The organism is Pantoea sp. EKM20T, assembly GCF_011800485.1.
In the GTDB taxonomy this organism is placed as follows: domain Bacteria; phylum Pseudomonadota; class Gammaproteobacteria; order Enterobacterales; family Enterobacteriaceae; genus Pantoea; species Pantoea agglomerans.
In genome coordinates, this window is record NZ_JAALFW010000004.1 from 114,411 (window position 1) to 170,526 (window position 56,116).

The window sequence follows — 56,116 nt, forward strand, 5'->3', positions numbered from 1 at the left end:
TTATGCATGTTTATGAGAGCCTGATGGCGCAAGGCTATGTTACCGCGCGGACCGGCAGCGGCACCTGGATTGCAGAGACGCTGCCGGAAAACTCTCTGCAGAGTGATGCAATTGCCGACCTTCAGGCGGTGAAGGCGCAACGACCGGCAACGCTGTCGAAGCGGGGTGCCAGTCTGCTGGGTCACGCGACAGCATCGCCTTACCAGTGGGGCGCGTTTGTCCCTGGCGCGCCGGATGTGACCGAATTCCCCCATAAGCTGTTTAGTCAGATTCAGGCGCGTCTGAATCGCGAACCTGACGTTCACCGCCTGGTCTACAGCAGCGGCGGTGGCTGTCCCGATCTGCGCCATGCGCTGGTGGATTATCTGCGGGTGGCCCGCTCAGTGCGGGCCGATGCTGACCAGATCCTGATCACCGAAGGGGTTCATCAGGCGGTTGATCTGGTGACGCGGGTGTTGTGCGATCCTGGCGATCGGGTCTGGATGGAGGAGCCCGGCTACTGGGGAACACGCAATCTGCTGCGCATGAATGGCCTGAAGATTCGGGCGATGCCCGTGGATGAGCAGGGACTGGTGCCGGACAGCGGCCCGGCACCAAAGATGGTGTTTGTGACGCCCTCTCATCAATATCCGCTGGGTGTGCATCTAAGCCTGGCCCGTCGTCAGGCATTGCTCACCCTTGCACGTCGCCATCAGAGCTGGATTGTGGAAGATGACTACGACAGCGAATTTCGTTTTTCCGGCCAGCCTCATCCCTCATTGCAGGGGCTGGAAGCGGATGCGCCGGTCATTTACATGGGAACGTTCAGCAAAACGCTCTATCCCGCGCTGCGCATTGGCTACATGGTGGTGCCGAAACCGCTGGCACAGCCGTTGCGCATCGCCGCGGCAGAGCTCTATCGCGGCGGACATCTGCTGATTCAGCGTGCGCTGGCGGAGTTTATCCGGCTGGGCCATTACATGGAGCATATCCGCCGGATGCGCCTGCTTTACCGCCAGCGGCGGCAGTTTCTCTGCAGGCTGATCGAGCGCTATCTGGGGCCACCCTTTTTACCGGCATTCAATCATGAAGCGGGACTGCATCTGGTGATCCCGCTGCCAGCAGGCGCGGATGACGTGGCGATAGCCGCGGAGGCGCTAAAGCGCGGCGTCAAAGTACGGCCACTTTCGCAATATTATATGCACCCTCAGGAGGCGCGCGGATTGCTGCTGGGTTACGCCTGCGTCAATGAGCGGCAGTGTCAGGATGCGTTTGGCACACTTAAAGCCTGTCTTGCGTCCGCCGGAATGGTATTCACTCCGCAGCGCTAGCGGGTTCAGGGACATTTGTTTTGAAGGAGGGCGGTTTTACTGCCGCCTCTGTGCTAACGCATTGACATTTAATCAGAGTCACCGAGAATACTCCTCTTTGCGCCCCGACCAGACAATACCGGAGTCTATCATCGCCTTTAATCCCTTTACTGCACCGGCCCGTGCGGCTATTAAGCGAGGCGCCGCGCTGGCTGCCGCGTTGTTGCTGGTCAGTTGCGCATCCGAGCCGCCGAAATCGCTGGTCACACCTTTTCCGCCCGTGACGAAACAGCCGCTACCGACGCCCGGCAAGCCAGCACAACCTCATGCGCAGGAACCGATGCGGGGCGTCTGGTTAGCCACGGTCTCGCGTCTTGACTGGCCGCCGGTTGCGTCGGTAAATGGCACCAGTCCGGCGCAGCGTATCCGCCAGCAGCAGCAATCACTGATCGAAAAGCTGGATAAGCTGAAAAGCCTGGGCATCAACACGGTGTTTTTCCAGGTTAAGCCTGATGCCACGGCGCTCTGGCCCTCAAAAATCCTCCCCTGGTCAGATATGCTGACAGGAAAAATTGGTGAAGATCCGGGCTATGATCCGCTGCAGTTTATGCTGGATGAGGCGCATAAGCGCGGTATCAAAGTCCATGCCTGGTTCAACCCTTACCGGGTGTCGGTAAACACTAAATCGTCTACCGTCAGCGAACTCAACCGCACGCTGTCACTGCATCCGGCCAGCGTTTTTGTGCTGCATCGCGACTGGATCCGCACTGCAGGCGATCGCTATGTACTCGATCCGGGTATCCCTGAGGCGCGTGACTGGATCACCAGTATTGTGGCCGAGGTGGTGGCGCGTTATCCCATCGACGGTGTGCAGTTCGATGACTACTTCTATGCGGAATCTGCCGGTTCACTGCTCAACGATAATCAGACCTTCAGCCGCTACGGTCAGGGGTTTGCCAGCAAAGCGGACTGGCGGCGTCACAATACTCAGCAGCTGATTGAGCAGGTGTCACGTACCATCAAACAACTGAAGCCGGACGTGGAGTTTGGTGTCAGCCCGGCGGGCGTCTGGCGTAATCTGTCGCATGATCCTGCCGGTTCCGATACCCGCGGAGCGGCGGCGTATGATGAAGCTTTTGCCGATACCCGCCGCTGGGTGCAGCAGGGCTTGCTGGATTACATTGCACCTCAGCTCTACTGGCCTTTTTCCCGTCAGGCGGCCCGATACGATGTGCTGGCAAACTGGTGGGCAGAGGTCGTGAAACCGACCAAAATCCGGCTCTACATCGGCCTTGCTCTCTATAAAGTGGGCGAGCCGTCAAAAGTTGAGCCTGACTGGACACAGCAGGGCGGCGTACCGGAGCTGAAAAAGCAGCTCGACCTTAATGAATCGAACCCCAATATTGATGGCACGATTCTGTTCAGAGAGAACTATCTGAATCAGCCGCAGACTCAGCAGGCGGTAAGCTATCTTAAAAGCCGCTGGGGAGGCTGAGAAACGCCGCGACAGCATGACCAGTGCGGTTAAGTTTTTCCTTGTGACTTGCTGCTATTCTTGCGCTTTATATGGGAGGAACCATGAGCGAACTGATTGATATTTTTACAAGTCACAAAAGTGAACGCAGTTTCACTGAGCAACCTGTCGATGAAGCTGTGCTGGATCGGATTATCAGTACCGCTTATCGCGCACCTACATCAGTAAACTCGCAGCAGGTTTCTGTGGTGATCACGCGTGATGCCGGCCGTCGCGCACAGATCGCCGCCATTGCAGGCGGTCAGCCGTGGATTGCCAAAGCACCGGTGTTTATCACCTTTGTGCTGGATATGCATAAATCAGCCGTGGGAATGGCCGCTGTCGATCAGCAGCAGATCGCCCATCAGAGCATTGAGAGTATCGTTTCGGGTTCTACCGATATCGGTATCGCGCTGGGGTCGGTAATGGCGGCTGCGCGTGCCGAAGGTCTGGGGATTGTGCCCATTGGCGGTATCCGTCGCGACCCGCAGGCGATGATTTCACTGCTGGAGCTGCCGCCACTGACCTTCCCGGTAGCGGGTGTGGTAATCGGTCACGTAGACGAACCGGCTCATCAGAAACCACGTCTGCCTCTGGCGACGTTCCGCCATGATGAGACTTACCAGACGCAGGGTCTGGAGCAGCAGATTGCAGCCTACAACGATGAGATGGTTCAGCACTGGAAGACGATTGGTCGTAATGACGGTGAGAGCTGGAGCGAAAGCGTCAGCGGTTACTATAAAAACATCTACTTCCCGAATGTACTGCCAGCACTGCTGAAGCAGGGTTTTGGCACAGATAAATAGTTCGCTCTCGTTATTGAGTGAATAGAAAAAGGCCATCCGTAGCGTTTACGGGGGGCCTTTTTCATTTTGTTACTATAACGAAAGGTGACTTTCCACGTCGTAACACATAATTTCCCTTTTAACCGAAGCGCAACTGCCTCTAACACTTACCTTCCAGGGAAATAACATGTCTCAGCGTTCACTCTACGCGCTCTGTTTAATGAGCTTTTTTCTGGCCGATGTCCGCGACGGCCTGGGGCCATTTCTGGGCATCTTTCTTACGGAGCGACACTGGCAACCCGACGAAATCGGTCTGGTAATGACCTGTGGCGGTATCGCTGGATTACTTGCCACGCTACCGGCAGGGATCGCCGCCGATGCGACCCGTCATAAAAAAATCATTGTGCTGCTGGGCTGTCTGGTGATTACCGTTGCCACACTGCTGCTGTGGTACAGCAATCAGACCTGGACGGCGATGGTCTCTCAGGTTGTAGCAGGCCTGGCTGCGGCGTTTATCGGCCCGACTGTGGCGGGGATCACTTTAGGGCTCACGGGTCAGCGCGGCTTTAACCAGCAGATGGGACGCAACGAGGCGTTTAATCATGGCGGGAATACGATTGCTGCATTGCTGGCCGGTTTTTCAGCCTGGTACTGGGGCATGGGTGCCGTTTTCATTCTTATGACGGTAATGGCGGTTTTCGCTGCTTTCGCTACGCTGGCAATTCGCGGAAATGAGATCGATAACGATGTGGCGCGCGGTTATGAACCGCATGAAGAGCGTCAGCCAGCGCTGCACTTATCAATGTTGTTGCGAAACCCGGCGCTGATGATCGCCGGTTTGACGCTGCTGCTGTTTCATCTTGCCAATGCCGCGCTGCTGCCGATGCTGAGCATGCGCGTCGCCTCGGCAGGCGGCCAGGCGGCGATCAGTCCGGGCCTTTACGCGGCGGCAACGGTGGTGATTTCCCAACTGGTGATGATCCCGGTCGCGCTGTGGGTATCTAAACGCGTTGATACGCACGGCTATCGCCTGTTTATCATGATCGCCCTGATGATATTACCGCTGCGCGCGGTTCTCGCCGCCGGCTTTGCCGGGCCGATTTTTGTCATTCCGGTTCAGGTTCTGGATGGTATTGCGGCCGGGATTCTCGGTGTGGCGGTGCCAGGCTATATTGTCTCCCTGCTGCGGGGTACGGGTCATGTTAACGCCGGGCAAAGCGTTATTATGCTGATGCAGGGCGCAGGTGCCGCGCTGAGTCCCGCCATGACGGGCATGATCGCCGCACGTTATTCTTACAGCACCGCGTTTGCGGTACTCGGCGCAATTGCGCTGGCAGCGCTGATTCTATGGTGGCGCACCGGTAGCGCCCCAGCCGCCCGTCTGGCCTGATCGGACACAAAAAAGGCTGCCCATTGGGCAGCCTCTTCTGGCAAATCCGTTTGCGACCATCCGTTATTTATACAGTTCTGCGGTCATGTGAACACGGTTGTTGGTGTTCGCTTCCGTAATTTTATACTGCGCACCCTGTTCCTGAGCCTGAGCAGCAATTTTTGATTCTGCGCCATCCAGTGTGGATGAGGTCACAGAAACGCTCTCGGCAAAGCTGCCAAAAGAGATCAGAGAAAGAGTTGCGAGTGCGGCGATTGAAAGTGCTTTTACGTTTTTCATGGTCATATTCCTGAGTTATGAATTGGGAGGATGTTTGCCTCCGATGGGAATAATAGTAACTCAGGTTATGATATCAATATTAACTATTAGTGCGGCAATGGTGATCGTGCTAATTGTTTATCTGGGGATCAGACAGCGACTGTGCCGTCTCCGTAATCAACGTCCTGAACCAGCGATGGGCAGGATCGTCGCGATAGCGTGCATGCCAGCCCATTTCAACCGGAAAGGTGCCCAGGTCAACCGGCGCCGGAACGATTCTGAGCCGCTCATCGCGCGAAAGATGCTGACAGATCAAACGCGGCAGGGTCGCGCAGTAGTCCGTGACCGCAATCATTTCCGGCACGGCCAGAAAGTGGGTGACGGAGACTGCAACCTGACGACGCAGGCCCCGCTGTTCAAGCGCCTGATATAACCCAGCGCGCATACGGCCAGGCGGCAAAACGTTGACGTGCTTTAGCTGCTCATATTGCTCTGCGCTGAGGTTTTCGCCCACCAGCGGATGATCGGCGCGTATCACGCAGGCCAGACCTTCATTCATCAGGTGCTGAACGACGAGATTATCGGGCGGCTCCACGATACGGCCCAGCACCATATCGGTATTACCTGAAATCACACCGGTTTCAGTGACGTCATTGCCAAAAGGAGTGAGGCGGAGTCGGATGCCGGGCGCACAGCTCCTGAGGCGGGCCACGATGGCAGGCATCATGATGAATTCGACATAGCTGTTAGGCGCAAGCGTGAAGAGCCGGGTGGCATGAAGCGGATCAAAGTCCTGCTGGCCAAGAATAACCTTGTCGATCGATGACAGCGCAGCACCGACCACCTGAGCCAGCTGTTCCGCTTTCGGCGTCGGTCGCATCCCGTAACGTTCGCGGATAAATAGCGGATCGTTGAGCGTTTCACGCAGCCGATTTAATGCATTAGAAAGCGCCGGCTGGGTTATGCCAAGCCGTTCCGCTGCGCGGGTAACGTTGCGCTCTTCCATCATGACCAGCAAAACTGGCAGTAAATTCAGATCGTATTTCATTAAGCTATAATGCTATGTGAATAACTGAAATTGAAGAAATAAATTTCATAAATATCCGTAACCCCGCCATGATTAACGGGTCAACGCAGAAGATAGCGGCTCAGACGCTGGTTCTGACTATCCTTACACCTGAAACCGACTAACTGTGATATGGAGCGGAAATGAAAATTTTAATGGTTTTGACCTCGCATGATGAGTTGGGCACCACTGGCAAGAAGACCGGTTTCTGGCTGGAAGAGCTTGCGGCACCTTACTATGCATTTCTTGATGCGGGCGTAGAGATTACCCTGGCTTCACCGAAGGGCGGACAGCCTCCACTCGATCCAAAAAGTGATGAACCCGATTCTCAGACTGATGAGACCCGCCGCTTCCATGCCGATTCTGCTGCTCAGGCAGTACTGGCCTCGACCGTCAAGCTTGATACTGTTGATCAGGAAGCGTTTGATGCCGTTTTCTATCCAGGCGGCCATGGTCCTTTATGGGATCTGGCAAACGACAAACACTCCATTTCGCTGATTGAGCAAACCCAGCAGGCGGGCAAACCGGTTGCGCTGGTCTGTCATGCTCCAGGTGTCCTGCGTGATGTGAAAAATGCTGATGGCACGCCTCTGGTCAAAGGAAAGAAAGTTACTGGCTTCACGAACAGTGAAGAAGAGGGCGTTGGCCTGACTGAGGTGGTGCCGTTCCTGGTTGAAGATGTGCTGAAACAGAACGGGGGTCTCTACTCACGAGGCGATGACTGGCAGTCCTATACGGTTCAGGATGGCTTGCTGATTACCGGTCAGAACCCAGGTTCATCAGCCGAGACCGCGAAGGTTTTACTGGCAAGCCTGGCGAAATAAAGATCTTTACAGCATGCTGAGTTTTGAGGGCGCCTGCGGGCGCCTTTTTTTTATTGCTACCGTTAAGTGTCAGGATAGATAGTGACCTGCTTAATTATTCAGGTTGAATAGATTAGGGCTCAATTTTTCTTAACATTGATAATAAATTTACGGGCGTTTCAGAGCTAAATAATTGCCTTAAAAATTCACTGCAAATATAAACATGTTTTTAAAACCAGTGTTGACATCGTTTTTTATATCCGTAAAGTAGGACTCATCAGCGGCGTGCAGTTGCCCTGATAGACTGAAAACCAAAGGTGTTATGTGTTAAAGGTGCCGACAAGTGTTTGAGTTGAAGTTGTCGGTGGTTCTGTTAAACATTGTTCTTTAAAACTGTTCGTTAGTTAAGATAACCCTGTTAAATGGAGTCGAAGTAAGTCTTTAAGAAGTATGTAGTATCGCGTCGCGATGATGTAAGGCCTCGTAGTTCTGAACGTTACGTTACGACAGGATACGATTGCGGTTTAAACGTCGTAATGAAAGTAAGGCAACGCATCAAAGAGTATATATCGCGATGGGGGTGTGCAGATTTATACGGGCCTGACCTGTCTTTGTCTCCTGAAAGACTATCAGGTGGTTTAAACCGATAATAATAGTGACATTTCAGTATCGTGATCATTATTATCCGCAGGATCTGTTCATAAATAGCAGTACCGAAGTAGTACCTATCAATTAAGTTAGTTAATGGTAAACGTAAAATCTGTAGTACCTTAAAAGCCCTGGCTATTTCAGTCAGGGCTTTTATCTTTTTACGATGTCTGTCAGTTCTTTTCAGAACGTAAATATGAGTAATTAACATTATCAAAGCAGCTTTTATCGATAATATTTAAAGTGATTCACGCGCGATTTATTCTCCTGATATTTTTTCCTCAGCTCAACACTCTCTTTCCTGAATTCCCCAGCATCCATTTTTACCCCGCTATCGACATAGCAAAGCGCGATTTTGCCTTTTCGACGTCGGACAGAATGCGATATAACGCCCCGTTATCCTGTCTGTTGCTTAAACAAAATCGCAAAACAGTGAGCCGCAGTCCGCTATCCCTGTTAATACACCACCGTTTTAGCCACGGACGCCAGTCGTTCACGCAGCCACTCATGCCCTTTGTGATGATGGGTTCGGTTATGCCAGGCCATGATTTTGCTGAAGCCAGGGATGATCAGCGGTGCTGGCAACATGACCAGACCCGTAGTGTCGACCGCCAGTCGTTTCAGTACCACGCTTACCAAATCAGTGACGCGCAAAATTTCCGGGAGCACCAGAAAACTGCAAACTGAGAGCGTTGCACGGCGGGCCCGGCCAATTGCAGCCAAAGCCTGGTCGGTGACCCCATGAAATTTTCCGACGGGCCACGAAACCAGCGCATGATCCTGCGCACAAAACTCATCCAGCGACAGCGTCGCACTGCCCGCCAGAGGATGATTTTCACTCAGCAGACAAACATATTCTTCATTGAACAGTTGCTGCGTATGCAATGTCGGCGGCGTGGTCTCTGGCGACAGCAACGCCACATCAACGTCCCCATGTTCAAATTGTCCTGACAGTGTCTTATCTGGCAAGGTAATGATGAAAGCATAATCAACCCAATAAAAGGAAAATACATCCGTTATAAATTTTTAAATTTTTGAAAAATAAGCTCTATATCGAAAGTATACTGAAGAAAGACTTACTCAGCATGGTGATAGATGACTGATAGATATCTCACATAAAAACTATTCATCTATAAGATTTAATTAGTAATTTATATGAAAATATCTCTTTTCTGGAGTCTATAGCCTTCAGGGAGCCGGGAAGGGTTTTTAAGGAGTTTTTAATTTACCCATTGCGAACCATTTCCGTTTTCAGATGGCAAAAAAATCAATCTGCGTCATAGTCAATATTCATCGAGTTATTGCGCTATAGCTTTCTTTTGAAATTCATCTGCGCCTGTTAAGTGCGCTATTCAAACAGAGGTTAAAATGTCTGCAGAATCTCCAGAGAATATCTCCAGCGATCTTTCTCAGTTCGTCGGTACGCATTTTGTCTATACCTACGATAATGGCTGGAAATATGAGTGGTACGCTCGCAACGAAACCACCTGCGACTACCGCATTCATCAGGGACTGGTAGGTGGCCGCTGGGTGACCAACCAGAAAATGCACGCGATTCAGTTCGCCCCGGGCATCTACAAAGTAGACTGGCATGAACCCACCGGCACCTGCGTCAGCCTGCTTTTTGATCTGAATCGCACCCTGGTTCACGGCACAATTTTCTTCCCGCAGTGGATTGCCGGTGAAGGTCAGCATCCGGAAAAAACTATCTGTTATCAGAATGACTTCATTGAAGATATGCACCGCTTCCGCGATGAAGGGCCGGCCTATCCGTATGTGATCATTCCAGAGTTTGCGAAAGTGACCTATATGAAGAATGAAGGTCCAGATAACGATGAAGTGATTAATCAGGCACCTGGACAGATGCCTGCTGACTATTTTGATGGTAAGTAATTAAGCCGGTCACCCGCCCCTACGGGCGGGTAGCTTCTGCCTGACGCGCCAGCGTGCGGGCGAGGATTGATGAGTAGAGTGGTTTCCCTCCCAGAAACTGCGCCAGTAGCGTAGCGCCCAGACAGGTAATAATCATCGGCAATATCAGCTGATAGTTATCGGTCATCTCCAGCACCAGTACGATACCGGTCAGCGGTGCCCTTACCGACGCCGCAAACAGTGCTCCCATCCCCGCGATAGCAAAAGTGCCCGCTTCCAGATGATAAAACGGGAAGAGGTCCGACATGACCACCCCAAAGGCTGTACCGAGCAGCGTACCCAGCGCCAGCATCGGCGCAAAAATACCGCCCGGCGCACCTGAGCCAAAACAGAGCAGGGTGGTCACCAGCCTGACCAGAAAGATGATCAACAGCAGGGTGAACGGGAAGACGCCATGGACCGCCTGTGGGATCAGTTCTGAACCGCCGCCTGCGCCAGGTGCAAACAGCAGAGCCAGAATACCGCAACTGCCGCCCAGTAATGCACCGGCCAGCACCACGCGCGCCGTTTTACCGGCATAAAAGCGCGCAAAAAGGTCCTGCGTGATAAATATCAGGCGGTTAAACAGGACGCCGACCATACCGATAATCATCCCGAGCACCAGATAGAGCCACAGCGTCTGCACCGGCGCATCAGCCAGCTTGCCGACGGAGATCACCGCCTGTTCGCCGTTGAAACAGCGGAACACAATGCTGGCCATAATCACACCGGTAAACACGGCTTTAATTGAAATCAGGTTATAGCGGAATTGCGGACGCATCTCCTCGATGATAAACAGGATGCCCGCCAGCGGCGCATTAAACGCTGCCGCCAGACCGGCCGCCGCGCCGGTTGCCAGCAGCGTATGGCGTGCCTCATTGCTGCGCATCCCCAGAATATCAATGACCATGCGGCCAATGTTCCCGCCCAGCTGCACTGTCGGGCCTTCCCGGCCCAGCACCATACCGGCACCCAGCGTGCCCATGCCGCCAAAGAACTTCACCGGAATCACCCGCCACCAGCGCACAGGCCTCAGCTCTTCCAGCGCCCCTTCAATTTCAGGGATACCGGAGCCACCCGCTTCGGGAGCAAAGCGCCTGACGAGAAAATATCCCACCATCGCCAGCAGAGCCGAGATGGCAAAGGCGGCGGCGTAGAGCATCCAGCCCTGAAACTGCGATGGTATAAGCGTGTCAGCACGCCACTGCTGTATTGTTTCAACGGCCCGGGCAAACGCCACGCCCGCCAGGCCAACCAGCGTACCGACCAGCGCGGCACAGAACAGCATCGCCAGCGGCGTTTTATCACGATAGAGCAGGGCGCGAAACATCCGGCTGCGCGCCGCGATGGAGCGGGGAACATAAACCGGCTGCGGTGATTCTTCATTCATTGAGAGACATTCTTGTTCAACCAGACCAGCGCCCCAGTTTACTGAGTGATAAGGTGAAAACAAACGTCAGGATCAATTTCATCGGGGTAAAGGGTTAATTCGTCTGTGGTGGACAAACCACTTGCGCCATGCGTTCGCGGTAGGCTGGATCATCCTGGTTTTTCAGCGCCTGAGCCGCCGCAGTCAGCGTGACCTGATTCTGCTTCTGGTTCTGCTTATCGTTAAGAAACGTCTGACGCAGTTTTTCATCGGAGATGGCTGGCGATAACTGGCACTTCTGGCGCAGATCGTCAGTTATCTGCTGCTGACGCAGCGCAAACTTCAGCGTGTCGTAGGGTGCGGCTGCCACAATCAGCGGGCTTAACAGCGGCAGAATAAACAGCGTGTTGCGGATCACGTTCATGATGGTCTCCTGACTGCTGAGGACAGGATCGGGTCTTCGGCAGTTTTCAGTTGATATTAATCGCATTGAGTGATTAGCCTGAGCACAATATCCCCGACCGACTGCGGCAACGTCGCCACGGTCGACGCAATAATCATAGCAATACTGGCGTGACAGGGAGCTGACATGCAGCCACATTCCACTGAAATTATCACCGCTGACTGTTGTATCGTCGGCGGTGGCCCGGCCGGATTAATGCTGGGTTATCTGTTCGCCCGCGCAGGCCTGCGCGTGGTGGTGATCGAAAAGCACGCCGATTTTCTCCATGATTTTCGCGGCGACACCATCCATCCCTCGACGCTGGAAATTATGCATCAGCTGGGTCTGCTGGAATCTTTCCTGACGCTGCCGCATCAGCGTGCTGAAAAGCTGGAGGCGGAAATCGGCGGACAGAGTATTACGATGGCCGATTTCTCACGGCTGCCGGTTCAGTGCCGTTTTATCGCCTTTATGCCGCAGTGGGATTTCCTGAACTATATGGCTGAACAGAGCGCCCGGTATTCGGGCTTCAGCCTGCTGCAGTCGACCTCTTTTGAGTCGCTGAATGTTGAAAATGGCAAGGTCAGTGGTGTGATAGCTTCCCGCGGGAATCAGCAACTGCACATCCGCTGTAAACTGGTGGTCGGTGCAGATGGCCGCCATTCACGCGTACGCGAAGCGGCGGGACTGACCGGACAGGAGTTCGGCGCAGCACGCGATGTCATCTGGTTCCGCTTAAGTAAACAGCCGCAGGATCCCGATTTGGGCATGGGCCATAAAGGGCCACGCCAGAACTTTATTGTTATCGATCGCGGCGACTACTGGCAGTGCGGACTGACCATTCCGAAAGGGGAGTTTCAAGCGAAACAGGCCGCCGGACTCGACGCGTTTAAAGCGGAAGTTGCCGCACTGTCGCCATTCGGGCCTGCGCGTATGGCGGAAATCGAGAGCTGGGAGGCGTTCAAACTGTTGACGATACGTATCGACCGCCTGGATAAGTGGGCGAAGCCCGGGGTTCTCTGCATTGGTGATGCGGCGCATGCCATGTCGCCGATTGGTGGGGTTGGCGTAAATCTGGCGATTCAGGATGCGGTAGCGACGGCGAATCTTTTGACCGATCCTCTGAAGCGGGGAGAACTGCAGCTGCGCGACCTGGAAAAAGTGCAGAAGCGCCGTCAGTTCCCTACCGTCGCCACGCAGTTTTTGCAGATCAAAATGAGCCGCAGCAAAGCAAAAAGAAAACCTTCGGGAAGCAGCAAGGTTCCCGCGATTATCCAGCGCCTGCCGTTTCTGCGTTTTGTACTGGGACGCCTGATCGGTCTGGGCTTCAGGACGGAGTCGCCGCAGGTTGCGCGCATGAAAGAAGAGCGTTAAATGATTTCGACAGCGATCAGATATCATGCGACACTGTTTCACTGTGAAAGTACTGTCAGATTGAGCCGCTATTTATCTGATAATTGGGCGCTAATTGAGCATTCCTGAGCTAAATTATTTTCGATTTTTGCGCCTGCATAGGAGAGGTTTCAGTGCATAACGAGCAAAATGGCAGCGACGTAAAACGTCTGAGTGCGATCAAGGCACTTTTGTCCCCGGATGAAGCCCGGGATAAGGTGCTGGAAAGATTCGTTAATCTCGCCAGCCAGGTGCTGGGTATTTCTGGCAGCTTCATTTCAATTATTGACGATCATAACCAATATATTAAAGCGTCCCGCAACTTCGATCTTAAGCAATCGACCCGTGATGAATCTCTTTGCCGCCACGTCATTGATGGTGAGGGACATCTGGTGGTGTATGACACCTTACTGGATGAGCGCTTTGTCACGCACCCGTTTGTGAAAGGCGATCCGCATATTCGTTTCTACGCCGGTGTCTCGCTGCAGAACCTCGACGGCGCGGTGCTGGGCACGCTCTGCGTCACCGACACCCAGCCACATCCCTTTACGGATGAGAAACTCGCTACGCTGCGCTCACTGGCTACGCTGGTCACCTCATTTCTGGATGCCTGGAACAATGCGGGTTTTGCCGACGTCATTACGCACCTGCCGAATCGCCCACGTCTGATTCGTGATATTCAGCAACTGACCCTTGTCGCACCACAGAGCCGCTTTCGCCTGATTCTTATCGACTGCCTCGACATCATTCGCGCCTATGAGCTTTCCCGTGCGGTGGGCATTGCGCCGATGGAGAAACTGCTAAAGCAGATGGCGCAGGATGTCGCTCACCGGCTCAATCTTCCGGAGAATGAGACGCTCTATACTTTCGCTCCAGGCCGTTTTGCTATTGTTCAGCCCTACTCGGGTCGTTATACCGCACATAACATGATCGACCTGTTTAAGGGCATGAAGGCCGATCTGGCGGAAAATATCACGCTCGACCTGGATGTCTTTACCGGTGAAACAGAGTTTGTACCGGGCCAGATGGATGCCAATGAAACGGTGCGTCAGGCCGTGAGCGCGCTGCATGAGGCGGTGGATGAGAACATCAATGCAATGTGTTTTGAAGAGAGTTACGACTCGCGGCGCACCGATGACTTTATGATCATGAACGATCTGGCTCAGGCGTTGAATAAAGACGAAGAGCTTTACCTGGCCTGGCAGCCTAAAGTGTGTCTCAAAAGCGGTAAAACGGTCGGGCTGGAGGCGCTTATCCGCTGGAATCATCCTGAGCGGGGCGAGCTTTTCCCTTCAGAATTCATTCCGTTAGCGGGTAAAACCAACCTGATTTCCGATCTGACCAACTGGGTTATCGATCACACCATTGAGCAGCTTGCGCGCTGGGATCGCGAGTACGATTTGATTCCGGTTTCGATCAACGTCAGCGAACGCGACTTCGCAAAGCCCGATTTTGCCGATCGGCTGGTGGCAAAATTAGCGGCGGCTCAGTTACCCAATTCTATTCTGGGCATTGAGTGCCTGGAGAATGAACTGATCACCAAAACCAATGTGGCGATCAGCGGGCTGGAAGCGCTGAAATCACACGGCTTTGTGATCTCGCTGGATGATTTCGGCACTGGCTACAGCAACATCAGCTATCTGCAGGATATCCCGCTGGATGTGATCAAGATCGACCGATCCCTGATCTCGCGTATGGGTGAAGATGATGCATCAAAAATCATCGTCAGATGCATTATTCAGATGCTGAAAGAGCTGAACTACACCGTGCTGGCCGAGGGCGTTGAGACGGAAGCCACCCTGACGTTGCTGAAAACTTACGGTTGCGATCAAATCCAGGGCTACTTCTTTTCAAAACCGCTGCCAGCCAGCGATATTGAACACTGGCTTTATCAGAAGTGATGCCAGGCAAATGGCCCGCAGCGATCGTTGCGGGCTCTCTTATTACTCACTGCCGGTGGCGTAGCGCTCAACCGGCGTGATGCTTTTAATCAGCTTGTTATCAAACAGAAATTGCTCGTAAGCCTGATAGCGTGCGCGATCCAGTTTTGCCGGATCGGCAGCGAACAGCGGCAGGGTAGCACGCCATGCCTGATGATTCAGCGGCGTGTTCAGCTCCGGATGCGCGCGGGCAAAAGCCTGCCAGCTCTCCTCCGGGTGCGCCTGCAACTGCGCATTACCCTTCTTCAGTGCCCGCAAAAACTTTTTGATTTTCTCCGAGTGTGCCTCATCACGGTTGGCGACGATGATCAGTTCGTCATAGGCCGGAACACCATAATCCTCGACGTTGAAGACTACCGGGTTTTTACCGTGCTGTTTCATCTCAAGCGCTTCGATATTGCGATAGCCGCCGATAACGGCATCCACCTGCCCGGTCATCAGGGCACTGGTGAGCTGGAAATTGACGTTAACCAGCTTAACCTGATCGGCCTTAACGCCATCATGGTTCAGCATGGTCGCCAGCGTCGCCTGTTCAATGCCGCTGACCGAATAGCCGATACGTTTCCCTTTTAAATCGGCTGGTTTTTTTACCGTTTCGTCTAACGTCATCAGCGTATTCAGCGGACTGTTAATCAACGTACCCACCCGCATCAAGGGCAATCCCTGATCGGCGAAGAAATGCAGCTGCGGCTGATAGGTAATCGCTAAGTCCGCCTGCCTGGCTGCCACCAGACGCGGCGGCAGCGCCGGATCGGAAGGCGGCACAATGTTAACCTCCAGCCCTTCTGCCGCAAACGCGCCGGTCTGCTGGGCCACCATAATGGGTGCGTGATCGGGATTGATATACCAGTCGAGCACCAGTGTCAGTTTCTCCATCGCCTGAGCCTGTGTGGCTAAAGTGGCGCTGAACAGCAGGGTAAACAAAGGCATTTTTGTCATGGGTTTTCTCATTGGTATGGTCATTAATGTGTCTCGGGTGCCCAGGTAATCAGGCGGCGTAGCAGGATGTCGAGGGTCAGCCACAGGGCCAGCGTCATCAGCACCAGAATAAACAAGGCGGCGAAACAGAGGTCGCTCTGCATCCGGGCGTTGGCATTCAGCATCACGTAGCCCAGCCCTTCGGCCGAGCCGACCCATTCACCGATGATTGCGCCTATTGGCGCGACGGCTGCCGCCATCCGCAATCCTGAGCCCAGGGCTGGCAGCGCGGCTAACAGCCGGACATGGCGCAGTTGCGCTGCAGGTGATGCGCCCAGCGTACGAGCCAGATCGAGATAGCCGGGCGTGACGCGACGCAGGCCATCAAAAAAGGCGGAGGTCACCGGGAAGAAGATTACCAGGACGGCCATCGCGACTTTGGCGCCCATGCCGAAACCAAACCAGAGCACCAGCAGCGGCGCCAGGGCAAAAACCGGAATCGCCTGGCTGGTGATCACCAGCGGCATCATCCAGCGCTGCAGCCATGGCGAAAAGGTCATGCCCAGCGCCAGCACACTCCCCAGCAGCACGCCGAGAGCCATGCCGCTGACGATCTCGGTCAGGGTAATCAAAGTGTGATGGCCGAGATAACCTGCGTTTTGCCACAGTTCGATGGCGACCGCAGCGGGTGAGGGCAGCAGAAAGGCCGGAACCGAAGTCAGTGTGGCGAGCCACCACAGCGCAATCAGTCCGGCAAACAGCATCACTCCACGGTGAAGACCGGCAAAACCTTTGTGTAATCTCATCCCGCTATCCTGCTCAGCTGCTTCAGCAATCCGGCCTGACTCTGCAATACCTGTATGTCGTCTGCAGCCCGCGGTGGCTGGCCCGCCAGGGGCGGGCAGGTTTCAATTCCCGCAGAACCGATCACCAGCATGTGGTGACTGAGCCGACAGGCTTCGGCGGCGTCATGGGTAATCAGCAGCACGGTGTGTCCGACCAGCACTTCTGCAGCCAGCGTCTGAATCTGAGCGCGGGTGAGGGCATCCAGTGCGGAGAAGGGCTCATCCATCAGCACAACGGGCTGACGGGTGTAGAGGGTGCGGGCCAGCGCGGCGCGCTGACGCATCCCGCCGGAAAGTGTCGCGGGTCGCGCGTTCGCAGAATGGCTAAGACCTACCCGCATCAGCAGATGCTGCGCCCAGTCGCGATCGGCCCTTTCACCTTTCAGGCGACTGGCGAGACAGACATTTTGTTCAACCGTCAGCCAGGGATAGAGCAGATCCTGTTGCCCCATCCAGGCGATGCGTCCGGTCAGTGGCAGGCCGTCGCTGCCGCTGACCTGCCCGGCGGTGGGTGGCGTCAGACCAGCAATGACCCGCATCAGGCTGCTTTTTCCGACGCCGCTGGCACCCAGTAAAGCGGTAAAAGCACCGCCCGCGATCTCCAGATCAAGCTGGCTGAAGAGTGGCTGCTGGCCATAATTCAGGCTGAGCTGGCGAATTGAAATGCCTGGCGGCACCGGATGGCACGGCAGGTTCATGAGCTGATCCGCTGGGCGGCAGCATGGTTGAGACCCATCTGCCAGAAAGCGGCTTCCAGCCGGGTTGCAGTGGTAAAAATCTCCGCCAGCGGGTTAAACCGGTGTTCACCGGCGCGCTGCCGGGCCAGGGTTTCAAACAGTGAAAGTGAGGAGCGAACGCCAGCCAGATAGACTTCGTCGGCGTAATTTTCTATCCATGCCGCGTAAGGATTCCCCTCAAAGCGGGTTGCGGGATCATGCAGTAGTGTAAGACCAATTTCAGCGTAACCGGCAACGCACGGCATCAGCGCGGTCAGCAGCTCCAGCGCATCCCCGGTGTGACCCACGTCCAGCACGTAGCGGGTGTAGTTGAGCGTTTCCACGGCTTCGGGTTCACTCGCCATAGCCGCCTCGCTGATGCCCCATTGCTGGCAGTAAGCCTGGTGAAGTGGCAGTTCGCTGACGATGGCGTTAAGCGATGCCGTTGCGCTGCGTAAGGCTGCTGGCTCGGAAAGTTTGCTGATCAGCAGGCCCCAGGCACGGGCGAAGTGCAACAGAAACAGATAATCCTGGGTGAGATAGTGGCGGAAGGCGGCGGGTGGCAGGGTGCCCTGACCGAGTTGCCGCACAAAATCGTGCCCGATATAGGCGTGCCATTGACTGCCCGCCTGCTGGCGCAGACGACCATAAAAGCCGGTGTCGAAAAGCGGATGTGACATAGGATCTCCAGTAACAGGGAGATCCGGGCATACGGTCTGGAACAGGGAATGTTGCAGGAGATGACGCAGAAAATCTGCCGACCCGTCCCTTCGCTGGCATGACCCAGATCAGGTTCAAAGGGTTCGGCTTACGCCATCTCAGCCCATTACAGGACACCCCTCGGAGACATTGGTTATACGATAATTACTGCCGGAGTACAACGGCAGAAATAAGCGTTCTGTTCCGGCGTTGCTGTCGCGCCAGTAACAGCATGACGATAGATTTTAAGTGACGTTGTCACTCAAGATCCGCGCCATTACTGGCGATGACTTTTTTGTACCACCAGAAGGATTTCTTCCGCGTGCGCGCCAGCGTGCCGTTACCCAGGTCGTCGCGGTCAACATAGACAAATCCATAGCGCTTGCTCATTTCACCCGTTGAGGCGGCAACCAGATCGATACAGCCCCAGCTGGTGTAACCCATCACTGGCACGCCATCCTCGATCGCGTCGCCCATGGCGCGGATATGTTCGCGCAGATAGCTGATGCGGTAATCATCGTTGATCTCGCCATTTGATTCGATCTCATCGCGCGCGCCCAGGCCATTCTCCACCAGAAACAGCGGCTTCTGATAGCGGTCATACATCATATTCATCGTGATGCGTAAGCCGAGCGGATCGATACCCCAGCCCCACTCACTGCGCGGTACATGCGGATTGGTCAGGGATTTCACCACATTGGCGGCGCTGCTGTTCTGCTCGTTCATCTCGGCCGAGGCGCAACGTGAGGCGTAGTAGCTGAACGAGACAAAATCGACGCTGTTTTTCAGAATGTCGTCATCGCCGTCAGCGATCTCAAGCGTCACACCTTTTTCACGGAATACGCGGGCGGCGTAGGCCGGATAGGCCCCACGCGCCTGCACGTCAATAAAGAACAGGTTTTCGCGATCCTTTTCCAGCGCAGCCCAGACATCTTCCGGCTTGCTCGACCAGGGATAGAAGTTGCCGCCTGCCAGCATGCAGCCGACCTGGTTCATCGGATTCACTTCATGCGCGATGCGCGTCACGAGCGCGCTGGCGACCAGTTCATGATGGGCCGCCTGATACTTTACCTGATCCTTGTTCTCACCGGGTTCGAACACCAGACCGGCGCCGGAAAACGGGCTGTGCAGCAGGATATTAATCTCATTGAAGGTCAGCCAGTATTTCACCAGGCCATCAAACGCCTCAAAGCAGCTGCGGGCATAGCGGGCAAAAAAGTCGACCATTTTGCGATTGCGCCACGAGCCATATTCAGTCACCAGATGCATCGGCACATCAAAGTGACAGAGCGTGACCAGCGGTTCGATATTATATTTCCGGCACTCCTCAAAGACCGCGTGGTAAAAGGCGATGCCTTGCGGATTGGGCGTCAGTTCATCGCCATTGGGATAGAGACGGCTCCAGGCAATCGACGTGCGGAACACGCTGAACCCCATCTCCGCCATCAGCGCAATGTCTTCCGGATAGCGGTGATAGAAATCGATGGCTTCATGGCTGGGATAGTATTCATCGTCACGCAGGCTAAAACGCTTTTCCAGACCGAGTTTGACCGGCATACGGTGTGGGCCATGTGGAATCATGTCAACGGTGGTTAAGCCCTTTCCGCCCTCACGAAAGCCGCCTTCACTCTGGTTGGCGGCCAGTGCGCCGCCCCATAAAAATCCGTGCGGAAACCTTGAATCAGACATGCAATCCTCTTTTCCGGGTCAGCATGACCCTTTCCTTTAGTGGCTATTAATCGCGTTAGCGCGTTCGGTAACGGGCGCAGGTTGCGTTGCGCTTTCTGGTGCGGTTTTGGTTTCAGGCTCGGTTTCAGGAATATCTTCAAAACCTAACAGCAGCGTCAGCACAAATGAGAGCACCACAGACAACACCATGACCGCACCGACCCAGACAATACTCATGGGATTGGTGGGATCGAAGAACTGTACGCTGGTAAACAGGCCGGGAGAGGCCATGGAGTGGCTGGCCAGCCCGCCAATGCCCGCGACCGCGCCACAGATAAAACCACTGATCAGACAGGCGATCAGCGGTCGTTTTAAACGGACCGCAACGCCATACAGCGCCGGTTCTGAAATGCCGGCAATAATCGCTGATGCCGCCGCTGCCAGCGCGGTCTGGCGCAGTTCACGGTTTTTGGTCCGGAACGCCACCGCCAGCGACGATCCCCCCAGCGAGAGGTTGGCACCAATCTCTGACGGCATCACCATGCCCTCTTTGCCGGTTTCGGCAATGGTCTGGATGATGGTGGGGGTGAACACCCGATGCATCCCGGTCATCACCAGCAGCGGCCAGATTGCGCCCATAATCGCGACGGAAAGCCAGCCAAGATAGCCATGCACGGTGTAGACCAGCGCGGAGATGCCGCTGCCGATCCAGATACCAATCGGACCAATCAGCACAATCGCGATGGGTGCCGCAATCAGCACAATCAGCATCGGTTTCAGGAAGTTTTTAGTGACGGCAGGGGTAATACGATCCACGCCGCGCTCGATGTGCGACAGGATCCAGGTCATCACCAGCGCCGGGATTACGGTGTAGGTATATTTCACCGCGGTCACCGGGATGTAAGCAAATTCCACCGCCTGACCCTGTGCCGCTTTCGCCATCAGTTCAACAAAGTTGGGATGAACCAGTACACCGGCAATGGCGATCGCCAGCGACATGTTCGTTTTGAATTTCAGCGCCGCAGAGGCGGCCACCATGATCGGCAGGAAGAAGAATGCGCCATCGCCAATCACGTTGAGGATGACCAGCGTTGATGAGCCTTTCTCAAACACGCCCGCCATATCCAGGATCATCGCCAGCAGCTTAACCATTGACCCGCCAATAATGGCCGGAATCAGCGGCGACATGGTGCCCACCAGCGCATCAAGAATCCCTGCACCGATGCCTCGCAGCGTGATTTTACGTTTCATGGGTGAAGCCGATGTCGCTGCGGGCGAGCCCAGCTCCAGCACCGCCTGATAAGCCTGTGAAACGTTGTTACCAATGATCACCTGGCACTGAGTGTCGTTGTGCACCACGCCCATAACACCATTGATCGCCTTGAGCCGGGGATAGTCGACCTGAGCTTCATCTTTCAACACAAACCGCAGGCGGGTCATGCAGTGGGTTACGGCTTCGATATTGGTGAGGCCGCCTAGCGCATCGACGATGGCGCGTGACACCTCGGCATAATTTCTGGGCATGATCGCTCTTCTCTGTAGGGTAAATCGGTTAAAGTTTTTATGTTTTTGCGCCTGCGGGCAGGCAAATAGGAAACCGGTTTCACAAAATCATGAAGTGCTTTCATGGCGCCGACAAGCGCCAAAATCATCCAGATCTCTTTTTTGTGAACTCCATCACCTGATGCTGCCAGGTAACCTCATACTAAGGCGGGGTAAATATTTCCAAGATTGAGAGGCTTAGGTAGACTGCAGGACGACGCAGCAAAGGAGCATCAGCATGGCAACGATTCAGGAAGTGGCAAACAGGGCGGGCGTCTCAAAAGCGACAGTGTCACGTGTGCTCTCGGGCAATGGCTATGTCGGGAAGGAAAAGCGCGAAAAAGTACTGAAGGCGATTGCCGAAACCGGATACCGGCCCAATCTGCTGGCGCGCAACCTGGCGACAAAAACCTCTCAGACCATTGGACTGGTGATCACCAATACGCTCTACAGCGGCAGCTACTTCACTGAACTAATGGCACACTCCGCGCGCATACTGGAGCAGCAGGGCCGCCAGCTGATTCTGGCGGACGGCAAACACACCGCTGAGCAGGAAGAGGCGGCGATACAGTTTCTGCTCGATCTGCGCTGTGACGGCATCATTATCTATCCGCGCTTCCTGAGCATTGACGCGCTGGATGCGATTATCTCCCGGCACAAACAGCCGATACTGGTGATCAACCGGCGGCTGCGCGTCAACCATAGCTACTGCATTTACAGCGATCAGCACGCCAGCAGCGCCACGGCGGTGAGCCATCTGCTGAATCAGGGGCATCGTGAGATCGCGTTTATCACCGGTTCACTCGATTCGCCGACCGGCGTCGAGCGACTTTCCGGCTATCACGCTGCGCTGGCCGCACAGGGCATTGAAGCCGATTCCCGGCGAATCGTGACCGGTAAATGGACGGCGCAGAGCGGTATGGCGGCCGTGGACATGCTGCTGGAACGCAGGGTGACATTCAGCGCGCTGGTGGCGAGTAATGATGAGATGGCGATTGGTGCCATCAAACGTCTGACTGAATGCAACATCGCGGTACCCGGGCAGGTTTCGGTGATTGGCTTCGATGATATTCCGCTGGCGCCCTTCATCACGCCGTCGCTATCCAGCATGAAACTGCCGGTCACCGAGATGATCGATGAGACGATTAACCGCCTGCTGACCATGCTGGATGGCGGAGACTGGCATACTCAGGCACCTTTCACGGCTAGTCTGATGCTGCGGGACTCCGTTACTAAAGGCCCCGGCCGTTCTGCTTAACCTGCGGCGATCTGTATCACCTCTATCGCCTGTTCCCTGAGCTGCGCTGCCGCCGCCGCATCCAGCGTCTCATCGGTAATCACGTGCCCGACCTGATAACCCGATGAAAGCGGATAAGGGTGAATCTGACCAAACTTGGAGGCGTCGGTCAGGGCATAGCTCTCAGCGCCTTTCGCCAGCACGGCATCCACCACATCACAGCGCAGCATGTTGCGGCCGGTAAAACCGGTCTCCGGATGCCAGCCATCCACGCCAACAAATGCCCGGTGAAAATGAACCTGCTGGATAGAATACCGCGTCAGCGGGCCGACTACTGACTCACTACTTTTCTGCAGCAGGCCACCGAGCACAATCACCTCACAGGTGGCTTCCCGAAGAAGCTGGGCAATATAGTGACTGACGGTAATCAGCGTAAGATCGGCGCGGTCAGCCAGCGCACGCGCCAGCAGCGCATTGGTGCTGCCGCCTTCGATGAAGACCGATTCACCCGCCTGAACCAGGCTGGCCGCATGTCGTGCCAGCGCCTGCTTAGTGGGATAGCGGGTATTCATGCGGGTGCCGACGTTATCGCTGTCCAGCGCCAGCGCGGAACCGTGAACCCGCCGCAGCAACCGGTCGCGTTCCAGCAGTGTGAGATCCTGACGCACCGTCACTTCAGAAACCCCGGTAAGCTGCGCCAGTTCGCTGACCGTTACGCTGCCCCGGCTATTAACCAGTTGAATAATCTGATGATGTCGCGGGTTCATAATTGCGTTTCGCAGAAAAAAAGAAGCTCCAGTGTAACAGGGATATCCCGCGCTGGTGTACAACGCGGGATTGGGATCAGTACAAATCCAGCGACCGGCGTCCGTTAAGATTGAGATCCTGCAGCGTAAAACGCTGGTCCCACTCTGTTTCATAATCTTCTGGCGGAAAATCTCCCGGCGAACGTCCCTGCTCCAGCGCCTGTGCAACCCGCCGGGCATAGGCGCGGTTTTTGTCACACATTGGCGCAGCGGGGATATACATCACATTGCCCCAGCCCTGCTGATCTTCAACCGGTGCAACGGCGTGGATCACATCACAGTGCCACCATACCGAATCGCCCGCCTCTAAGGCCGGTATCGAACAGAGTCCTGCAATCAGGTGCGGATGCCACTGTTCATTAACGGGCAACACCCGGCCCGGCGCGACGCCGCACAGTTCATCTTCACGTACGTCTGAAAGCAGCGGACGCAGCAGAACATAGGCCATCGCCTGCGGCACCGGCACCACGTGCAGCAGGCCCTGACCGGGGATCATATCGGAGAGTGCGGTCCAGCCCTGAAAGGTCCGGAACACGGAACATTTGGTGGTACCCGGCAGATCATACTCATCCACTTCGGTGCGGTGAGCTGCATCCCAGGGGTCGTAAGCGGCAAAATCACCGTGAAACAGCTTACTGAAAACCTGCTGATACGCGGGGAGTAACCAGCGTTCCAGCGCGCCGGAATCGGTATGGGCGCCTAATCCCTTCGAGGTGGTGCCCGGCAAGCGGCGACGGATGCGATCGGGATAGATAACGCTGACATCCGGGTCAAACCACTGCTTTCCCTGTGATTCAGACTTCCATAACCGGTTCAGAAAAGATTGCGCGTCAGCCATTGCCGCGCTCTGCCGCGCCTGCATTTGCGCCTGTGACCAGTAAATCGGATAGATTTCGGGGCGGGAGGCGGCCAGCGATCCAAAAAAGTCATCTCCGGGGCCGCGATAGTGTTCGTCAAACCGGTTGTGATCCAGATAGTCGAGCATCGACTTATCCCATGCCAGCGCCTGCTCACGCGCGAAGTGCTGCTTAATTACCACACAGCCGCGACGTTTAATCAGCGCCCGGGTTTCATCCGAAACCTTTCCCGCTGCAATGTCCTGCATGGGCACTACCGGCCAGGCACTGCCCGTGCGCTTTTCATCTGCTTTTGCTTCAGCAATCGCAGCAGTGATGTTGTCGCAAACCTGACGGAAAAGGGCATCGACATCACCAATCTGTTGGCGTAACTGCTGTTTCATCTCGCGAATAGCGGTTTTGACGTCGTCAGGTAAAGGGGTTGATCGGGAATCTTCACGCATCTCGTGCTCCTGAATATCTGGGGGTTGAGTTACGAATGTAATTAAAATAACATTCATTCGTAATATTCGACTGAGGTTAACATCCTTTTAACGAAAAAAAACGTGCGTGATAACACAACTCCGGAACCGGAACGCTCTGAAAGCCGTTAGCAAAGTCACTATTTGCATTCTCATTAATCCACACAGCGAGTAAGCTTTATGAATCAAATCAATCAGCCGAAAGGACAGAACGGCGAACGTATAGGGGCAGGCGAGATGGCGGTTAAGATGATTGCGGTGGATATGGACGGCACCTTTCTGGACGACAATAAGCAGTACAACGTTCAGCGGTTTTCACGTCAGTATGCGCTGCTGAAGCAGAAGGGCATCCGTTTTGTGGTGGCCAGTGGTAATCAGTATTACCAGCTGCAGCGCTATTTTCCCGACATCAAAGATGAGATCGCTTTCGTGGCGGAAAATGGCGCATGGGTTTCTGACTGTAATGAAGAGATCTTCTGCGGAGAGTTAGCTCAGGAGAAAGTGCATAAGATCCTCGATATCCTGGCGCATGAACCTGACATCGCGGTCGTGGTCTGTGGACGCAACGGCGCCTATATGCATTCATCCACCTCTGATGAGGTGATGGCAATGCTTGCAAACCACTATCACCGGCTGGAAAAACGCGATGACCTCTATGCCATCGACGACACCATTTTCAAATTCTCGCTGAAGCTGGAGCACGAAGGGGTGGATGCACTGCTGCAAAGACTGCATTCCCGTCTGGGCGAGCTGGAAAACATCATGCATCCGGTATCCAGCGGTTTTGGCTTTATTGATCTCATTATTCCCGGCTGCCATAAGGCACACGGCATTGCGCTGCTGCAGGAAAAGTGGGGCATCAGCGATTGCGAAGTGCTGGCGATTGGTGACAGCGCCAATGATATTGAGATGCTGCGTCAGGCCTGCTTCAGTTTCTCAATGGCCAATGCCGCTGATTCGGTCGCTGCCGTGGCGCGCTATCAGACTCAGAGCAACAATGATGAAGGCGCGCTGAATGTCATTTCCCGCGTGCTGGCGCGCGAATTCCCGTTCGATTAAGCCTGCACTGCGTGAGAACTGGCGGCCTTCTATCCGCCACTCTCCTGATGGCTGCGCGTGTGATGTTCCATTTCATCCAGCGCAGCCTGATTCTCCAGTCCCCACTGATACATCTGCTCTATTGGCTGTGCGAAGGTATGCCCCAACGGCGTGAGGCTGTATTCCACTTTTGGTGGTACCACCTGCCACACCTGACGTGACACCAGTCCGCGCTGCTCCAGCTCACGCAGCGTCTGAATCAGCATCTTCTTCGAAATACCCTGCAGGCTGCGCTCCAGTTCACCCGTGCGTGCCCGATTTTCCGGCCAGTGATAGAGCGCATGCAGCACCATCGTGCTCCACTTCACCGAAAAGAGTTCCATCAGGCGGCGTGGCGGTGAATCCGCATAAAAGCAAAGTTTTCCTTCAACCCAGACCGGCATAGTGACTTCCCAGACATGATGGTAACCAAAAGGTAACTACTACCAAATGGGGTTCCGTATGTCTATAGTGGGCCGCTTTCTTTACGACCACCAGGTGATAAGAGGCAACAGATGAAAATTAACGCGCTGATAGCGTCCCAGGCAGACCAGCCGCTGCGGGCAGGCCAGGTAGAGTTACGCGAGCTGCAGGCTGACGATGTGAAAATCGAAATTCTTTACTGCGGTGTCTGTCACTCCGATCTGCATATGGCCCGTAATGAATGGGGAGTCAGCCGCTATCCGCTGGTTCCCGGTCACGAAATTGTCGGACGCGTAGTGGCAGTGGGCGGCAACGTCACTAAATTTGCCGCCGGGGATACGGTTGGCGTGGGCGTGATGGTCGACTCGTGCGGTAAATGCCATTTCTGTCAGCAGCAGGAAGAGCAATATTGTGAGGCGGGTTTCACGCCGACCTACAACGGTACGGATAAATACACCGGCAATACGACATTTGGTGGCTATGCGCAGCATGTCATCGCCGACCAGCATTTTGTGGTCACGGTGCCCGACAATCTGGCACTGAATGCGGTGGCACCGCTGCTGTGCGCTGGCGTGACCGTCTGGTCACCGTTGCAGCATTTTAAAGTCAAAGCAGGCGATCGTGTGGGTGTGGTCGGGCTTGGGGGATTGGGCCATATGGCGGTTAAACTGGCCAGTGCACTGGGCGCAGAAGTCACCCTGTTTACGACTTCTCCGGCGAAAGGGGAAGATGCACGCCGGCTCGGCGCTAAGAACGTGGTGATCTCGCGAGACGCCGCACAAATGGCTGACTGCCAGGCGTCACTGGACATCATTCTGGACTGTGTCGCTGCACCACACGACCTCGATCCTTATCTCAGGGCGCTGAAAACCAATGGTCAGCTGGTGCTGGTGGGCATACCCGATCAACCTCATCCATCACCGAATGTGACACCGATGGTGTTTCGTCGCCTGAGCATCACTGGCACCTCAATTGGCAGCATCCAGGAGACGCAGCAGATGCTTGACTTCTGTGGTCAGCACAACATCACGGCTGATGTTGAGATGATCACAGGTGAAGAGGTCGAAACTGCCTTTGAACGTATGCTGACCAGCGATGTGAAATATCGTTTTGTCATTGATATGCAGAAAACCCACTGGTGATGAATACGGCCCGCTGTGAAAGCGGGCCGTCTGAATTTACATGGGCTGAACCCGAAAGATAAAGCCCTGCATATAGTTACAACATACTTAAATGTTTTAATATCAACTCACTTCATTGAACTCCGTGCAGCATGGGTCTTGCAGCAAGATCGTTCTGATTAGAAAAAAAATACCCGGCTCATTGACCGGGTATCTGTTTTGACGTTTACGGGGTGCAGTTAATCCTGCTCTTTATCCGTGTCACTCTTTTCCGCTTCTTCTTTCTCAACAACATGGGTAAAAGGCTTAAGCAGCTGAATATCCAGAATCACATAAACCATGGTGCTGATAAACAGGGAGATGACACTGCCAAACACTCCGCTGGTGGTAAATGTCAGATAGTTATAAATCACCAGCCAGGTCAGGCAGATAAACAGCGCGAGCGAAATAGAAAGGTTGGGCACGGAGTAGTTGCTGGTACCACCGCCCTGGGTATGCGTCGCTTTAAACAGATTTCCGATGGAGTATTTCTCCAGCACCAGGATAGTCCTTTCCCAGTTACGCTGTTTACGCGCGCTGGCGCGGGTCAGAAACAGATAGAGAATAGAGATGAAGAAGCCGGAGAAAGCGATCAGCACCGGAATCGCTTCCAGCGCATATTCAATACTCTTATGAGGCGTGCCAGTGGTGCTGAGATCAAGTGTCAGCGAGGCACCCAGCGCAGCATATAAAAAGAGAAACAGAATCAGAAAAGTCAAACTACGTTTCCAGTCGCCATCAGCCTCTGCACCTTTTTGCTGGATGGCCAGCTGAAGCGATTGCTGAATCTGTTGTGCCTGTGGTGAGTCTGTTTCAACGGTGTGGCATGGCGCAGCAAAGAAGTTGTGCATAAACAGCTCATCTTCTTTATGAATGGTGATTTTCATCAGAAACCTGTATTCGGGAAATTTTCTTTATTCTAATCAGCACAGCATGAATTAACAGTAACTTTGGCTTTATACCTTCAGCCCCGCACTGACTCAGCGGGATATCAGGTTCATCAGGCTACCTGAAACTGAATCGGTTGCGAAATTCTGCTCAGCATTATCCTCTTCGTGACGCAGTTGCTGATAGCGCAGCAGCGCGGCATCGTCGTTATCGGCATGCACCACGTCCCACACCATCTTATAGCCATCAGCCATTAACGCGTCCTGCTGATCCTGCCGCTCAGTGTTCACGGCTCTGACTGTTTGCTCTTTCTGAAACAGACGATAGTCTGGCATGGCTATTTCTCCCCTGGATGGTCCAGCGCTTTAAACTGCTTAATGGCTTCATTGATATTGTTGGTATCGACGGTTGCAATACAGCGATCGCCGTTGAACACCTCATAGCGGGCGTTGTGCAGCTGAAACAGCAAATCCCTGCCACGGAAGTGTATACGTTTCTGTTTAACGCCAATCCCATGCCGCCGTAATAGTGCCTGTGACAGGCGATCGGTCTCTTTTATCATTCCTTCAGCTCCTCGGCAGTACGTGGTCACTGCCAGTAAACCTGATGAACATTAGTTTTATATTAAGAGATAACCCTATTTTTTACAGGGCTAAGCGCAGGTTTCAGAGAAATTACCGGGCTGCATGTGCTGATGGAATCAGCAGCTCACCGGATTAATGCCATTCCCTGCGTTAACGGACCGCAAATGCGGTACACTTGCCGGAATAACTCGCCACAGGACACGCCGCTATGAACGATAAAAAGATGATTTCCATTGATCAGTTCAACGCTGATGAACGACTGGCCGTCGAGCAAACCTATAAGGGCCTGGCCGAGAAGTACCGTCAACGAACCGGTAAAGAGCCTGATAGCAAAAAAGAGAAAGAATTCAATAGTGAAGCTCGTCAGATCATCATGACCAGCAAACTGGAGAAGGAGAGGGCGCAGGCTGAGAAGGAGAAGAAAAAACCGCTGCGTAAGAAAAAACCTTCTTCAATGACCGCCAGCGAAGTCAGCGATTTCAACTGGTCTGCCTCAGTGGTTAAAGGCCGCCGATAAAAAGCTTCCGCGCGTATTCATGGTGCGCGGTATCTTTTCACATTACTGCCATTGTTCCCTGACTGCCATCGTCCCCGGCACACAAGTCACAGCCTGACGAGATGCCTTTCACGACCCGCAATAAGAATATTCTGTAAATATTTTACCTTAATTCAATAATTGCCGATAAACTGCCATAACCTGTTGCTGCTTCAGTCTGCATATGAATTACTACACTCCTGACGATATTCAGCTGAAGCGCCGATCGACGCGATTTGTGCGCCGCATGTTCATGATGCGCCAGCTCGGCACCTTTCTCTGTTTTCTGCCCATTCTGTCAGTATTAATGGAGATGGGAAAAAGCCTGGAACTCTGCGCACTGCTATTTACTAATGCGTTTGTCTGGCCCTATGCCGCCTTCAGACTGGCATTGCGATCGCGCGATCCCACGGGTTTTGAACGTAAGAATCTGACGCTGGATGCCGCATTCGGCGGCTTCTGGGTGGCAACCATGGCGCTGAGTCCGCTTCCCTCGATTATTATCATGGCGGTACTGATCTCTGATCGTTACTCGGCGGGCGGTTGGGTTCAGCTGAAGTCTGCTCTGCAGGCCTTTCTGTTGACCTTTTTACTGGCCTGGTTAGCCGAAAAGGCGCCTTTGCAGCTGACCTTCTCTACCCGCACCGTCTGGCTGACTCTGCCGCTCGCCAGCGGCTATCTGCTGGCGCTCAGCGTGGTTTCACACAATCTGACCCTGAGTCTGCGAAAGAAGAATCAGGAGCTGGAACGCATTGCGCTGATGGATCCTGGTCTGAAAATACCTAACCGACGTCTCTTTGAGCGGCGGCTTGAAAGCGAGTTTTTACGTACACAGCGAGGTGAGGGTAAAGCCTGGCTGATGCTGCTGGATGTCGATCACTTCAAACAGGTTAACGACACCTTCGGGCATGAAGCCGGCGACTTCCTGCTGGCAGAAATCTCGGCACTACTGCGTGACAGCGTCGGCCTGAAAGATATACCTGCCCGCTTTGGCGGCGATGAGCTGTGTGTGATTGTGCGGGATGCGGATGAAACCAGTATCATGTTGCTGTCAGAGCAGATCAGACAGGGGATTGCCCTGCTGCGGCTGCCGGCGTCATCCACCTTTCAGTGCTCGGTGAGTATCGGGATTGCACCGGCATGCGATGCGGCGACAATTCATGAATGGCTGAGATGTGCCGATGAGGCGCTGTATCAGGTCAAGCGCGCCGGACGTAACGATGTGCAGGTGTGGCATTCCGGCACGCTGGAAACGCTGAGTGAAGTCAGGGGCAGTTAACAATGCAGCCTGAGACCCCTGTCTCAGGCTGAGAGATTAAATCGCCGGGTAGTCGCCGGTGCCTTCAGGCCAGGGCGTGAGCAGATCAAAACCCTCATCGGTGACGGCGACGGTATGTTCCCATTGCGCCGAGAGCGAGCGATCTTTGGTGACCACCGTCCAGCCATCTGACAGCACGCTGGTTCCGGCTTTACCGGCATTAATCATCGGTTCGATAGTGAAAATCATGCCTGCTTTCAGTGGCATCCCTTCGCCCGGCGTGCCGTAGTGCAGCACCTGTGGATCGGTGTGGTAAATTTCACCAACGCCGTGACCGCAATATTCACGCACCACCGAGAAGCCAGCCGATTCAGCGACACGCTGGATAGCCGCGCCCACATCGCCCAGCGTCGCGCCAGGACGTACGGTTTTGATACCGGCGACCATCGACTGATAGGTGATCTCCACCAGACGTTTGGCACGGACTGACGGTGTGCCGACAAAGTACATCCGGCTGGTATCGCCATACCAGCCATCTTTGATGATCGCTACATCGATATTAACGATATCGCCATCCTTGAGTTTTTTGCTGGCCGGGATGCCGTGGCAGACCACATGATTGACCGACGTGCAGGTGGTGCGGGTATAACCGTGGTAACCGATGTTTGCTGGCGTCACTTTAAGCTCATTCACAATAAAATCGTGACAGATATCATCCAGCTCTTCCGTGGTGATGCCGGGACGGACGTGAGGTGTAATCATCGCCAGCACCTGAGCCGCAGCCTGTCCGGCTGCCCGTGCCATTTCGATTTCCGCTGCGGTATGAATTTTAACGCTGTTCATGACACGTCTCCTTGTGTGGTGAGGCTCTCTTTAGGGAGCATATTGCGTATATCAGCGCTGCCTTCCAGTTCAAGCCGGATTAGCATCTGCGCCAGTTGATGTTGGGTCTGCTGCGGATAGAGTTCAGCCAGCATACCGAGTTTTAGCCAGTGTTCTGCCTGTGCATTAATTGAGCGGCTCATCGCCTGACTGGCGATGCGCAGATTCTCATGCATCAGGTCGGAGATTTTTACGATACCCATGCAAGCCTTATATGAAACGTATATGTTTCGTATAGCTTAACGCTATCGGCGTGATTTGAAAAGAGGGGGGAGATTGTTGCGCGTCTGAAGCAGGGTACAGAATGATGACCCACGGCCACGCATTTCGGTGGGGATAGAAAATTTATAGATAATAGAGAGGTGTGTATGGCCAGGTAACAGTAGTGCAAGCTCCGCCGAAAAAGCACTGACACACTGGCTATTTGCTGAAAGGTTAGCTGATGACTGAGCAGATGAAATACTGGGTTGTTCTGGTGGCTGTGGATATTAAGTCAGTAGAATTAATGGTATAAAATATGGGCAAAGATCAGGGATGTAATCATGAAAAGAATAATTGCTTTGACTGCCGCATTGGCAGTTTCAGGATGCCATATGAGCACAAATCACATCCGACAAAAGGGAATTAAGACTCCCGACGCGTCAGAGATTAAAAGTCAGTGTGAATCTCAGACACCACAGCAAACTCAAGAGCGTGAAACTCAGCTTTGGCTCTGCCAGGCTGTTACAGCAATACAATATCGGTTTTTCGATGCAGATAATTATCGCGGTAAAACATGTGATGTAAGGATCAGGCAGCCGGAAGGCGAGCCTCCGGTAAGCATCAACGTTCAGGGCGGAGATCCAGCTCTGTGCGCTGCTGCAATTAAAGCAATCAAACAAGCTGCAGATGCCCACACTTTTCCAATGAGACCCGCCTTTATGAAGGATGAAATCCCGATACATTTTGCTCCGCAATAAGATTACATAGCTAAGGAAAGTGTTAAGCGTTGCACTTAAATGTCTAAACTCACAATCCCATAAGGCACCGTGCTGCTCTGAAGCTATGCCGTCAGATACCGGCTGCTAAAACTGTACACCGCGATGCATTTATCCGTTGTCAGCAGCAGACAGCAAACTTTTACTCCGGTACAAACTCCATTCAGCCCAGCAATCTTCAGGGTTGATATCGAAGTAACCGCGGCATTCAGCCATGGCGAGAGCAACATCACGCGGCACTTCGATAGTTGTGGCATTATCACGGATGCTACTGACTTCCTGCTCAGTAAGCGGGCTTCCTTTCTCATTCTCAATTCTCATCAGTAATGGGATGAGGGCAGGTATAAAAACTATGCTCATGAGTTATATCTCATATTATTAAAGGTTCGTGTCCCTACGAAGTCACTAAAATATGACCTCTCCGGGGTGCGGTAAGTGGCATTCTGTAAAATGTGTCTTCCTGAAAAATATCAATTCATCGTCGTTTCATCGCTACTAGGCTTGAATTTAATTAACATTGCCCAGGCATACAGGCAGGTTTGTATAGCCCGGCTGGCTTGCCATAGATAAGGGTGAACATGTCGGCGCCATATTCTGGCTAACCGGCTGAGCCTGGGGCTGATTTTGATACTGGTTGTTATAGCTGTTCGTTGAGGATTTTCTTGCGGCCTGACGGCCCTTCTCACGCACGTAGGATGACGTGTAGTTATGGGCCTGGTATGCGCCATAACCCGCCACGCCCGCAGTAGCATATCTGGCCGTTCGCTTGCTGCTGGAATATCTCTTCTTGATTCTGGGTGTCGTTGTTTGTGATGAGTAACCTGAACTAAAACTATGGCTGTAGCTTCTATGCCCACCCCCACCACGATGGCCGCGCGCATCAGCTGTAAACGAGGCAGCCATCAGTGACGCCATAGCCAGACTTAAAATAATTCCCTTCATTACTGCCCCAGTTTTTTCATATTCATTAATCATGTTCTCGTCAAAAATCACGATATCTTCAGCCAGAAGAACAATTTTTTAGATTTATTTAACTCGTTCAACGCTGCGCTATCCTTATGAGAGGAGGTCCCCATGTGTGGACGGTTTGCGCAGTACAGCAGCAGAGATGATTACTTTGCATCCCTGGGGCTGAAGCCCGATGAAATTATTTATGATCCGGAGCCGATAGGCCGCTTTAACGTTGCTCCAGGCACCAAAGTGCTCTTGCTCAATGAGCGGGATAATGAACTGCACTTTGATCCGGTTTACTGGGGTTACGGTCCGGAGTGGTGGGACAAACAACCGCTTATCAATGCGCGTGGTGAAACCGCTGCGACGGGACGCATGTTCAAACCGCTGTGGGAGCATGGTCGCGCCATTGTTCCTGCCAATGGCTGGTATGAATGGAAGCGAGAGGGCGACAAAAAACAGCCTTACTTTATCTACCACAAAGAGAAAGAACCGCTGTTCTTCGCCGCTATCGGCAAAGCTCCTTATGGTAAGGATCATGGGCATGAGGGTTTTGTTATCGTAACGGCAGCGAGCAATAAAGGCATGGTTGATATCCATGACCGACGCCCGCTGGTTTTAAGTGCGGATGCTGTACGCGAATGGCTCAGTGCCGAAACCACGTCAGAACGTGCTCAGGAAATTGCACATGAAGCCGCATTGCCGGAAAAGGACTTTACCTGGCATCCTGTTACAGCCAAAGTCGGCAACATCCACAATCAGGGTGAAGCGCTTATTAAAGAGATCAAGCCTGACTGAACAGACCGATGAGGTGAGAGATTTACATAGTTTCCCGCACCGTTTCCCGTTATAAAAACAGGATCACTCGTTTCTTAATCTGAGAGCGTTTATTTTGCAGGCAGACACTATGCGGTTGTTTCTTCGGCCAGTCACCCCATCAGATGCCGATGATCTTTTCAGGATCTACGGCGACCCTGCGACGAATACGTTTAATCCCGCGGGCCCACATCCGGATATCCATCATTCACGGGAAGTGCTATCGCGCTCTATCCGTCACTGGGAATTGAATGGCTTCGGCAGTTGGGCTATCTCGCTTCAGGATAATCCAGAAAGAATCATCGGTTTTGGGGGATTGAGCATCAGAAGCTTTGCCGATATCACGATCAATAATCTGGGATATCGTTTCTCTCCGGAATCCTGGGGGAAAGGACTGGCGACGGAATTTGCGAACTATGCGGTTAGTTATGGATTCGAAGAAGTAAAACTGGCTGAGATTTCTGCAGTCGTAAGAGCGAATCATCTGGCTTCACAAAAGGTTCTGATTAACGCCGGCCTCCGGCATACCCGGGATATTTATGATGTGGAAAATGCGCCCGCAAGCATGCTGTTTACCCTGAGTCAGGATGAATGGAATCAAAAACGGGGGTGAGGAGGATATATCCTGTCCTGCTCAGTACCTATCGTTTCAGGTCAATCAGTGCGAGCTTTAGATGATGCGCTATAAAGTTCGCTCTCAGCGCGCTGTAGCGTTGAGCATCGTTGTTACAGAGTGATGCTGCTTCACGCTTTATCTCAGCATAGGTTGCTGCGATATCTCTGTTTTCTCTGAGGAAATCACGGAAAGCAAGGTGCCTTATTATCTGTTCGTCTCCAGATGCAAACGCATGCACCTGATGGCTACGCCGTTCTCCACCCTTAATAAAATATCTGCGGCCTGAGATTCCGTTCTCACCACGAGAACACTTCTATTGTCAGTCATCTCAAATGACGCTGAAGAGTCTGTTAAATCCGTGGTGCCACAAGCGAAGCTGGAATAGTTTTATCCGCATTCAGGCGACAAGTTACGAGAATAACACTCACTGCCTTAATGGCATCCGTCAGGGATTTACCCTTTTACTCAGCCCAGGAATCATCGCTTCTTACCCCTTTCATTACTGTAATTTCTTTCCCCGCTGCCGATAACAGATCCAGTACCAGCGAGCCATAGAAGCGGAACGTCGGTGATAACCTATTAATTCAAACATCGGGGTCTCCTATGTATCGGAACAAAAAAATAAAATTAAGCGTCATGCTCACTGCGGCATTCCTCACAGTCATCTTAACGGGCGTTTTTGTGACAGGATTTGCCGGGTTTAAACTCAATACGGCCAGCGATCAGCAGGAATTGACGCGCGCGCGGCTGGGCGATCTCCAGGCCCTGCAGACGCTAAAAGATAATTTAACTCAGCAAACTGTCCTTTTACTGTCCGTGGCTTCAGACACTCAGCCTCAGGCAGAGACCACTATAAAAACCCAGTTCTCTGCGTTGCAGACCAACAGTGATAATACCACCGCGCATTTTCGCGAACTGATCAACGGTGCCAAAAGCATTCCGGGGATCAATCTTGCTGAAGTAGAAGAGGCTTCCACGCAATTAAATAAAATCGAAGTGGCAGCGGGTCCGCTTCATCAGGCAGAGCAAAACCTGTTTATGCAGAACGCCACTACGTTCCCGGAAAAACTCCGTGGTGAACTGATCCCTGCGCTTTCGCACTACCGCAGTGCGGTAGATGGGATGGTTGATTATCAGGCGCGGGTAACGAGTAAAACGGCGGAAACGTCCACGCAGGCGCTCTCCGGTGTTTATATGACGCTGGCAGGCCTGACCACCCTGTTTGTTGTGATGGGATTTGTGATGAGTGGGCTGATTACCCGCTGGATCAAGACTCAGCTGGGTGGCGAACCTTCTCATGCGCAGGGCCTGGCCGCTGCGATTGCGGCGGGCGATCTGACGACAAAAGTGACCCTTCGTCAGGGGGATACCCTCAGCATGATGTCTTCTCTGGATAGCATGCAGAGCAATCTGCGTGACCTGGTCTCGCAGATTAAAGATTCTTCCGCTTCGGTCGCCATGGCGGCTGATGAAATTTCTCAGGGCAATACCGAACTCTCTTCCCGTACAGAGCAGCAGGCCGCCGCTCTGCAGGAAACCGCCGCCAGTATTGAACAGCTCACGGTTACAGTGAAAAGCAATGCAGCGGGCGCGCAGCAGACTGCGGATTCAGCCCGTGAAACCGCTGCGCTGGCGCGTTCGGGTGAACACGATATGCAGCGCATGTCAGAGACGATGAATGATATTTCAAAAAGCGCGGTGAAAGTCCGGGATATCACATCCGTTATCGAAGGAATTGCATTTCAGACCAACATTCTGGCGCTTAACGCGGCAGTCGAAGCAGCGCGAGCGGGCGAACAGGGTCGAGGTTTCGCCGTCGTCGCGGGTGAAGTCAGGACGCTGGCGCAGCGCAGTGCAACGGCAGCCAGAGATATTAAACATCTGATAGAAGAGGCTGTGGCGCAGGTCGAAAGTGGTGTTGTCGTGGCAACCGGGACCGGCAAGAGCATTCTTGATATCAATGCGATGGTTGGAAAACTCGCCGTCGCGATGGATAACATCTCACTCGCCTCAGCTGAACAGATGCAGGGCATTTCACAGGTCAGCATCGCAGTGAACGAGATGGACGGCGTCACGCAGAATAACGCCGCGCTGGTTGAGGAGTCCTCTTCGGCATCGCAGTCGCTTTCAGCCCAGGCACACGCTTTACGTGAAGCCGTGAATGCTTTTCGCATTTAAGTTCATGCGCATAACTCACGGCGAAAGACGTGGGTTGAGAGCATCTGAGCTGTCCGGGGCAATGCCTTTTTTACATTGCTGATTTGTATGACCGGGAGCTATTTCTTGCCAGTAATGACGGCTGTCTGCTGTGCGTGAAAAGCAGACGTTGACGCAGTATGGACTCGTTATGATAAGCCCACCTCTGGTGGGCTTATTGCATATCGCATCAGCCTGAACCCCCCCAGCTAAAAAAAATTAAAATTTTTTGCATCCGTTTTCGCTGCTCATTCGTATTAACAGACAAGGGCGCTCTCGCCCTGTCCGTTAACTCAATGAGGGAAGTGAAAATGAAACCATTCCTGCCAACTCTGATTTTTTCTGCATTAGTCTTCAGCTGCGCCACTTACGCGGCGAGCATGGAGAGCGACACGGTGATGGTCGGCGGTGCCGCCATGTACCCATCGAAAAATATTGTTGAGAATGCTGTTAACTCGAAAGACCACACCACGCTGGTGGCCGCCGTTAAAGCCGCCGGCCTGGTCCCGACACTTGAAGGGAAGGGGCCGTTTACCGTTTTTGCGCCCACCAATGCCGCCTTTGAAAAACTGCCTAAGGGCACGGTCGACTCCCTGCTTAAGCCAGAAAATAAACAAAAACTCACCAGTGTCCTGACCTATCACGTGGTCGCAGGAAAACTGGACATGAAAGCGCTGGAGAAAAAAATCAAAGCGGGAGGAGGCAAAGCCGAGCTGAAAACGGTCAATGGCGAATCACTGTGGGTGATGGCAAATGGCCCGCACAACATTCAGCTTAAAGATGCTCAGGGCAATGTTGCCAGTATCACTACGTATGATGTGAATCAGAGTAACGGTGTGATTGACGTTATTGATACCGTGCTGATGCCGTAAAGCGTTACCTATACTGTGTGTAGCCACTGATCGGGTGGCTACACCTTTAACAGGGAAGCCGATGACAAAAAAAGTGCCCCATATTCAGGCCGATTTAATGAATCAGATAGCCGTCGGCGATAAAGCTGCTCTTGAGCAGCTTTATCGCGTTCTGTCGCCCCGACTCTATGGGATCATCCTGCGGATGGTGAGACGCCGGGACTGGGCAGAAGAGATCCTGCACGATACGTTTATCCATATCTGGCAGTCGGCAAATTATTACGACGATAAGCGCAGTGAACCGCATATCTGGCTCAGCCACATTGCCAGAAATCGGGCGATTGATTTCCTCCGTAAACATGAAAACAGAAGCTGTTCCGTGGATGATATCAGCGAAGCGGAAGCGGGTTTCCAGACGCCACTTCCTGCCGATGCGAGTCATGCGGAGGCGCGTCGCCTTCAGCACTGCATGGCGCACTTACCCTCTGAGCAGCGACAAAGCATTTCGCTCGCCTATTATCGTGGCCTCTCACAGAGTGAGATTGCGCTCTCAATGAGTCAGCCTGAAGGAACGGTGAAAAGCTGGATCCGTCGCGCGTTAACCCATCTTCGGGAGTGCATAGGCTTATGACTGGGCAGGAACAACATGATCTCACTGCGGCCGAATATGTGCTTGGCCTTACCGACGATGTGACACGTCATCGGCTGGATAAACGCCTCAATGACGATTCAGTATTCGCCGCGGAAGTGCTGAACTGGCAGAAAGCGTTCAGCGGCATTGATCTGCTCACTCACGCCGTTATCCCGCCTTCTGCGGTCTGGCAGCAGATTGAGCAGGATCTTGGCCGGAATGCAGGCGTCTCTGGCACGACATCAATCCGCAAGCATCCTGGCTTCTGGCTCGGCTGGGGCCTGGCGGCGGCAATGGCTGGCATCCTCATTTTCACCCATTTAAGCAAGCCGGATGCCCCACAGTCTCTGCAGCCGATTGCGGTACTCAGCGGCGCACAGCCCGATGCACAGTTTGTGGTGAATCTGGATAAGTCAGCTTTACTCCTTCAGGTTTCGGCGCTGAACATCACGCTGCCAGAGAATAAAAACCTGCAGCTCTGGCTGATCAGGGGCAGTGCTGCGCCACAATCTCTGGGGCTGATCAATCACCGCGACAGTAATGTTTTCCGGTTACCGCCTGGCGAGTTAGATAATCAGACGGTACTGGCGGTAAGTCTGGAGCCGGTGGGGGGATCTAAGCTCAGCGGGCCGTCCGGTCCGGTGATTTTCCAGGGCAAAGTCACGGTGCTTTAATCATCAGGACGCGGGTCCACGGACCGGGATTCAGCGGAAAAGGGGAGTGGATGGCTTTTCAAATGGCAAACCTCATCCCCTTGCCTTAACCAAATCAGGGGGGAATTACAAAAGAATGGAAATCAGAACGGCGTTGGAGTCTGATGCGGCAGGCATCAGTGAGCTGATACATATTGTGTCGATGCAATGTAATTTTTCAGAGACGGAACCCTGTCCGCAATGGTTTATCGACAGCATAAAACCCGATGCGCTTAAACCGTTGATTGTTTCAGATGACTATCTCTGGCTGATTGCCGTGGAAAGAGGTGAGGTGACAGGCGTACTCACCCTTTTCGAAGGCAATTTAGTTAAATACCTTTTTGTACATCCGAAATGTCAGCGTAAAGGGGTAGCGAGGGCACTCTGGCAGCGGGCGATTCCCGAACTGCGTTCAGAAATCAGCGTACGGTCTTCACTCTTTGCCATCCCTTTTTATGAGAAAAGGGGATTTAAAAAGGTCGGGGAGGTGAAATTTTTTAACGGCGTATCATTCCAGACAATGATCGCTCAGCTCTGAATTAACAAAGAGATTGTTAAGTTCTCTGTTTCTGCAATAAAACGGCCCGGCCACGCATTTATAAAACCAGCTTTTATGGCGAGTGGAACCGGGCCAACCCGCCTTCTTTATTTTTACCTGCGTATATTCCCTGTATTGAACTCACTGACTTTTTGCGCCATTGCTGTCCGCTAATGCTATATCGGGCGCGTGATTTGCAGCGTTTTTACACTTCATCAGACTCTTTTTACGCCTTTTTTACAGGCCGTTCGGTTTAATTAACGGCACCGGGTGTTTACGTGACAACGTTACACGTTGGCAGTCACAACCTGATTTACGCAAAAAGCGTCTGCAGGCATTAAGTGGACGGGGTGTACATTCATGAGTGGTTTTCTCCAGTTTATTCTCCGACCTCCTATTAATAGCGGCTCGCTGCCAGGCACTGGTGCCTCTCCGCAGCAGGTTCTTAAGGAATACAGCATGTCAGGCCTTATTCTTGTTTCGCATAATCAATGTCAACGTTCGACGCTTACTGCAATTTATGACGGCATCCTTTCCCGTCAGGGAGGCGTCTGGATTAGCTGGGATGGTGAAAGCAGGGTGATGCCTCCGGATGCGTCAAGACCCTACGCCGTGCAGCAGATGGGTCAGTATGAAACCGTGACCTTCCCCTATACGCCTGGCGAGCTTAATGAGGGGTACCACAATTATATTCACAAAGGGCTCTGGCCTGTTTTTCATCAGCGTCCGGACATGGCCCGTTTTTCTACAAGCGGCTATCAGGAATATAAAAACATCAATAAAGCCTATGCGCGCGCCATCTGCGAAAACGCCGCACCCGACGATGTTATCTGGATTCAGGATTACCATCTGCTAGGCTGTGCCACCTATATCCGTGAAGAAGGATTGACCAACTTAGTGGGTATTTTTCTGCATCAGCCTTTCCCCGCTGGCAGAATGTTTGAAACCATACCCGAATGGCGCTGGTTCACTGACTCTCTGTTATGTTGTGATCTGATTGGCTTTCAGACCGTGCAGGATATGAATAACTTCCTGGTCTGGCTGGAGAGCGAATTCCGTATAGAACGGCTGGAGGCGCAAAGCTTTCGTGTTCATGGCCGGATTATCAGGGTGGGTGTGTTTCCTGTCGGAATTGACCTTGACGATGTCCAGTCTCTGCGTGATAGCAACAGCTGTGCTTACATGGAAATGCAGTGCCGCGAAAGCCTGCCCGAAAATACCGTGCTAAGCGGCGGCCATCTTGATGAGAGCTCAGGGCTGCCTTACCGAATCAGCACCCTGGAGGTGCTGCTGCGAAAACATGATTGCTACCAGAAAAATATCACGCTGTTGCAGCTGGCGCCTCCGGCAGCCGGACACGCACATGATGCGTCAGAACTCGGTCACGCTCTGGAGGCGTTGTGCGGGGAACTTAATGGCGTGCATGGCACAATGAACTGGTATCCGGTGAACTATCTGACTCATGGTTACAGCCGGGAAGAGCAGGCTGGTATCTATCGTGCCTCACGCGTTGCGCTGGTGACGCCGTTGATGGCAGGCATGAGCCTGATGGCCAAAATGTATATCGCCTTACAGGACCCGAAAAATCCCGGGGTGCTTATCCTCTCGCAGTTTGCCGGTGCAGCCGGGCAGATGGAGGGTGCCATCATCGTCAATCCTTATGATCCTGATGCAATGGCCAGTGCGGTACATCGCGCATTGCAGATGCCGTTACACGAACGGCGGTCTCTGCATGCCCGTCTGATCAAGGGACTGCATATGCACAACAGCCATCACTGGGCTGAGTCATTTTTGCGCATGCTGAACGCTGAGCCAACTGCCCCGGAAGCCTTGCCGTCGCCTGCCTTTTTTCCGCACCTGAGCAGTAGCCGGGCGAGGTACTGAGTTTTTGAGTTGAAGTGGTATTTCGCTGGTGCGCGGGTTAGCGGGGCGAAAGCCAGATAATCGGCCCACTCTGAGCCGATTATCTGAAGCTGAAGCTAATTATTTACTGATTGCGTCCACAACTAGTTTTGCCGCACTGGCCAGTACGTCTTTGCGCGCGACCGCGTCTTTGTCCTTCTGGGTGAAGTAGGTCGTCAGGATGATGGGTGCCTGATCCTTCGGCCAGATGACGGCAATATCATTAGTTGTGCCATAGTCACCACTGCCGGTTTTATCAGCCACTATCCAGTCAGCCGGCAGGCCTGCTTTAATACTGTTTGCACCTGTTGTATTGCCCTTCATCCATTCTGACAGTTTGGCTCGCTGCTCTCCTTTGAGGGCGGTGCCGAGAACAAGCTTATTAAGCGTGTCAGCCATCGCTGAAGGAGTCGTAGTGTCACGCACATCATCCGGGATTGCTGTATTGAGTTCTGGTTCCTTTCTGTCCAGGCGAAAAGCCTTATCGCCGATTGTTCGGGCAAAATGCGTAGCCTGTTGCGGGCCACCCAGATACGCAAGTAATTTATTCATCGCGGCATTATCGCTGTATTGCAACGCCGCAGCACTCAGTTCAGCAACAGTCATTGATGAGCCGATATGTTTCTGGGTGATGGGATTATAATTAACCATGTCGCTTTTATTTATATGAATTTTCTTATCAAGCAAACTATGGTCACTTTCATTTTTCTTTAATATCGCTGCTACTGCCATTACTTTACTTGTGCTGCACAGCGGGAATCTTTCATTGCCCCGCCATGAATATTCAGAACCATCGGATGTGTCAACGACCGTAACGCCGAGTCTGCCAACAGATTTATTTTCCAGTGTCTCAAACTGGCTCTTTAGCGTTAGCTGGTCAAAAGCAGCATGGGCTGACACTGAACAACCTGTTGCGGCCATCAGTAACATGCTGGTCAGGCTTCCTTTAAAGTTTATCATCTTGCATTACCTTATTCTGGCATTAGGAAAATCATGGGGTCTTTTAAGTCACGCAGAAAAAATGCATCCCTTAAATTATTTGCCCCAAAATAAATCAATTTCCTTGTAAGAAAAAACGGTATAAATTGATGCCAGTCATAAGTTTTTCTGGGGGCTGATTTGAAAAGTGATATCCCACTCAATGCGCTGCGTGCATTTGAAGCATCTGCCCGCCACCTCAACTTTACCAGGGCAGGCATGGAACTCTTTGTCTCTCAGGCTGCGGTCAGTCAGCAGGTCAGGCTGCTGGAAGAGAAATTAGGGGTGATTTTGTTCAAAAGGCTTTCCCGGGGCCTGGAGTTGACCGATGAGGCGCGGTTGCTATTCTCAAAAATTTCAGAAGAATTTCATCGTATTGAGAAGGCTTATCGTCAGTTTGAAGGAGGTAAAGTCAGGGAGGCACTGACGATATCCTGTGTGGGCACCTTTGCGCTGGGCTGGCTTTTACCAAAAATTGAAGATTTTCAGCAGAGACATCCCGCTATCGAACTGAGTATTCAGACGAACAACAATGTCGTAAGCATTGCCGGAGAGGGAGTGGATTTTGCTATAAGATATGGTTCGGGTAAATGGGCGTCATCGCATAACCAGCTATTGCTGGATGCGCCGCTGACCCTGTTATGCCGGCCTGAAACGGCGAAGAGACTGACAAAACCTGGCGATATATCCGGCGAGACGTTATTACGTTCTTACCGTCTTGAAGAGTGGGATAACTGGTTTGCTGCGGCGGGTATTTCCCCATTCAGAATTAATGGACCTGTATTCGATTCTTCACGCCTTATTATTGATGCTGTGATGATCACTGGCGGCCTGGCACTGGCACCTGATGTCATGTTTCAAACGGAAATAAAGCAAGGTTTGCTCGCCAGACCATTTAATATTTATTCTGGTCATGATGGGTACTGGTTAACTTGGCAGAGAGCCAGAAAGATGACCCAGTCGATGGAAATATTTCGCGAATGGATTATTGAGCAAATAATTAGGCCGTAATTTATTCAGGTTCGTTCTGTCATCACGCTACGCAGTTCTTCCCTGAGCCAGCGCAGTGACAAATCGTTATCAAGCCGTTTATGCCAGAGCAGTGACAGGGCTATTTCCGGTGTTTCAATGGGTACCGGGCTACAGCATAAGCCGTAATGCGTCACCCACTCATCCGACAGCCCAGCGGGAACGGTGGCTAACGCGGGTGCGCGCGCCAGCAGCGGAGGCAGAGAGGAAAAATGCGGCGTCACGTAGCGAATCGAACGGGCCTTTCCTGATGCCGCAAGCTGGTCATCGATGGCGCTCCAGTTCGCCCCGCGATAGGAAACCAGCAGATGGTCATGCGCCACATAATCCTCCAGCGTCAACGGTGCACGCAACGAAAGCTGTTCCGGGTGCCACAACGTACAAAAGTTGTGTGACACAATTTTCTCGCGCTGGAGCGTGGCGGGTGTGCTCTCGCCAACCGAAATGGCAAGATCGATCTCTCCGCGCGCGACCAGCTCCGCATCCCGGAAGGGATCGCTGGCCGTGACCTGAAGCGTCACGCCGGGAGCGGTGCGCGTGATGTGCGCATACAGTCCCGGCATCAGCCAGCGTTCAACCCAGTCGCTCATCCCCAGCCGAAAAACATGTGTCGCCTCAGAAGGCGTGAAGGATGCTGGCTGAAACAAGACGTTCTGCATCTGTGCCATTAACGGGCCCAGCTCAGCGATCAGCGCTTCAGCACGCGGGGTAGGCTCCATGCCTTTCGCCGTGCGCACAAACAGTGGATCGCTGAACATGACCCGCAATCGGGCCAGTGCATTACTGACTGCTGGCTGACCCAGATGCAGCTTTTCTGCCGCACGCGACACGCTGCCTTCCCGCTTCAGAACCAACAACACCGTCAGTAAATTCAGGTCGATTCGATGAAAATCATTTTCTCTGATAGTGAGCATCAGTTTAATCAATTTGAGTGATACAGGTTGCGTAAGGATACTGCTCACCACGTTGTGATGAAACTTTCTGGAGAGATATTTATGAAAATTTTACTGATGCTGGTGGCGTCTCTTATCGCGTTCAGTCCGGTCTATGCTGCCGAACAGACCTCTGTACGGGATCAGCAAGCTCCGGGTTATTACCGGATGACATTGGGGAAATTACGCATTACCGCGGTTTCCGACGGCACGGTAACCGTTCCCCTGAATAAATTACTGACTCACATTTCGCCTGAAAAACTAAACCATGCAATGGCCAGAGATTCGATGACGCCGCAGGCCGAAACATCAATCAATGCCTTCGTTATCGATGATGGTAAAAAGCGCATTTTAATCGACACCGGGGCCGGTGAGCTTTTTGGACACAATGGCGGACATCTGCTGACTAATCTGGCCGCCGCTGGCTATCCGGCAGAGTCGATCGATGCCGTACTCTTAACCCATATTCATGCCGATCATTCAGGCGGTGTTTCACGCGCGGGCAAGCCTGCTTTTCCAAAGGCCGAAGTGTTCGTGGATAAACGGGATGTCGATTTCTGGCTTAATCCGGCTAACGTCAGCAGGGTAGAGACCAGTCAGGCCCATACCTTTGCAGAATCTGAACGGACTCTTCGCCCGGTCATCAATGCTGGCCTGCTTAAAACGTTTATGGCACCAGCCACATTAACGGGGGGAATCCGTGCAGAGTCGACAGCTGGGCACACGCCGGGTAGCGTACTTTATCGCGTAGAGAGTGAAGGTCAGACCCTGGTGCTGTGGGGAGATATCATCCATGCCAAAGCGGTGCAATTGCCCGATCCTGAAGTGGCCATCCATTTTGATGTCGATCAGAAACAGGCTATCACTACACGTGAAAGGGTACTGAAACAGGCTGCAGATCAGGGCTACTGGGTGGCTGCGGCGCATATCGCCTTCCCTGGCCTGGGCCATGTTCAGCATGAAGGTAACGCTTATCGCTGGGTGCCCGCTAATTACACTACGCAGCTCGGGCAGTAGGTTGTTAACTAAAAAATGTAATAATATCAGGGAGAAAAATTTTGATGTAAGTTAACAGGCGGCGCTTCAATATTAACAAATTGAATAATGTCTTTTAGTTTAGAGGCTTCTCTGTAAGAGGGGCCAGAGCGTTGCCGTACAGATTAGTAATCAATGAGGTTATGGGGCTGATAAAGTCGACAGCGTTATGCCACTCATTGTCGCTGCGCTCTGGGCCATTTCTCACTTCAACCTGAAGGTGAATACAGTCAATGTTCGGGATATCGTTGTAGAAGTTTCTCGCTTAAACAGTCCCGTTCTTTCTGTAGGTAGAGTAATAGCGCAGGACCTGATTTTCCGAGGCCAGAACCTTAAAGAAGGTGACAGGGTCATGTTTTACACGGCGCTGGCTAACTTCGATGAAAAAGTTTTCGATAACCCATTCCGTTTTATTGCGGGGCGAAAAGAAAAGCCACTATCATTCGGCACTGGCATGCATATGTGTATTGGTATGGGCATAGCACTCAGCTTTGCTTCGTCGTTTATTGGCCACATAAACTCACATTACATGCTCAGGGACGTTAGCATAATCGAATTTGCAGAGGGTGTGTCTGCGCCAGGTGCTTCAGATTTTAATATTGGAATAGACTTCAATGAACTGGCTGAAAATTAAAGATTTCCGCACGTTACTCGCTTCTCTTTTCATCTCGAAGTTGGGCGATTATGTATATGAGGTCGTTTTTGTGTTTATTGTGCTCGAGAACACGCATAATAATTATCTTCTTGCCGGCTGCGTCTATTTTTTTCGTTTTATTCCTTTTCTATTTTTCGGCCCCGCTGGTGGCTGGATGGCAGACAATTGGCGCATCAAATGTTCAGTTATACTCTCATTGGCAGACAAGCCCTGGGTGCTGATGTTCAATACATTAACGTATGCAATTTCAATTGTTATACTTTGTACGTTTTCAGAAAATTCACAGAATAAAACGTCGGCGTTCAGATTGAAACAAGTATATCAGGAGAATCTATCCTGCATTAAAAGTTTATTTCAGGAAGCTCCTGGCTTATTTATTGCTATTTTTGGTTCATCTGTTTGCATTCTCTTTACCGGATCATTACTTCGTTTTATTATTCCCGCTGTAGCTGTCAGTCAGGGGAATGGGGAGATATTTACCAGCTGGATATTTTCTCTAATGGCTGCAGGCACAATTACCGGGGGTCTCATTTACGGACGGTTTGCCATAAATATTTCACCATTGAATGTTATGCGCAATTGGTTCTTTTACGGAATTTTACTGGTTTTAATGTCATTTATTGCCCTCTATTCGCTCGAGGCTCTGCTGCCGGTAGCATTCGTCCTTGGTATGAGTGGTGCATTCGTTGATATTTTTCTGGTGACACTCATACAGTCCTGGTCTTTTGCAGAGAACACAGGCAAGACATTCGGCACGTTTTCTACCCTGGCTAATACTGCTGAAGCACTTTCTGGTCTCCTTTCCGGACTGGCCGCCGCTGCGAGTCTGATGGTTGCTTTTGCAGGCATGAGTTCACTCATCGTACTCACTGGCATTATCTCAATGGCTTGTCTTCCAGACAAAAAACAAAAGAATATTTCGGGAAGCAACGAATCCGATAGTTCTGTTTAAAGAGTGCCCAAATGGACGACTTAAATAACTGAGGTCTCTTTTAGATATCCAAAGCAGGCGGTTGGTGCCAAAACGGGGCGTCCGTTCCGGACGTCCCTGGAAGTTACTATTTTACTAAAGGTTCTCTTGCACCGGGCCTGAAAGCATGCTTTTTCGCGCACCAGGCGATAATCAACGCAACAGCCATAAAGATCAGTAGCGCCCATGGGAAAGATACCGCACCGGCATTATTGAGAAGCAGACCACCAATGACGCCGCCGCTTGCGATAGCCAGATTCCAGGCAGTTGTCACCATTGCCTGAACGACATCGACATGATTGCCTGCCGCATCAGCGGCAGCCGTCTGCATCTGAGTTGACGCGCCGCCAAACGACCATCCCCATACGATGACGGCCAGAAAGACCACAATCTGTTCCCGCATGCCTGCGGCGAGTGCCACAGAAACCGCCGCCAGTGCCGCCAGACTGAGCAGAACCAGATTGCGCAGATGGCGATCCACCAGCATCCCGGTTATCCAGATGCCAATAAGTGCCGCAATGCCAAAAATCAGCAGGATAAGCCCGACATTTCCGGTCAGCCCCGACAACTGCAGGAACGGTCCGATGAATGTATAAAGAATATTATGTGCCGTCATCCATAGAAAGATAACCGCCAGAACAGGTCTGACTCCGGGCATCTGGAAAACTTGCCATACCGGTAGTCGGCGGTCGGCCTGCTGTCCCGGCAGGTCAGGAACCGCCACCCATGTCCAGATGAACAGAATGACTGCCAATGCTGCCATGATACCAAAGGGGACTCTCCATCCCATCGTGCTGCCAAGCCATGCGCCAGCCGGGGTTCCAAGGGACAGGGCAACCGGTATTCCAACCATAGCAATAGCGAGAGCGCGGCCCTGCATTTCAGCAGGAACGAGGCGGCGGGCATAGCCCGCCAGAATTCCCCATGCAAGTCCTGCAGCCACACCCGACATGAATCGGGCTGCCATCGTCAGCCAGTAACTGAACGAAAGGGTGGTAATAGTGTTGAAAATCAGGAAGGTACCTACGGCGAGTAATAGTACCTTTTTACGACGCCAGCCACTGGTCAGAACCGTCAGAGGGATTGCCGCGAGTAGCGAACCCAGCGCATAAATGCTGACCAGCTGACCCGCCATCACCTGAGATACGTCAAGACCCATTCCAATTTCCGGAAGTAAACCCGCCGGAAGGGTCTCGGTCAGGATGGCAATAAAGCCTGTCATGGCAAATGCCAGCAGGGAAGCCAGTGGCAGACCCCGTTGTGTTGTGGTCTCACTGAATACTGTATTGGCGTGCACGTTGGCCCCTTTTTTAGTTTGTAACGACTAAAAATTGCGAAACCCTCCGGATAACGGGTTTTACAATATATATACCGATCGGTATATATCAGAAAGTATAGGGCACACTGAGGCTTGTCAAGTATATATGTATCGATTAGTATTTATATACGATAAGCGAAAAAGGAGCGGATATGGCTCAGATGGGACGCCCACGGACATTTGACCGGGAAGAGGCAATTCGTCAGGCGATGACCCTTTTCTGGCAGCATGGTTACGAGTCCACTTCGCTTGCCATGCTCAAGTCAAACCTCGGCAACGGCATCACCGCCCCAAGTTTCTACGCCGCGTTTGGTTCAAAAGAAGCGCTGTTTGAGGAGGTTGTCGATTGTTATATGACGACTTTTGGTCAGGTTAACGATTGCCTATGGGATGACACGCTTGAACCCCGTGACGCTATTGAACTGGCGTTGCGTCGTTCTGCAAAAATGCAGACAGAACAGGGGCATCCCAGTGGTTGCCTGATTGCGCTATCCGTTAATACCTGTTCGCCAGCGAACGAGCACATTCGTGAGATTCTGGCAGCGCAGCGCGATCGGACCAGGGCGGGATTTTTGCGATGTGTCACAAGAGCGAAAGAGGCGGGACTCCTGGCTTTCGATACCGACGTGCGCGCGCTGGCCACGACCCTTCACAGTTTTGAGATCGGCCTGTCGACTGAAGCCCGTGATGGCGCAACCGGCAATGAACTCGATTCGGCGGTATCAACCGCGATGAAAGCCTGGGATGCTAATGCACTGAACGTTGTTGAGTGACAGAGAACGGCGCTTAGTTTCAGCACGAAACTTGTGCCTGTCAGAGAGCAACTATGCGGAAGCGTAAAGTAAGCACGTCTCAATAAGTTAATGCCTGTTAGTGACTATCAAACTTATTGCTGACACCAGACAATGGGTGTGAAACATCAAACGGGACTGCACGCGGTATGGCTTGCCGCCCGCGATCTCCGCACGCCGATGCTCGCTAAAGTGCTGGCGTTGACTGTCGCAGCCTATACTGTTTAACCCACTTGATTTAATACCCGATTTCATTCCCATCATCGGTTATCCCGATTACCTGCTTATAGTGCCTGGGACGTCTTACCCAGTCGATGTCATGCGTGAAAACCGGGAAACCGCAGCGCAAGCTAGTTAATCTCCGGTCGGTCGCATGAAGGCAAGCGGTGTTTATATTGATATGGGTAGTTTGTGCTACTCTGCTTGTCAGGCCACTTAGAGCGTCAGCTTGTGGTTCTGATGTGTTCTCGCTTTATTCCTTTCAGATGTTGTCGCGATCGGCTCAAAATAGTTTTCCGCTCAGATTTGGCCATCTAAGAAAATTTCCCACAACGCTTCTACCGCCCGGGACATCCTCGCTGCGGGTCTGAACAGCCGGATCTCTATGGGTATCCAGAGTGCGCTCTCCTTATGAGCTGCTACGGCAATCGATCCAGCATCAACATCCGGCGCTGCCAGTGTTTCCGGCAGCCAGGCAACGCCATCTCCGGCTTTAACCATGGCGAGTAAGGTGGCAGCAAGATCGGCCGTGAAGGCGATATCCATTCCACGTCTGGCCCGGTTAACCTGTGAGGTATTAGACAGGATGCGGCCCAGTCCGGATTCAGCAGAATAGGAGAGGAAAGGAAACTTCTTACGGCCTGACGCATGGAATAGAGGCTCACGCGTTGTCGGATCGCATCGTGAATACGGCTGTAAAACTTCCCGTCCAAGCCGGACGCTGAGATATTTCGACTGATCGAGATGAATGTGCATATGAGGATGGTAATAACAAAGCAGAAATTGCGCGTCACCTTTCTCAATCATGCGTTCGCAGGCACTTAATGAGTCTGATAACAGTCGAAAAGATCCGAAGCGGGCAATTTTTTCGTTGTTACGCATCAGTGCCGGGAAAAAAGAAAATGACAGTGCATGCGTGGCGGAAAAAATAACATCCGGCCGGGCCTCTCCTGCGGCCTCGATAGATTCACTCCTCAGGGTATAAAGCGCACGAATAAGTTCCGGCACCTGCCTGACGAAAACCTCTCCGGCGCGGGTCAGGCTGACGCCCCGACGATTTCTTTCAAAAATTGGCGTGCCAAGCCACTCTTCTAACGAGACGATTCTGCGGCTGAATGCAGGCTGTGTCACATATCGTGAAGCTGCCGCACGGGAAAAATTGAGTGATTGCGCCAGCGCAATACAGTCTTCAAGCCAGGTTAACTCCAGGTGATGCCGATTTTGCATTACAGGCTGCCTCTTTGGCATTAGAACGGAACCCATGTACTGCTTAGGATAATAGCAGACAGAACAATCAGGTCCCTTAACACTACGCTACTTCATTGTGCCGATGAATGCCGATAAACAGATGGCATGACATAACTGATTGCGTAGATATTTTAGTAAAACAGTCTTTGACTGAGAACTACCGGAGAGATCATGCGCATCCTTGATGTTGTAGAAATTACCAAACCCATTGCTTCCCCTATTCGTAACGCGTACATCGATTTCAGCAAGATGACGACAAGCCTGGTCGCCGTTGTGACAGATGTTGAAGTCGACGGGCGCCGTGTAGTGGGATACGGCTTTAACTCTAACGGCCGTTATGGCCAGGGTGGCCTCATCCGGGAACGCTTCCGTGACCGCATCCTGGAAGCCGATCCCGAAAGCCTGCTGAATGCCAAAGATAACAACCTGGATCCGCACAAAGTCTGGGCCGTGATGATGAGCAACGAAAAGCCTGGCGGTCATGGCGAGCGTTCAGTTGCAGTGGGAACCCTGGACATGGCCATCTGGGATGCAACGGCAAAAATTGCAAACAAGCCGCTGTTCCGCCTGCTGGCCGAAATGAAGGGCGTTGAGGCTAATCCGCGCGTCTTCGTCTATGCAGCTGGGGGTTACTACTATCCGGGTAAAGACCCTGGCGCACTGCGACAGGAAATGCGCGGCTACCTGAACCGCGGCTATAACGTTGTGAAAATGAAAATCGGTGGTGCCTCTCTGGACGAAGACCGCCGCCGTATTGAGGCCGTACTGGAAGAAATCGGCAGCGAAGCACGCCTCGCCGTTGATGCTAATGGTCGCTTTGATCTGGAAACCGGTATTGCCTACGCAAAAATGCTGCGTGAATATCCGCTCTTTTGGTACGAAGAGGTTGGCGATCCGCTCGATTATTCTTTGCAGGCAGCCCTGTCGGAGTTCTATCCAGGCGCAATGGCAACGGGCGAAAACCTCTTTTCACATCAGGACGCGCGAAACCTGCTGCGGTATGGCGGTATGCGTCCGGATCGCGACTATCTGCAATTTGACTGCGCGCTCTCCTATGGGCTGGTTGAGTATCTGCGCACACTGGATGTGCTGGAGCAGTTTGGCTGGTCACCGTCACGCTGCATACCTCATGGCGGCCATCAGATGTCCCTGAATATCGCCGCCGGCCTCGGTCTGGGTGGTAACGAAAGTTATCCCGATCTGTTCCAGCCTTACGGCGGTTTCCCGGACTCGGTAAAAGTTGAAGATGGCCATATTATTATGCCGGAACTGCCGGGTATCGGTTTCGAAGGCAAATCAGACCTCATTAAAGAAATGCGGGCGCTGGCTGAATAAGTTTACGCTTACATTACGGCATGTTTAATGTCACTGCGCCCCTCGTTAAGCCGAGGGGCTGCGGGAAAATATCAATCTCTTAATTAACCTGACGCCTCAGGAAGAATAAATTTATCTGAATCTGAGAGGAGAGGGTGTGATTGAACTGGCAAACGGTAGCATTGTTAATAATTTCGGGTTGAAGGGCTGACTTTGATTCAGGCACAACATCTTATTGTGGGTATATCAGTCATCCGTTGAATTGTCGATATTCAGATATTCTTGCCGGGTTAAATATGCATTGGAAGTTTTTATAGATATCAGAAATTTAGAGCAAGTCATGAATTCTGACGCCTTGCCTGTTTATCTTCGCCTTTTGCTCTAAGGTTGCTCATTTCTCCGTAACATCCTTCGGATAATGAATAAAAAACATTTTCACTGATATTCAGATGGATTTGAAGTCAGCATTTCCTCCCCCTGCCACAGTGTTAAATGAGGAAGTTATTATGAGTGAGAAAACTCTCAAGGGTAATGCGCTTATCGGAAGTAAACGCTGGACAATTATATTACCTGCCGTATTTATCATGTATACCATTTCATTTTTTGATCGGGTGAATATAGGTATGGCGCTGCCCCATATAACAGCTGAAATGGGCCTGAGTCCTGTTGAAGCCGGCTGGCTTGGCGGTGCCTTTGCCTGGGGTTACGTCGCCACGCAATTTACCGCAGGATGGCTGGCTCTCCGTTTTGGATCACGGAAAATAATCGGCATCAGCCTGTTTTTGTTCGGGGCCTGCGCAATGCTTACCGGCCTGACGCGTAACTTCGGTGAACTGGTAGCGATCCGTTTCTTACTGGGCATCGCTGAAGGTCCAATTCAGGCCGCCACGGCCATGTTCCTTGCCCAGTGGTTTATGAAGCCTGAACGGGGGCGGGCATTCGGAATCTGGAATCTTAGCCTGGGTGCGGGCGCGTTTCTGGCCGGTCCGATATCTGGCTGGATCCTTGCACATCATAACTGGCGCATGATGATGGTGATTGAAGGTGCACCGGCCTGGCTGTTCTGCATCATCTGGTTTTATCTGGTACCCAAAAGTATTCAGGCCGCTAGCTGGCTGAGTGCCGAAGATCGGGATTATATCCAGAAAGACCTGGCCGCTGAGCAGTCAAACTACAGGAATGAGAAATCCGATCCCTGGTGGACCATTCTCAAAATACCGGCCCTCTGGCTGATGCTGATCGGCTACTCCCTGCATAGCATGCTCGCTTACGGTTTTACGCTCTGGCTGCCGACAGCTCTCAAAGGGTATGGCACGCTCAGTGAATTTATGGTTGGTCTCATCAGCGGGATGCCTTTCCTGATGACGATGCTGGGCATCTGGTATATCACCCGGCGTTCAGATAAGTACAACCAGGAGCGACGACTGCATGCCGCTATTCCCACCGTCCTCTGTGGTGTGGCATTACTGGCTGCCGCTTTTGTGCCGCTGTCATATTACTGGGCTCAGATAGGTTTGTTCATGTTTGTCGGCCTGACAATGAAGATGCTGGTGCCGCTGGTTTACGTCAGGCTGACTGAAATCCTTCCGACAAAGAAAGCGGTTCCTGCGGTGGCTTTTGTCGGCGCATGCAGCAACTTCATTGGACAGTCTGGCGGCCCCCTTGTTGCCGGATACCTCAAGCATCTGGGTGGTGGTAGTGATATGACGCTGGCATGGGGTGTTCTGGGGCTGTTCTCAATTGTGGGTGGCGTGCTGTTTGCCCTTGCCGTGGGACGTGAGGAACGCATCCGGGACTTCAGCAAGGCATTCTCTGTTTCTGCACACAGAGCAGTATCAACACGTCAATAACAAAGCGAATCTTCACACGGGCATCGGACGCCCAATCGGGCAGGATGCGCGGATCAGCATTAAGCACTCTTGGGCACCTGTGGAATTATCATGCTCATCCCCGACGTGTATCTCTCTCAACACCTGACTGTTACAGCCCGTACTTCACGGGCTTCAGAATGCCTACAATCCCACCAGCGTGATATGTTTCTTTGTTGTCAGCGCTTTATACAACGCTTTTGCCAGCGTGCCTGGTTCCACACCTGATTGAGCGCCCTCGGAATCGGTCCAGAACGATTTGATGCGCAGTATGGTGTTGATACTCGTTACGCGTTCCATTTCCAGCACGGCCAGCACAGGATGGCGCATTTCGCCATGTTCCTCTGTCGCGTCCGCCTGGATCACTGCGGCGCGGGATGCCTGACTGTCAAAGATAACGTGGCAGCGTACGCCGTTCAGGTTGAGTATGCCGATGACTTCATAAAGGCACTCAACAGCCTCTGCACTGTAGGATGCGGGCACAACAAACATAACAGATCCTTCTGAAGTGAAATTTAATGAGCAGCCAGCATAGGCGAACTGTAATCAGAGGAGAAGTTACTGTTTTTGAATGAAAAATGTAGAGTTCTAAGGTTACGATAACGCGCGTTATTTTCACTCCAGTTTTCGCTGGTACTATCAATAACTGACGTGTAACCCGATCATGGCGGTGGGGTGCGGATTTGACTTAAGGAAAGGCCAGCAGGTGGCAGGTTATTCGTTCCAGTGGGCAATGCATTTATCTATATGCGCAACGCGTTAGCTGTGTGTTTCAGCCACTTAACAGGATGAACATCAGATTAAGTTTAAGATTTTTCGCGCTCTTCAATCGCTCATCTCTCAATCCTGCCGTCACGTTTAACCCGAGGCCATCAGTATGACATCAGGTGCTGACTCATATATTGTTGTTATCCGTGTAGCAGACCAGTCAGTATGGGTATCAGCTATGTGCCCGATTTTGTCGTACGTGAATCTTTGGATTCGGGGCAACTGAAAGAGGTATTGCCCGGTTACTGTACCAGGCAGGGGTATTTCTCGGCACTCTGGCCGGCCAGCCGATATCTCTCATCGAGAATACGCTGCTTTATCGTTTTTATTGCTGAGTCAGGCCTGTCTCTGTAATCCGTATCGGGAAGTTAATGCTTTCTGAAATCGTATGCACTTTTATGCTTAATTCAAAATCAGAAACGCCCGTTTCTGGCATAGAGCAGAGCATTGCCCGTTATATGCAAAAAGCGGATGTTACGTTTATTTGCCTTTATTAGATTATTAAGAGTTATTTATATTGTATGAAGATATTCAATTGGTGCTCATTGAGTCACCTTTTGCTATCGACTAATTCTAAAGCTATAAGTTCTTTATACATTAGGTAAGGCATCATTGGGCTCTTATATACAAAACCCATCCTCATTAAATCAAAGGCGTTGCCAGAAATTCCGGTCGCTGTTCGGCTAGCAATGTAAACCCGGCCAATTCCGGGTACAGCGCACGGCTGACGGTATCCGGCAGCATCAATTCTGTAAAACTCCAGGCCACTGCGATGCTGATACCGGCCACGGACAGCATGTCAGGATGACTTTCCCGCAGCCCGTTCTCCAGCGTCTGCCAGGCACCATGCAGTTGTTGAGTTACGCGATCCACCCAGGGCTGATGCTGTTTTTCTTCCGGCCTGAGACGCTGTTCGTACACAATCTGCACCGCTTTTTCGCAGGCTGCCAGGGCGAAGCCAGTAAGATGCAGATCCCGGCGTTCTTCCGCTCCGGACGCTGATGTAGGTGCAGGCGAATGACCGCAATATTTCTCAAGGTAATGAATAATTAGTGTGGAATCGATCAGCACCTGATTATCATCTGTGATAAGCGTTGGAACTTTAACGGCCGGGTTAATTTTCGTTAAGGCATCAAAATCGCCGAATACCGAAAGCGGGCGATGCTCGAATTGAATACCCAATACTTTCATGTAAATAGCAACCCGTCTGACATAGGGTGAATCCAGCATTCCGATCAGGATCATGGCTCTACCTCATATTATGTTGATTAACAAAATCAATTACCTGTGCGGCGACTGGCAAGGGGGCATCTTCCATTAAAAAGTGTCCGGCCTGTTCAAAGATATGCAGCGTGGAAGAGACGATGTCGCGCTGCAAACGCCTTGCATACTCAACGGGTTGCCATTCATCTTCGGCGCCCCATAAAATCTGTACTGGCAGCCGGAGTTGCGGCAATTT

58 protein-coding genes, 2 pseudogenes and 1 riboswitch (2 of these 61 only partly in view) are annotated in these 56,116 nt (G+C 52.5%); of the genes and pseudogenes, 31 read left to right on the plus strand and 29 right to left on the minus strand.

Features of this window, described 5'->3' with window-relative positions; genetic code table 11:
• The 4 genes from HFD94_RS08825 to HFD94_RS08840 form a co-directional block, all read left to right on the plus strand.
• Positions 1–1,310, plus strand: partial view of a PLP-dependent aminotransferase family protein gene (locus HFD94_RS08825; RefSeq protein ID WP_181955359.1) — the 3' portion only. It extends 181 nt beyond the left edge of the window; 1,310 of the gene's 1,491 nt are visible here — the last part of the coding sequence; its start codon lies off the left edge, out of view; the stop codon is at positions 1,308–1,310.
• A gap of 97 nt (positions 1,311–1,407) precedes the next feature.
• Positions 1,408–2,784 carry a glycoside hydrolase family 10 protein gene (locus HFD94_RS08830; RefSeq protein ID WP_181955360.1) on the plus strand — a complete coding sequence of 459 codons (1,377 nt, stop codon included), beginning with the start codon at positions 1,408–1,410 and terminating at the stop codon, positions 2,782–2,784.
• Between the two features lie 83 nt (positions 2,785–2,867).
• Positions 2,868–3,608 carry a nitroreductase family protein gene (locus HFD94_RS08835; RefSeq protein WP_022624518.1) on the plus strand — a complete coding sequence of 247 codons (741 nt, stop codon included), beginning with the start codon at positions 2,868–2,870 and terminating at the stop codon, positions 3,606–3,608.
• Positions 3,609–3,774: 166 nt separating this feature from the next.
• On the plus strand, positions 3,775–4,977 hold the full coding sequence (locus tag HFD94_RS08840) for an MFS transporter (protein ID WP_010246959.1): 1,203 nt from the start codon (positions 3,775–3,777) through the stop codon (positions 4,975–4,977).
• Positions 4,978–5,040: 63 nt separating this feature from the next.
• Here HFD94_RS08840 and HFD94_RS08845 read toward each other — a convergent pair whose 3' ends face one another.
• A complete protein-coding gene (locus tag HFD94_RS08845) occupies positions 5,041–5,256 on the minus strand; it encodes a YdgH/BhsA/McbA-like domain containing protein (RefSeq protein ID WP_010246960.1) in 216 nt (71 codons plus the stop codon).
• A gap of 109 nt (positions 5,257–5,365) precedes the next feature.
• A complete protein-coding gene (locus HFD94_RS08850) occupies positions 5,366–6,283 on the minus strand; it encodes a LysR substrate-binding domain-containing protein (protein ID WP_111534253.1) in 918 nt (305 codons plus the stop codon).
• A 161-nt stretch (positions 6,284–6,444) separates the two neighbouring features.
• Here HFD94_RS08850 and HFD94_RS08855 point away from each other — a divergent pair, with 161 nt between their 5' ends.
• Positions 6,445–7,125: a type 1 glutamine amidotransferase domain-containing protein gene (locus HFD94_RS08855; RefSeq protein WP_122889432.1), complete on the plus strand. Its 681-nt coding sequence runs from the start codon at positions 6,445–6,447 to the stop codon at positions 7,123–7,125.
• A gap of 1,083 nt (positions 7,126–8,208) precedes the next feature.
• On the opposite strand, the gene HFD94_RS08860 is transcribed toward HFD94_RS08855, so the two are convergent.
• The gene (locus HFD94_RS08860) at positions 8,209–8,721 is read right to left on the minus strand and encodes a LysR substrate-binding domain-containing protein (protein ID WP_242462053.1); all 513 of its coding nucleotides are present in this window, start codon (positions 8,719–8,721) and stop codon (positions 8,209–8,211) included.
• Between the two features lie 399 nt (positions 8,722–9,120).
• Between HFD94_RS08860 and HFD94_RS08865 the strand changes: the two genes are divergently transcribed.
• A complete protein-coding gene (locus tag HFD94_RS08865) occupies positions 9,121–9,645 on the plus strand; it encodes a phenolic acid decarboxylase (protein ID WP_010246964.1) in 525 nt (174 codons plus the stop codon).
• Between the two features lie 19 nt (positions 9,646–9,664).
• On the opposite strand, the gene clcA is transcribed toward HFD94_RS08865, so the two are convergent.
• Positions 9,665–10,993, minus strand: a complete 1,329-nt coding sequence (gene clcA, locus HFD94_RS08870; RefSeq protein WP_061902398.1) for a H(+)/Cl(-) exchange transporter ClcA — start codon at positions 10,991–10,993, stop codon at positions 9,665–9,667.
• 154 nt (positions 10,994–11,147) lie between these two features.
• The gene (locus HFD94_RS08875; RefSeq protein ID WP_060679302.1) at positions 11,148–11,456 is read right to left on the minus strand and encodes a YicS family protein; all 309 of its coding nucleotides are present in this window, start codon (positions 11,454–11,456) and stop codon (positions 11,148–11,150) included.
• Between the two features lie 165 nt (positions 11,457–11,621).
• On the opposite strand from HFD94_RS08875, the gene HFD94_RS08880 reads away from it, so the two are divergent.
• Together HFD94_RS08880 and HFD94_RS08885 are read left to right on the plus strand one after the other, a co-directional pair.
• Positions 11,622–12,848 (plus strand): FAD-dependent oxidoreductase, encoded by a 1,227-nt coding sequence (locus HFD94_RS08880; RefSeq protein ID WP_167433034.1) that lies wholly within the window; start codon positions 11,622–11,624, stop codon positions 12,846–12,848.
• Positions 12,849–13,000: 152 nt separating this feature from the next.
• Positions 13,001–14,767, plus strand: a complete 1,767-nt coding sequence (locus tag HFD94_RS08885) for an EAL domain-containing protein (protein ID WP_060679298.1) — start codon at positions 13,001–13,003, stop codon at positions 14,765–14,767.
• 42 nt (positions 14,768–14,809) lie between these two features.
• Here HFD94_RS08885 and HFD94_RS08890 read toward each other — a convergent pair whose 3' ends face one another.
• The 6 genes from HFD94_RS08890 to ascF all read right to left on the minus strand — a co-directional run bounded on the left by HFD94_RS08890 (position 14,810) and on the right by ascF (position 21,176).
• Positions 14,810–15,745 carry an ABC transporter substrate-binding protein gene (locus tag HFD94_RS08890; protein ID WP_157353196.1) on the minus strand — a complete coding sequence of 312 codons (936 nt, stop codon included), beginning with the start codon at positions 15,743–15,745 and terminating at the stop codon, positions 14,810–14,812.
• A 23-nt stretch (positions 15,746–15,768) separates the two neighbouring features.
• Positions 15,769–16,530 (minus strand): ABC transporter permease, encoded by a 762-nt coding sequence (locus tag HFD94_RS08895; RefSeq protein WP_060679294.1) that lies wholly within the window; start codon positions 16,528–16,530, stop codon positions 15,769–15,771.
• Positions 16,527–17,267, minus strand: coding sequence for an ABC transporter ATP-binding protein (locus HFD94_RS08900; protein WP_167433035.1), 741 nt, complete (start codon positions 17,265–17,267; stop codon positions 16,527–16,529). Before HFD94_RS08900 ends, HFD94_RS08895 begins: the two co-directional genes overlap by 4 nt.
• Positions 17,264–17,965, minus strand: a complete 702-nt coding sequence (locus HFD94_RS08905; protein WP_010670444.1) for a TenA family protein — start codon at positions 17,963–17,965, stop codon at positions 17,264–17,266. Before HFD94_RS08905 ends, HFD94_RS08900 begins: the two co-directional genes overlap by 4 nt.
• A gap of 68 nt (positions 17,966–18,033) precedes the next feature.
• Positions 18,034–18,136: riboswitch (TPP riboswitch) on the minus strand.
• Between the two features lie 106 nt (positions 18,137–18,242).
• On the minus strand, positions 18,243–19,673 hold the full coding sequence (locus HFD94_RS08910; RefSeq protein WP_167433036.1) for a 6-phospho-beta-glucosidase: 1,431 nt from the start codon (positions 19,671–19,673) through the stop codon (positions 18,243–18,245).
• A gap of 36 nt (positions 19,674–19,709) precedes the next feature.
• Positions 19,710–21,176, minus strand: a complete 1,467-nt coding sequence (gene ascF / locus HFD94_RS08915) for a PTS cellobiose/arbutin/salicin transporter subunit IIBC (RefSeq protein WP_167433037.1) — start codon at positions 21,174–21,176, stop codon at positions 19,710–19,712.
• Positions 21,177–21,432: 256 nt separating this feature from the next.
• On the opposite strand from ascF, the gene HFD94_RS08920 reads away from it, so the two are divergent.
• Entirely contained in the window at positions 21,433–22,452 is a 1,020-nt protein-coding gene (locus HFD94_RS08920; protein ID WP_122459756.1) for a LacI family DNA-binding transcriptional regulator, read from the plus strand.
• Here HFD94_RS08920 and HFD94_RS08925 read toward each other — a convergent pair.
• Both HFD94_RS08925 and HFD94_RS08930 read right to left on the minus strand, forming a co-directional pair.
• Positions 22,449–23,198: a DNA-binding transcriptional regulator YciT gene (locus tag HFD94_RS08925; protein WP_167433038.1), complete on the minus strand. Its 750-nt coding sequence runs from the start codon at positions 23,196–23,198 to the stop codon at positions 22,449–22,451. The genes HFD94_RS08920 and HFD94_RS08925 overlap by 4 nt on opposite strands.
• Positions 23,199–23,274: 76 nt before the next feature.
• On the minus strand, positions 23,275–24,537 hold the full coding sequence (locus tag HFD94_RS08930) for a DUF1479 domain-containing protein (protein WP_167433039.1): 1,263 nt from the start codon (positions 24,535–24,537) through the stop codon (positions 23,275–23,277).
• Positions 24,538–24,792: 255 nt separating this feature from the next.
• Between HFD94_RS08930 and HFD94_RS08935 the strand changes: the two genes are divergently transcribed.
• The gene (locus HFD94_RS08935; RefSeq protein WP_139016403.1) at positions 24,793–25,614 is read left to right on the plus strand and encodes a Cof-type HAD-IIB family hydrolase; all 822 of its coding nucleotides are present in this window, start codon (positions 24,793–24,795) and stop codon (positions 25,612–25,614) included.
• Between the two features lie 29 nt (positions 25,615–25,643).
• Here the strand turns inward: HFD94_RS08935 and HFD94_RS08940 are convergent, their stop codons facing one another.
• Entirely contained in the window at positions 25,644–26,036 is a 393-nt protein-coding gene (locus HFD94_RS08940; RefSeq protein ID WP_167433040.1) for a helix-turn-helix domain-containing protein, read from the minus strand.
• Positions 26,037–26,147: 111 nt separating this feature from the next.
• On the opposite strand from HFD94_RS08940, the gene HFD94_RS08945 reads away from it, so the two are divergent.
• Positions 26,148–27,197 carry an NAD(P)-dependent alcohol dehydrogenase gene (locus HFD94_RS08945; RefSeq protein ID WP_167433041.1) on the plus strand — a complete coding sequence of 350 codons (1,050 nt, stop codon included), beginning with the start codon at positions 26,148–26,150 and terminating at the stop codon, positions 27,195–27,197.
• A 218-nt stretch (positions 27,198–27,415) separates the two neighbouring features.
• On the opposite strand, the gene HFD94_RS08950 is transcribed toward HFD94_RS08945, so the two are convergent.
• The 3 genes from HFD94_RS08950 to HFD94_RS08960 form a co-directional block, all read right to left on the minus strand.
• Positions 27,416–28,102, minus strand: coding sequence for a hypothetical protein (locus HFD94_RS08950; protein ID WP_010246994.1), 687 nt, complete (start codon positions 28,100–28,102; stop codon positions 27,416–27,418).
• Positions 28,103–28,195: 93 nt separating this feature from the next.
• Positions 28,196–28,438: a hypothetical protein gene (locus HFD94_RS08955; protein ID WP_167433042.1), complete on the minus strand. Its 243-nt coding sequence runs from the start codon at positions 28,436–28,438 to the stop codon at positions 28,196–28,198.
• A 2-nt stretch (positions 28,439–28,440) separates the two neighbouring features.
• On the minus strand, positions 28,441–28,665 hold the full coding sequence (locus HFD94_RS08960) for a hypothetical protein (RefSeq protein WP_010246998.1): 225 nt from the start codon (positions 28,663–28,665) through the stop codon (positions 28,441–28,443).
• A gap of 230 nt (positions 28,666–28,895) precedes the next feature.
• Here HFD94_RS08960 and HFD94_RS08965 point away from each other — a divergent pair, with 230 nt between their 5' ends.
• Together HFD94_RS08965 and HFD94_RS08970 are read left to right on the plus strand one after the other, a co-directional pair.
• A complete protein-coding gene (locus tag HFD94_RS08965; protein ID WP_010247001.1) occupies positions 28,896–29,204 on the plus strand; it encodes a hypothetical protein in 309 nt (102 codons plus the stop codon).
• 202 nt (positions 29,205–29,406) lie between these two features.
• Positions 29,407–30,501: a diguanylate cyclase gene (locus HFD94_RS08970; protein WP_167433043.1), complete on the plus strand. Its 1,095-nt coding sequence runs from the start codon at positions 29,407–29,409 to the stop codon at positions 30,499–30,501.
• Positions 30,502–30,537: 36 nt separating this feature from the next.
• On the opposite strand, the gene map is transcribed toward HFD94_RS08970, so the two are convergent.
• Positions 30,538–31,323 (minus strand): type I methionyl aminopeptidase, encoded by a 786-nt coding sequence (gene map, locus HFD94_RS08975; protein WP_010247003.1) that lies wholly within the window; start codon positions 31,321–31,323, stop codon positions 30,538–30,540.
• Positions 31,320–31,565, minus strand: coding sequence for a ParD-like family protein (locus HFD94_RS08980; protein WP_010247005.1), 246 nt, complete (start codon positions 31,563–31,565; stop codon positions 31,320–31,322). Before HFD94_RS08980 ends, map begins: the two co-directional genes overlap by 4 nt.
• 339 nt (positions 31,566–31,904) lie before the next feature.
• Here HFD94_RS08980 and HFD94_RS08985 point away from each other — a divergent pair, with 339 nt between their 5' ends.
• The gene (locus tag HFD94_RS08985) at positions 31,905–32,321 is read left to right on the plus strand and encodes a cell envelope integrity TolA C-terminal domain-containing protein (protein WP_033743904.1); all 417 of its coding nucleotides are present in this window, start codon (positions 31,905–31,907) and stop codon (positions 32,319–32,321) included.
• 129 nt (positions 32,322–32,450) lie between these two features.
• On the opposite strand, the gene HFD94_RS08990 is transcribed toward HFD94_RS08985, so the two are convergent.
• Entirely contained in the window at positions 32,451–32,699 is a 249-nt protein-coding gene (locus HFD94_RS08990) for a hypothetical protein (protein ID WP_010247007.1), read from the minus strand.
• Positions 32,700–32,846: 147 nt separating this feature from the next.
• Positions 32,847–33,332: a hypothetical protein gene (locus tag HFD94_RS08995; protein ID WP_108912501.1), complete on the minus strand. Its 486-nt coding sequence runs from the start codon at positions 33,330–33,332 to the stop codon at positions 32,847–32,849.
• Positions 33,333–33,413: 81 nt separating this feature from the next.
• On the opposite strand from HFD94_RS08995, the gene HFD94_RS09000 reads away from it, so the two are divergent.
• Both HFD94_RS09000 and HFD94_RS09005 read left to right on the plus strand, forming a co-directional pair.
• The gene (locus HFD94_RS09000; RefSeq protein WP_010247008.1) at positions 33,414–34,088 is read left to right on the plus strand and encodes an SOS response-associated peptidase family protein; all 675 of its coding nucleotides are present in this window, start codon (positions 33,414–33,416) and stop codon (positions 34,086–34,088) included.
• A 109-nt stretch (positions 34,089–34,197) separates the two neighbouring features.
• Positions 34,198–34,719, plus strand: coding sequence for a GNAT family N-acetyltransferase (locus HFD94_RS09005; protein WP_052271354.1), 522 nt, complete (start codon positions 34,198–34,200; stop codon positions 34,717–34,719).
• Between the two features lie 28 nt (positions 34,720–34,747).
• On the opposite strand, the pseudogene HFD94_RS09010 reads toward HFD94_RS09005, so the two are convergent.
• A pseudogene (locus tag HFD94_RS09010) lies at positions 34,748–35,014 on the minus strand (GrpB family protein); the annotation flags it as partial.
• Between the two features lie 311 nt (positions 35,015–35,325).
• On the opposite strand from HFD94_RS09010, the gene HFD94_RS09015 reads away from it, so the two are divergent.
• The 6 genes from HFD94_RS09015 (at position 35,326) to HFD94_RS09040 (ending at position 41,514) form a co-directional block, all read left to right on the plus strand.
• On the plus strand, positions 35,326–36,900 hold the full coding sequence (locus HFD94_RS09015) for a methyl-accepting chemotaxis protein (RefSeq protein WP_163641284.1): 1,575 nt from the start codon (positions 35,326–35,328) through the stop codon (positions 36,898–36,900).
• Between the two features lie 329 nt (positions 36,901–37,229).
• Positions 37,230–37,790, plus strand: coding sequence for a fasciclin domain-containing protein (locus HFD94_RS09020; RefSeq protein ID WP_052271356.1), 561 nt, complete (start codon positions 37,230–37,232; stop codon positions 37,788–37,790).
• A gap of 61 nt (positions 37,791–37,851) precedes the next feature.
• Positions 37,852–38,400, plus strand: a complete 549-nt coding sequence (locus tag HFD94_RS09025; protein WP_045140068.1) for a sigma-70 family RNA polymerase sigma factor — start codon at positions 37,852–37,854, stop codon at positions 38,398–38,400.
• Positions 38,397–39,074 (plus strand): anti-sigma factor domain-containing protein, encoded by a 678-nt coding sequence (locus HFD94_RS09030; RefSeq protein ID WP_167433045.1) that lies wholly within the window; start codon positions 38,397–38,399, stop codon positions 39,072–39,074. Before HFD94_RS09025 ends, HFD94_RS09030 begins: the two co-directional genes overlap by 4 nt.
• 46 nt (positions 39,075–39,120) lie before the next feature.
• Positions 39,121–39,630, plus strand: a complete 510-nt coding sequence (locus tag HFD94_RS09035) for a GNAT family N-acetyltransferase (RefSeq protein WP_235605077.1) — start codon at positions 39,121–39,123, stop codon at positions 39,628–39,630.
• 459 nt (positions 39,631–40,089) lie between these two features.
• On the plus strand, positions 40,090–41,514 hold the full coding sequence (locus HFD94_RS09040) for a trehalose-6-phosphate synthase (protein WP_167433046.1): 1,425 nt from the start codon (positions 40,090–40,092) through the stop codon (positions 41,512–41,514).
• Between the two features lie 99 nt (positions 41,515–41,613).
• Here the strand turns inward: HFD94_RS09040 and bla are convergent, their stop codons facing one another.
• Positions 41,614–42,453 carry a class A beta-lactamase gene (gene bla / locus HFD94_RS09045; protein WP_371742534.1) on the minus strand — a complete coding sequence of 280 codons (840 nt, stop codon included), beginning with the start codon at positions 42,451–42,453 and terminating at the stop codon, positions 41,614–41,616.
• Between the two features lie 198 nt (positions 42,454–42,651).
• On the opposite strand from bla, the gene HFD94_RS09050 reads away from it, so the two are divergent.
• Positions 42,652–43,521: a LysR substrate-binding domain-containing protein gene (locus HFD94_RS09050; protein WP_010670421.1), complete on the plus strand. Its 870-nt coding sequence runs from the start codon at positions 42,652–42,654 to the stop codon at positions 43,519–43,521.
• Positions 43,522–43,526: 5 nt separating this feature from the next.
• On the opposite strand, the gene HFD94_RS09055 is transcribed toward HFD94_RS09050, so the two are convergent.
• On the minus strand, positions 43,527–44,453 hold the full coding sequence (locus HFD94_RS09055) for a LysR family transcriptional regulator (RefSeq protein ID WP_167433048.1): 927 nt from the start codon (positions 44,451–44,453) through the stop codon (positions 43,527–43,529).
• A gap of 81 nt (positions 44,454–44,534) precedes the next feature.
• Here HFD94_RS09055 and HFD94_RS09060 point away from each other — a divergent pair, with 81 nt between their 5' ends.
• From HFD94_RS09060 to HFD94_RS09070, 3 genes are all read left to right on the plus strand, one after another.
• Complete coding sequence (locus HFD94_RS09060; RefSeq protein ID WP_167433049.1) at positions 44,535–45,488, plus strand: MBL fold metallo-hydrolase; 954 nt, start codon at positions 44,535–44,537, stop codon at positions 45,486–45,488.
• 187 nt (positions 45,489–45,675) lie between these two features.
• Complete coding sequence (locus tag HFD94_RS09065; protein WP_243234780.1) at positions 45,676–46,140, plus strand: cytochrome P450; 465 nt, start codon at positions 45,676–45,678, stop codon at positions 46,138–46,140.
• Positions 46,121–47,113: an MFS transporter gene (locus HFD94_RS09070; protein ID WP_167433050.1), complete on the plus strand. Its 993-nt coding sequence runs from the start codon at positions 46,121–46,123 to the stop codon at positions 47,111–47,113. Before HFD94_RS09065 ends, HFD94_RS09070 begins: the two co-directional genes overlap by 20 nt.
• Positions 47,114–47,219: 106 nt before the next feature.
• On the opposite strand, the gene HFD94_RS09075 is transcribed toward HFD94_RS09070, so the two are convergent.
• Positions 47,220–48,428 (minus strand): MFS transporter, encoded by a 1,209-nt coding sequence (locus HFD94_RS09075; protein ID WP_052271364.1) that lies wholly within the window; start codon positions 48,426–48,428, stop codon positions 47,220–47,222.
• Positions 48,429–48,601: 173 nt separating this feature from the next.
• Here HFD94_RS09075 and HFD94_RS09080 point away from each other — a divergent pair, with 173 nt between their 5' ends.
• Both HFD94_RS09080 and HFD94_RS23000 read left to right on the plus strand, forming a co-directional pair.
• Positions 48,602–49,222 (plus strand): TetR/AcrR family transcriptional regulator, encoded by a 621-nt coding sequence (locus HFD94_RS09080; protein WP_022624385.1) that lies wholly within the window; start codon positions 48,602–48,604, stop codon positions 49,220–49,222.
• Between the two features lie 271 nt (positions 49,223–49,493).
• A complete protein-coding gene (locus HFD94_RS23000; RefSeq protein WP_228312790.1) occupies positions 49,494–49,598 on the plus strand; it encodes a hypothetical protein in 105 nt (34 codons plus the stop codon).
• Between the two features lie 161 nt (positions 49,599–49,759).
• Here HFD94_RS23000 and HFD94_RS09090 read toward each other — a convergent pair whose 3' ends face one another.
• Positions 49,760–50,686, minus strand: a complete 927-nt coding sequence (locus HFD94_RS09090) for a LysR family transcriptional regulator (RefSeq protein WP_124890752.1) — start codon at positions 50,684–50,686, stop codon at positions 49,760–49,762.
• Between the two features lie 192 nt (positions 50,687–50,878).
• Here HFD94_RS09090 and HFD94_RS09095 point away from each other — a divergent pair, with 192 nt between their 5' ends.
• Together HFD94_RS09095 and HFD94_RS09100 are read left to right on the plus strand one after the other, a co-directional pair.
• Positions 50,879–52,042 (plus strand): mandelate racemase/muconate lactonizing enzyme family protein, encoded by a 1,164-nt coding sequence (locus HFD94_RS09095; protein ID WP_163641298.1) that lies wholly within the window; start codon positions 50,879–50,881, stop codon positions 52,040–52,042.
• Positions 52,043–52,470: 428 nt separating this feature from the next.
• On the plus strand, positions 52,471–53,871 hold the full coding sequence (locus HFD94_RS09100; RefSeq protein ID WP_243234781.1) for an MFS transporter: 1,401 nt from the start codon (positions 52,471–52,473) through the stop codon (positions 53,869–53,871).
• 162 nt (positions 53,872–54,033) lie between these two features.
• On the opposite strand, the gene HFD94_RS09105 is transcribed toward HFD94_RS09100, so the two are convergent.
• Positions 54,034–54,381 (minus strand): hypothetical protein, encoded by a 348-nt coding sequence (locus HFD94_RS09105; RefSeq protein ID WP_031591685.1) that lies wholly within the window; start codon positions 54,379–54,381, stop codon positions 54,034–54,036.
• A gap of 441 nt (positions 54,382–54,822) precedes the next feature.
• On the opposite strand from HFD94_RS09105, the pseudogene HFD94_RS09110 reads away from it, so the two are divergent.
• A pseudogene (locus tag HFD94_RS09110) lies at positions 54,823–55,011 on the plus strand (LysR substrate-binding domain-containing protein); the annotation flags it as partial.
• A gap of 288 nt (positions 55,012–55,299) precedes the next feature.
• On the opposite strand, the gene HFD94_RS09115 reads toward HFD94_RS09110, so the two are convergent.
• Positions 55,300–55,902, minus strand: coding sequence for a glutathione S-transferase (locus HFD94_RS09115; RefSeq protein ID WP_045140076.1), 603 nt, complete (start codon positions 55,900–55,902; stop codon positions 55,300–55,302).
• Positions 55,903–55,906: 4 nt separating this feature from the next.
• Positions 55,907–56,116 carry the 3' end of an alpha/beta fold hydrolase gene (locus HFD94_RS09120; RefSeq protein ID WP_181955361.1) on the minus strand. Its footprint extends 642 nt past the window's final position, so 210 of the gene's 852 nt are visible here — the last part of the coding sequence; its start codon lies off the right edge, out of view — the gene reads right to left on this strand; it ends in the stop codon at positions 55,907–55,909.

Excerpts from the sequence above, each read along its gene's own strand:
- HFD94_RS08850 (WP_111534253.1), bottom strand. The coding sequence starts at position 6,283 with ATGAAATACGATCTGAATTTACTGCCAGTTTTGCTGGTCATGATGGAA.
- HFD94_RS08910 (WP_167433036.1), bottom strand. The coding sequence starts at position 19,673 with ATGTCTGATTCAAGGTTTCCGCACGGATTTTTATGGGGCGGCGCACTG.
- HFD94_RS08890 (WP_157353196.1), bottom strand. The coding sequence starts at position 15,745 with ATGACAAAAATGCCTTTGTTTACCCTGCTGTTCAGCGCCACTTTAGCC.
- HFD94_RS08875 (WP_060679302.1), bottom strand. The coding sequence starts at position 11,456 with ATGAACGTGATCCGCAACACGCTGTTTATTCTGCCGCTGTTAAGCCCG.
- HFD94_RS08935 (WP_139016403.1), top strand. The coding sequence starts at position 24,793 with ATGGCGGTTAAGATGATTGCGGTGGATATGGACGGCACCTTTCTGGAC.
- HFD94_RS08855 (WP_122889432.1), top strand. The coding sequence starts at position 6,445 with ATGAAAATTTTAATGGTTTTGACCTCGCATGATGAGTTGGGCACCACT.
- HFD94_RS09005 (WP_052271354.1), top strand. The coding sequence starts at position 34,198 with ATGCGGTTGTTTCTTCGGCCAGTCACCCCATCAGATGCCGATGATCTT.
- HFD94_RS09100 (WP_243234781.1), top strand. The coding sequence starts at position 52,471 with ATGGATTTGAAGTCAGCATTTCCTCCCCCTGCCACAGTGTTAAATGAG.
- ascF (WP_167433037.1), bottom strand. The coding sequence starts at position 21,176 with ATGCCCAGAAATTATGCCGAGGTGTCACGCGCCATCGTCGATGCGCTA.
- HFD94_RS08990 (WP_010247007.1), bottom strand. The coding sequence starts at position 32,699 with ATGAGCATAGTTTTTATACCTGCCCTCATCCCATTACTGATGAGAATT.
- HFD94_RS08845 (WP_010246960.1), bottom strand. The coding sequence starts at position 5,256 with ATGAAAAACGTAAAAGCACTTTCAATCGCCGCACTCGCAACTCTTTCT.
- bla (WP_371742534.1), bottom strand. The coding sequence starts at position 42,453 with ATGGCCGCAACAGGTTGTTCAGTGTCAGCCCATGCTGCTTTTGACCAG.
- HFD94_RS09080 (WP_022624385.1), top strand. The coding sequence starts at position 48,602 with ATGGCTCAGATGGGACGCCCACGGACATTTGACCGGGAAGAGGCAATT.
- HFD94_RS09000 (WP_010247008.1), top strand. The coding sequence starts at position 33,414 with ATGTGTGGACGGTTTGCGCAGTACAGCAGCAGAGATGATTACTTTGCA.
- clcA (WP_061902398.1), bottom strand. The coding sequence starts at position 10,993 with ATGTTTCGCGCCCTGCTCTATCGTGATAAAACGCCGCTGGCGATGCTG.
- HFD94_RS08835 (WP_022624518.1), top strand. The coding sequence starts at position 2,868 with ATGAGCGAACTGATTGATATTTTTACAAGTCACAAAAGTGAACGCAGT.
- HFD94_RS08955 (WP_167433042.1), bottom strand. The coding sequence starts at position 28,438 with ATGCCAGACTATCGTCTGTTTCAGAAAGAGCAAACAGTCAGAGCCGTG.
- HFD94_RS09115 (WP_045140076.1), bottom strand. The coding sequence starts at position 55,902 with ATGATCCTGATCGGAATGCTGGATTCACCCTATGTCAGACGGGTTGCT.
- map (WP_010247003.1), bottom strand. The coding sequence starts at position 31,323 with ATGAACAGCGTTAAAATTCATACCGCAGCGGAAATCGAAATGGCACGG.
- HFD94_RS08985 (WP_033743904.1), top strand. The coding sequence starts at position 31,905 with ATGAAAAGAATAATTGCTTTGACTGCCGCATTGGCAGTTTCAGGATGC.
- HFD94_RS08925 (WP_167433038.1), bottom strand. The coding sequence starts at position 23,198 with ATGAACCCGCGACATCATCAGATTATTCAACTGGTTAATAGCCGGGGC.
- HFD94_RS08965 (WP_010247001.1), top strand. The coding sequence starts at position 28,896 with ATGAACGATAAAAAGATGATTTCCATTGATCAGTTCAACGCTGATGAA.
- HFD94_RS08895 (WP_060679294.1), bottom strand. The coding sequence starts at position 16,530 with ATGAGATTACACAAAGGTTTTGCCGGTCTTCACCGTGGAGTGATGCTG.
- HFD94_RS08930 (WP_167433039.1), bottom strand. The coding sequence starts at position 24,537 with ATGCGTGAAGATTCCCGATCAACCCCTTTACCTGACGACGTCAAAACC.
- HFD94_RS08900 (WP_167433035.1), bottom strand. The coding sequence starts at position 17,267 with ATGAACCTGCCGTGCCATCCGGTGCCGCCAGGCATTTCAATTCGCCAG.
- HFD94_RS08945 (WP_167433041.1), top strand. The coding sequence starts at position 26,148 with ATGAAAATTAACGCGCTGATAGCGTCCCAGGCAGACCAGCCGCTGCGG.
- HFD94_RS08840 (WP_010246959.1), top strand. The coding sequence starts at position 3,775 with ATGTCTCAGCGTTCACTCTACGCGCTCTGTTTAATGAGCTTTTTTCTG.
- HFD94_RS09040 (WP_167433046.1), top strand. The coding sequence starts at position 40,090 with ATGTCAGGCCTTATTCTTGTTTCGCATAATCAATGTCAACGTTCGACG.
- HFD94_RS08905 (WP_010670444.1), bottom strand. The coding sequence starts at position 17,965 with ATGTCACATCCGCTTTTCGACACCGGCTTTTATGGTCGTCTGCGCCAG.
- HFD94_RS09095 (WP_163641298.1), top strand. The coding sequence starts at position 50,879 with ATGCGCATCCTTGATGTTGTAGAAATTACCAAACCCATTGCTTCCCCT.
- HFD94_RS09090 (WP_124890752.1), bottom strand. The coding sequence starts at position 50,686 with ATGCAAAATCGGCATCACCTGGAGTTAACCTGGCTTGAAGACTGTATT.
- HFD94_RS08940 (WP_167433040.1), bottom strand. The coding sequence starts at position 26,036 with ATGCCGGTCTGGGTTGAAGGAAAACTTTGCTTTTATGCGGATTCACCG.
- HFD94_RS09015 (WP_163641284.1), top strand. The coding sequence starts at position 35,326 with ATGTATCGGAACAAAAAAATAAAATTAAGCGTCATGCTCACTGCGGCA.
- HFD94_RS08950 (WP_010246994.1), bottom strand. The coding sequence starts at position 28,102 with ATGAAAATCACCATTCATAAAGAAGATGAGCTGTTTATGCACAACTTC.
- HFD94_RS09060 (WP_167433049.1), top strand. The coding sequence starts at position 44,535 with ATGAAAATTTTACTGATGCTGGTGGCGTCTCTTATCGCGTTCAGTCCG.
- HFD94_RS08920 (WP_122459756.1), top strand. The coding sequence starts at position 21,433 with ATGGCAACGATTCAGGAAGTGGCAAACAGGGCGGGCGTCTCAAAAGCG.
- HFD94_RS08865 (WP_010246964.1), top strand. The coding sequence starts at position 9,121 with ATGTCTGCAGAATCTCCAGAGAATATCTCCAGCGATCTTTCTCAGTTC.
- HFD94_RS09025 (WP_045140068.1), top strand. The coding sequence starts at position 37,852 with ATGACAAAAAAAGTGCCCCATATTCAGGCCGATTTAATGAATCAGATA.
- HFD94_RS08960 (WP_010246998.1), bottom strand. The coding sequence starts at position 28,665 with ATGATAAAAGAGACCGATCGCCTGTCACAGGCACTATTACGGCGGCAT.
- HFD94_RS09105 (WP_031591685.1), bottom strand. The coding sequence starts at position 54,381 with ATGTTTGTTGTGCCCGCATCCTACAGTGCAGAGGCTGTTGAGTGCCTT.
- HFD94_RS09030 (WP_167433045.1), top strand. The coding sequence starts at position 38,397 with ATGACTGGGCAGGAACAACATGATCTCACTGCGGCCGAATATGTGCTT.
- HFD94_RS09065 (WP_243234780.1), top strand. The coding sequence starts at position 45,676 with ATGCCACTCATTGTCGCTGCGCTCTGGGCCATTTCTCACTTCAACCTG.
- HFD94_RS08980 (WP_010247005.1), bottom strand. The coding sequence starts at position 31,565 with ATGGGTATCGTAAAAATCTCCGACCTGATGCATGAGAATCTGCGCATC.
- HFD94_RS09070 (WP_167433050.1), top strand. The coding sequence starts at position 46,121 with ATGAACTGGCTGAAAATTAAAGATTTCCGCACGTTACTCGCTTCTCTT.
- HFD94_RS08880 (WP_167433034.1), top strand. The coding sequence starts at position 11,622 with ATGCAGCCACATTCCACTGAAATTATCACCGCTGACTGTTGTATCGTC.
- HFD94_RS08970 (WP_167433043.1), top strand. The coding sequence starts at position 29,407 with ATGAATTACTACACTCCTGACGATATTCAGCTGAAGCGCCGATCGACG.
- HFD94_RS09020 (WP_052271356.1), top strand. The coding sequence starts at position 37,230 with ATGAAACCATTCCTGCCAACTCTGATTTTTTCTGCATTAGTCTTCAGC.
- HFD94_RS09055 (WP_167433048.1), bottom strand. The coding sequence starts at position 44,453 with ATGCTCACTATCAGAGAAAATGATTTTCATCGAATCGACCTGAATTTA.